The organism is Beijerinckiaceae bacterium (genome assembly GCA_004564215.1).
Lineage (GTDB): Bacteria > Pseudomonadota > Alphaproteobacteria > Rhizobiales > Beijerinckiaceae > Methylocapsa.
In genome coordinates, this window is the sequence record CP024846.1 from 1,433,018 (window position 1) to 1,490,688 (window position 57,671).

A 57,671-nucleotide genomic window follows, 5' to 3' on the forward strand; every position below is an offset into this window, starting at 1 on the left:
GCGAGGCCTACGAGCGCGTGGCGATCGAACCGCAGCTGCGGGCCCTGAAACCGAAGGACCCCGCAGACAATCAATTGCCGCGCAATGCCTCCGAAGCGGAGCGCGTTTTCGCCGGCGCCTGACGACGCGAAGTCAGCAAGACGATGCCTAACCGCGCCTGCCTGTCACTCTGGCATGATCTCCGGCTTGTTGTTGGGGAACTTTGCGATGACCGCTTCATCCACGTTAAAGTGTTGGGCGACCAATGCCGGCGGCGTATGAGTGATCCAGTCCGATAAGGACACATCCGCGAAATAGGAACTTCTGAACACTTCGAGGAATTGCAGGTCGGTATCGCCGACATTCTTTATATAATGTCCGTTGCTGCGCTTCACATAGCCGATGTCGCCGGGGTTGAAATCCATTGTGACCGCTCTGGGCCCGGAATCGAACACGGTCATGCGTCCTTTTCCCTTGATCCAATATTGCCATTCATCGGCATTGGGATGCCAATGCATCTCTCGAAGTCCCCCCGGATGGATCGTGACAAGCGCCGCCGCGATTGTCTTCGACACGGTGAAATTGCTGCTGTCGGCAATCCGGACTTCGCCGCCCTTCGTCTGCCGCGTGGGCGCGCTTGAGCCCAGGGAAAATGTGAATGGATGCGGCGGAAACCCCATCGGTCCCTTGACCGCCGCCTGGTCGGCCGAGAGAGCTCCTGGCAGCTTGCCTTGGAAGATATAGAGCTGGTGAAGGGGAATTTTCGCGAAGGTGTCGATCGGGACGCCGAAATTCTCGGCCAATATCTCCGGCGGCGTGTGCGCCATCCAATCGGTAACCAAGAGAGTATTGTATTCCGTGGCTTTGCCATCGTCGAAGCACAGGATGAACTCACACCCGTCCGGCCCGAGCCCTTGCAGCGAATGCGGCAGGCCCGCCGGAAAATACCAAAGATCGCCCTCTTTCACATCGGCGACGGAGGCCCGGCCCATTTCGTCGAGAATCGTGACCCGGCAGTTGCCGTAGGACATGAAGCCCCACTCGGCCGCAAGGTGCCAGTGCATTTCCCTGATGCCCCCGGCGGTGAGCCGCATGTCGACGCCGGAGATGGTGTCCGCGATGGCGAAGTCGGCTTGTGTCACCTGACGCGCCCACCCTCCATCCTGGACACGTTTCGGTGCATTGTTGAACGAGGCCCAGAACATCGGCATGTCGCTGACATCGGTCGGCGGCGGGAATTGCGCCGACGGAAACTGGCTGCCCAGCACCTTGTTCTGCGGACCTGGATCGGTGAGACTGGCTGGGTTACCCGTGGTGTTGATGGCTCCCTGCGGCGGCTCATCCGGATTTCCGTAGGTGGCGGAACGCGCCTTCGTCGCGGCCGTAACCATTGCGCCCGCGGCTGTCGCCGACAAAATTTTTCGCCTCGAAATCTTGGACATCGCATAGCCTCCGACGTTGCTCATACTTGGTATTGGATGACCCGCTGAGACGCAAGCCAGCAACGAGCGACAATTCTAGCCTGGCCTGCGTCGTAGCATTGGGGTTATGGTTGCGCTCGCAAACACCTTCGTGACAGCAACTCGATACCCGCGTGGAAAAGCCATGTCCGATCCGGAAATCGATTCCATCCGAGAGATTCTGGCCGCGCGGCCGCGGCCGGCCGGGCTTGCAGAACGTCGCCAGCGCCTTGATGCGCTCGGCAAAAATTACGCCACCTCGGTCGAGGTTCACCTACAGCGAATCCATGCGAACGGGGTCGAGGCGGAGTGGTCCATATCGTCGGGCGCGGACCCCGCGCGCGCCATCCTGTTTTTGCATGGCGGTGGTTACATCTCTGGATCGATCGAGAGTCACAGGCCATTGGCGACCGAGATCGGGCGGGCCGCTGGCGCCCCCACACTCTCGCTTGGGTATCGGCTCGCGCCGGAACATCGTTTTCCGGACGCGGTGGAAGATGTAATTTCCGGCTATCGATTTCTGCTCGATCGCGGCATTGCCTCCGATCGCATTGCGATTGCCGGCGACAGTGCCGGCGGCGGTCTGGTGATCGCCTTGATGATTGCCGCCCGCGACAGTGGACTGCCGCTGCCGGGTTGCGGCTGGTGTATTTCCCCTTGGGTCGATCTGGAATGCACGGGCTCGACAATGTCGACAAAGGCCGCTGTCGATCCGCTCATTCAAAAGCCCTATCTCATCGAACTGGCAAACGACTATCTCGGCGGAGCTTCGCCGCGCGAGGAACTGGCCTCGCCGCTGTTTGCCGACCTCAAAGGGCTGCCGCCCGTGTTGATCCAAGTCGGTTCGGCCGAAACGCTCCTCGATGATTCGGTCCGGCTTGCCGGCGCGTTGGGAGCTGCCGACGTTGCCGTCACATTGGAAATCTGGCCCGACATGATCCACGCCTTTCCGCTGTTCCATCAGGTGGTCGGGGCCGGACGCCGGGCGATCGAGCAGGCAGGCCAATTTATGAAACTGCAGGATTTGGCCGGCCGCCCGATCTGAAGGCGGGCAACTTGGACGCGGTTGGCCAGAACCTTGGAAATTTGGGCGCGCGCCGGGACATATGTGATATTTTAGGGCCCCTCGGCGCCGGACGACCCTGGCCGCCTTGAGCCGAGGATGGGGCGTCCGATTACACGCGAGCTTCGCTATGACCACCGATATTTCGGAAATGCCGAGCCGCACCGCCATTGAAAACCTTTTGCGAGACCTTGGCGTCCCGGATCAGGCCGTGCGGCAAGGCGACCTCGTCGTGCGCTCGCCCATAAACGGCGCCGAGATCGCGCAGCTGCCCTCGGCGTCGGAGGCCGAAGTCGAACGCAAAATCGACGCGGCTCATTCCGCGTTCCTGATGTGGCGGGCGGTTCCAGCCCCGAAACGGGGGGAGCTGCTGCGTCTGTTCGGCGTGGAACTTCGCACCCATAAGACTGCTCTCGGCCGGCTCGTGTCGATTGAATCCGGCAAGATCCTGCAAGAAGGCTTGGGCGAAGTGCAGGAGATGATCGACATCTGCGACTTTGCGGTCGGTTTATCGCGCCAGCTCTACGGGCTGACCATCGCGACCGAGCGTCCCGAACACAAGATGCTGGAGACCTGGCACCCGCTGGGCGTTGTCGGCATCATCAGCGCCTTTAACTTCCCTGTCGCGGTGTGGGCATGGAATGCCGCCCTGGCTCTCGTCTGTGGCGACACTCTGCTCTGGAAGCCATCGGAAAAAACCCTTCTCAGCGCGCTCGCGTGTCAATCCTTGCTCGAACGTGCAGCCGCCGGTCTCGCCTTCGTTCCACAAGGCCTCTCTGCGATCCTTGTCGGCGGACCGCAGCTCGGCGAGGCTCTCGTCGAGGATCGCCGCATACCGCTGGTGAGCGCCACGGGATCGACGCGCATGGGCCGCGCGGTGGCGCCGCGGATCGCGGCTCGCTTTGGCCGAGCCATACTCGAATTGGGTGGCAATAATGGCATGATTGTCGCGCCGTCAGCCGACCTCGATCTTGCCACAAGGGCCGTCCTCTTCGCCGCGGTTGGAACCGCGGGCCAGCGCTGTACGACACTTCGCCGACTGTTCGTGCATGAGAGCGTCTATGACCATCTTATCCCGCGTTTAAAACATGCTTACAGCGAGGTTGCGATCGGCAATCCGCTTGAAGCCGGAACGCTGGTTGGCCCTCTGATCGATCGGCGTGCCTTCGAGGCTATGCAGACAAGTTTGGCCGAAGCGCGGAACGAGGGCAGCGTGATCACCGGCGGTGAACGTCTGCTCGGCAACCTTTGGCCGGCGGCTTATTACGCCCGTCCGGCCCTCATCGAGATCGAGCGGCAGACGCCGCTTGTCTGCCGCGAGACTTTCGCGCCGATCCTTTACGTCATGCGCTACCGTGATCTGGATGAAGCGATCCAGCGACATAATGCCGTGCCCCAGGGGCTCGCGTCCTCCATCTTCACCAACGACCTAAGGGAGGCGGAACTCTTTACCTCAAGCATGGGCAGCGATTGCGGGATCGTGAATGTAAATGTCGGTCCTTCGGGAGCGGAGATCGGCGGCGCTTTTGGGGGCGAGAAAGAAACCGGCGGCGGCCGCGAGGCAGGCAGCGATGTCTGGAAAGCCTATATGCGGCGTGCCACCACCACCATCAATTATTCGCGCGAGTTGCCCTTAGCGCAGGGCATTCGTTTTGACGTGCCCCCGGCGTGACGCAAACGCAGCGAAGTCGGTTCGGCCATTCATCTAGCGACCCAACTCGACGATCAGGCCTTCATTCGCGCGAAGGCTTAGGACCGATCCGACGGGTTCGTCCTTGCGGTCGCAGCATGTCGAGATTGCGATCCGGATTTCCGGCAAGTGGGGCGGAACCGTCCAGCCACGCGGCGCCGCGCTAAAATTAAGGACAATGATGGTTCGATCCGCGCCGTCATCCCGCTCATAGGCGAGCACATCATTGCCGCAGTCGAGAAAACGCCAATGGCCTCTCGAAAGCGATGCGTGTTCCCGCCGATAATGCAAAAGATTGCGCACGAGGGAAAGGATTGTCGTTTGCGCCGCGCTCATCGTCGCGACATTGCGGGTCCGATGGTCGGGCGTCAGCGGCAGCCAGGGTCTGTGCGTCGAGAAACCCGCAAAATCCGCGGCGTCCCATTGCATCGGGGTGCGTACCGGATCGCGTCCTACGCTGAGGCCGGGCTCGCGCTTCGCCCAAGGGTCGCAAATTTGATCCGGCGGTATCTCGACGTGACCTATGCCAAGTTCGTCCCCGTAGTAGAGCGTTGGGGTCCCGCGCAGGGTCAAGAGCAGCATGGCTGCGATCCGCGCCTGCTCCTCCCCGACCCTCGCGGCGATGCGCGGGCGATCATGATTGCCGAGAACCCAGTTCGGCCAACCGCCCTCGGGGAGAGCCGCCTCATAATCCCGGATAAGTTCGGCGAGGCGGGGCGCGGTCCAGGCGGTTTGCAGAAGCTGGAAGTTGAAGGGAAGATGTGCGCCCTGGAGGGCTTCACCATAATAGGTCACGAGCCGTTCGATCGGCAGATAGATTTCGCCGATCAGCACCCGGTCGTCGAATTCCTCGAGAACCCGGCGCAATTCAGCGATCACCTCATGAACGTCGGGCTGGTCGGTCGAATGAATTTGCAGCAGCCGATCGATCTCGGGCTGTTCCGGTGTCCACGCCGGATTGGGCGGGTTATCCCGCAGGCCCGGGTCTTTCATGAGGTGCCAAATCACGTCAACCCGAAATCCGTCGACGCCGCGGCGAAGCCAGAACCGAAGCACCTCGTGCATCGCCGCGCGGACATTTGGGTTTCGCCAGTTGAGATCAGGCTGCTCGGCAAGAAAGGCGTGATAGTAATATTGCCCCGTTGGCTCGTCCCACGCCCAGGCGCTGCCGCCAAAATTGCTGATCCAATTGTTCGGCGGCCCACCGTCCGGCGCGGCATCGCGCCAAATATACCAATCCCGTTTCGCGGACGAGCGGGATTTCCGGCTCTCCAGAAACCAAGGGTGCAGCACCGATGTATGGTTCGGCACGAAGTCGAGGATGATTCTCAGCCCCCGCGCATGGGCATCCGCAACGAGGAGATCGAAGGTTTCGAGGGTTCCGAAGATCGGATCGATTTCGCAATAGTCGGCGATATCATAGCCGAAGTCGTACATTGGCGAAGGATAGATAGGCGAAATCCAGATCGCATCGACACCGAGCCAGACGAGATAATCGAGGCGTTGGCGGATGCCTTCCAGATCGCCGATACCATCGCCATTCGAATCCTGAAAGGAGCGCGGGTAGATTTGATAGATGGCGCCGGTCTGCCACCAGGCATGCAACATGAATCCACTCCGTTCATCTCAATCTCGATCGGCACCGTCGTAAACCGGACGACCTCACTTCCGGCGTCGCAGCAATGTCACACAACTCGCACCAAACCAGCGGATTTTTCCCGACAAACATGGCATGGTGACGGGGTAGGAGCGCGAATCTGCTGACATGGATCATTGTAAACAGGAGAGATCCTGGCAACCAGCAGCAACCCGCCGCTGGTTGACCCCAATCGAGAGCGCTCGACGGGTGGAAGATCGCGGCCAAGGAATTGACGAAAATCCTGCGGAAGAAAGCCCCTGATGAATCTCCCCGCTCCCGATGATCGGCCGACCTCAGAGATGTCCCTTCGCCACCCCGACGCGCGCGACACCGACATCGCTCTGTCGAAAGAGATTCTGACGGTCAGCCGCGCGGAGAAGGAGGCGGTCTTTGCGCTGCTGCGTACATCGCCAGAGGGCCTGGATCCCACCGAAGTTAAAGCGAGGCTGGCATTGGCCGGCCCAAACCTCATCGCCCGCGAAGGGCGCCCTAGCCTTGCAAACGAATTATGGGGGCGGGCAAAGAACCCCCTGAACGCATTGCTCCTCAGTCTTGCCGCGACGTCTTATTTCCTCGGCGACATCCGAGCGGCCGTGGTCATTTCGGTCATTGTACTTCTCGCCGTTGTTACGGCCTTCATCCAGGAGCATCGCTCCAATGACGCCGCCGCCAAGCTCCGCGCCATGGTGAAAACGACGGCCAGCGTCAAGCGACGCGGCGGCCCGGCCAACAGCGACTCCAATGGCTTCATCGAAATTCCGATCGAACAGCTCGTGCCCGGCGATGTCGTGCGCGTTTCGGCCGGCGATATGATTCCCTCCGATCTCCGCCTCGTCAGCGCCAAGGATCTCTTTATCAATCAGGCGGCACTTACCGGCGAGGCGATGCCTTCCGAGAAGTCGGTGCGCGCGTTCGATGGTGACGTCACCGATCCGTTTAGCCTTCCAAACCTTTGCTTCATGGGCGGCAGCGTGGTCAGCGGATTCGGCACCGGCGTCATCGTCCATACGGGCGCAAGAACCTATTTTGGGCAGCTTGCCGACTCGATCGCGGGACAGCGCGAACTTACAAGTTTTGACAAGGGTATCAATCGCTTCACCTGGCTGATGATCCGGTTCATGTTGGTGATGGTTCCGGCCGTCTTCCTGATCAATGGTCTCACCAAGGGCGATTGGCTCGAGGCGCTGTTGTTTGCAGTCGCCGTCGCGGTCGGGTTGACGCCCGAAATGCTGCCGATGATCGTCACCGTGAACCTCGCCAAGGGCGCGATCGCCATGTCGCGGAAGCGGGTGATTGTGAAGCGCCTCCATGCGATCCAAAATTTCGGGGCGATGGATATATTATGCACCGACAAGACCGGCACGCTCACGCAGGATCGCGTCATCCTCAAGCGACATCTCGACATTCGGGGCAATGACAGCGAAAGGGTGCTCGAGTATGCCTATTTGAACAGCCATTATCAGTCTGGTCTAAAGAACCTCCTTGATGTGGCCGTCCTTGAGCATGTGGAGCTCGGCAAAAATCTGCACTTGCGGCATCGCTACGAGAATATCGACGAAATTCCGTTTGATTTCGTCCGGCGGCGCCTTTCCGTCATCCTCTCGCGCGAGGACGGCACGCATGTCCTCATCTGCAAGGGCGCGGTAGAGGAAGTCTTCTCGGCATGCCGGCATTATGAACTCGGCGATGAACTAGGAACTTTGGACGCCAGTCATCTCACCGCGGCCCAGGCGGAGACTCGCGCCCTCAACGAGGATGGGTTCCGCGTCGTCGCCGTTGCCTATAAGGAAATTACCGACAATCTCAAACAGGGCTATTCGGTTGCGGACGAAAGCGACCTAACCCTGCTCGGCTACATCGCCTTTCTCGACCCGCCGAAGGAAAGTGCCGGAGCGGCAATCGCCGCGCTCAACAGATCCGGCGTCGCCGTCAAGATTCTCACGGGCGACAATGAGGTCATCACCCGCAAGATTTGCCACGAAGTTAAGCTCAAAGTGGACCGCATCGTTCTCGGTCCTGAAATCGAACGCATCGACGACGAAGCTTTGGCCGAACTTGTGGAATCTGCCTCCGTCTTCGCCAAGGTCTCCCCAGCGCAGAAAGCCCGTATTCTCGCTGCGCTTCATTCGAGAGGCCATGTCGTCGGTTTTTTGGGGGATGGGATCAACGACAGTCCGGCGTTGAAGGCCGCCGACGTCGGCGTGTCCGTCGACACGGCCGTCGACATCGCCAAGGAATCGGCAGATATCATCTTGCTCGAGAAAAGTCTGATGGTGCTTCAGGAAGGCGTCATCGAAGGCCGCAAGATCTTCGGCAATATTACGAAATACATCAAGATGGGCGCGAGCTCGAACTTCGGCAACATGTTCAGCGTGCTTGGCGCAAGCACATTTTTGCCGTTTCTGCCGATGTTGCCTATTCAGGTTCTGACCAATAATCTGCTCTATGATTTATCGCAAACAGCCATCCCGACCGACAATGTGGATGAGGAATATCTCTCCGTTCCCCGCCGATGGGACATCGGCAATATTTTTAAATTCATGATATGTATCGGCCCGATCAGCTCGATCTTCGATTACGCGACTTTTTTCACGATGCTTTACGTATTCGACGCCTGGAATAATTCTTCGTTGTTCCAGACGGGCTGGTTCGTCGAGTCCTTGCTTACGCAAACGCTCATCATTCACATCATCCGGACCGCCAAAATCCCCTTCCTGCAAAGCCGCGCGAGTACCACCCTTATCGCAACATCCGTGGTGATCAGCGCGATCGGAATCGCGCTGCCCTATACGTTGGCGGGAGACGCCCTGAAGTTTACGCCATTGCCCCCGCTCTATTGGATCATCCTTGCCGGATTTCTGCTGACCTACGCGACCCTCACACAATTGGTCAAAAGCTGGTTCGTCCGCCGCTGGGGCATGTAAAGATCGAATTGTCCCGCTGGCGCCCTCGAACCTTGAAAATCGAACACTATCTTATATTTCGCACTTCAGTGCCTATATGAGATAAGTAGCCACCATAGCGGGGAAATGCACTGATGACGCTTCGTTTTCCGAACATCAGCAGAAACTATGATTCGACTCGACACTGCATCTGCTTCTGGGGCCACGATTCCGCAAAAGAGGTCTCGTTCCAATTGGACGAGGGTGCCATACACCACATCAGCCGCTTTGCGGATCGGGATGAAGCCTCAATGCTGCATGTGTTCGATGTCAATCGAGCTCGTATCGAGGCAGCCGCCAGCGCCGCTTATCTCAAGCAGCGAAAGAGCTTTTATCGGCTGTCGGCAGCGGATCTGTAAATAAAAACCATAAGGGAGGGATGCCATGTCCAGAGGTGATACGCACGGCAATCGCGAGGCCAAAAAGCCTAAAAAGGTGAAACCCAAGGAAACGGCGGCTGTTTCGACCCTCGCCTCCATTCAGAAAAAGGCGGTAGAAGCCGCCCACCCAAAAAAGAAGTAAGTGGCTGCATCTGTAGATTTGCGTGTTGCCTGGATGATCGCGTCCAGGCGCAGCGTCTCCCGTCCCTTCCGGTGTGCGAAGCGTGCGCGAGCCCGCCGACACGCCAGCTGCGACTCTATTTCGCTCTGCTTCGGTGCGTGCGTGCCTCGACGGGAATCTTCCAGGCCGCTGCCCCGGCGTCAGGTTAACCTGTCAGCCGCCGATCTTCGAAAAATCGGCCACCTCATGCACGGCCCGGCGCAGTCCATTCAAAAGGCGAAGACGGTTTTTGCGTAATTCGGGATCGGCCGCATTTACGGTCACGCGGTCAAAAAAAGCATCGACCGGGGCCCGAAGCTCGGAGAGAGCCCGCATTGCGGTCTCGAAATCTTCGGACTCGACGCTCACTCTTGCCGTCTTGGCTGCCGTCTCCAAGCCCGCGGCCAGCGCTTTCTCCTCAGGCTCCATAAGCAGAGCCGGAGAATAATTTTCAGCGAAGGAAGCGCTTTCTTGCGCCGTCGATTTTTTCTCTTCGGCACGGAGGATATTCGCAGCACGCCGGTAGCCGGCGAGCAGGTTCTTCCCCTCCTCAGTGTCGAGGAAACGTCCCAGCGCTTCGACGCGCCGAACGATCAAAAGAAGATCGTCTTGGCCCGGAAGAGCAAATACCGCGTCGATCAGATCGTGCCGCGCCCCGTGCTCGCGCAAATAAACTTTGAGACGATCGCCAAAAAAACTCAGGAGTTGATCGAATAGCTCATCTGGGCCGAGCGATGCTTTCCGTTCGCTCAAAAAGCCCGCGTGTGTGTGTGCCGCCGCGAGGAGAGAACGCAGCGGCAAACGCAGCTCGTTTTCGAGCACCAGCGCGATGATACCAAGCGCCGAGCGGCGCAAAGCATAAGGATCCTTGCTGCCGGTGGGCTTTTCATCGATCGCAAAAAAACCGACCAGCAGATCGAGCTTGTCGGCCAAGGCAACGGTGATCGCAACCGGATTGGAAGGGACGCGATCGCTCGGGCCTTGCGGCTTGTAGTGATCCTCGATGGCCTCGGCGACACTGGCGTGTTCCCCCTGGGCGAGCGCGTAATAGCGTCCCATCACGCCCTGCAATTCAGGGAATTCGCCGACCATTTCAGACGTCAAATCGGCCTTGGCAAGAGCTGCTGCGCGCTCGACGAGGCCAACGTCGGCGCCGGTGTAGGCCGCAATATCGCGGGCCAGCAAAACCAATCTCTTGCTTCGGCCGCCTTCACTGCCAAGCTTCTCGTGGAAGATCATCTGATCGAGCTTGGCCAACCGGTCTTCGAGTTTGACCTTGAGGTCGGTTTCCCAAAAAAACTTGGCATCGGAGAGCCGAGCCTGCACAACCCGCCCGTTCCCGGCGGCAATCGCCGTTCCGCCATCGCTGCCTTCGATATTGGCGACGAGCACAAACTTATGACTGAGCTTCCCGCTGTGCGGGTCCCGCAACACAAAACATTTCTGGTTGGCGCGAATTGTGGTCCGGATGACCTCGGGCGGGATATCGAGAAAGGCCGCGTCAAATTCACCGATCAGCACCACCGGCCATTCGACCAGCCCGGCCACTTCCTGCAACAGCGATTCATCTTCAACAAGTTCGAGGCCATGCGCGAGGGCGAGGTCGCGGGCATCGTAAAGAATCATGTCTCGCCGCCGGGCCGGATCAAGCACGACCTTGGCTCTTTCGAGCGCTTGAACATAATCGTCGAAGCGGCGCACCTTGATTTTCCCGGGCGCCATAAATCTATGGCCGAAAGTTATATTGGCAGCGCTCACGCCATCGAGAGCGAAGGGAACCACTTCCGTATCTTCCGTCTCGGGACCGAAAGTGGCGAGAATGGCGTGTAGCGGGCGCACCCAGCGTAAAGCATCCGCGCGAGCCGAAGCCGCCCCCCATCGCATCGACTTGGGCCAGGGAAAACTTCTGAGGACGGCGGGCAAGATTTCGCTCAAAACCTCAATTGTGTTTCTGCCTTTTTGCTCGATCACGGCGACATAGAACTCGCCCTTTTTCGAATCGCTCGCGATTTTGGCTTCCGTCAGCGAAGCGAGGCCCGCGTTTTTCAGAAAGCCCTGGATCGCGGCTTCGGGGGCGCCGAGCCGCGGTCCTTTCCTTTCCTCCCGCGTGTCGGGCTGCTTGGTGGGCAAATCCGAGACGTGCAAGGCAAGACGCCGCGGTGTCACAAAACTCGCGGCGCCTTCATACGAAAGCCCGCGCTCTGCCAAGGCCTCGGTTACGAGGCGGCGGAGATCCTCGGCCGCCTGCGCCTGCATGCGCGCGGGTATCTCTTCGCAGAAAATTTCAAGAAGAAGGTCTGGCATTGGATCGCGTCGGGCGCCTTTAGGAGGGGAATGAAGGGTTCGGTTGTATAGGCACGAGTCCGCCAGCAAGGGAAACCCGCAAAAAAAGGGGTCTATGGTGATCAATTTTATTGCGGAACGGAACAACGATAACGGGAAAGTGTTAGGCGAACCTTAGTGGGCCCCTATTGGAGGAACGCCATGAATATCGCAAAAATTTCGATAGTCTCAGGTTCCTTAATGCTCGCGGCCACGTCGACGGTGTCGGCGGGACCGATGAGTGTTGCAGGTTCGAACATTGTTACGCCCCCGGCTCAGGTGGAACGAGTCCAGTACTGGTATCCAGGATATGGATACGGTTGGAACGCGGGTGCGGCAGTAGCTGGCACAGCCCTTGGGTTGCTTTCGCTGGGGACAGCGGGAGCGCTCGGTGGCGGTTACGGCTACGGCTATGGCTATCCGTACGGCTATTATGCTGGCTACGGCTATCCTGCTTATCGCTATGCATATTATCGGCCATATCGGTATGGGTGGTATCGCCCCTATCGTGCTTATGCCTATTACCGGCCGTATTATCGCCATCATGCCTATTGGCGTCCGCATCGCCATTATGCTTATTATCGCACGGTCTATACAGGTCGGAGCGTCTATTATCACCACCGGCATCATCGGTGGCATTGCCATTATTGAGGCCCGCTTCGTCACGCAGCCGGCAGCTTCGGTCAAACCCGAGGCCTGCCGGTTTAGCTGGCGCCCTTGACTGCCGACCCTTCTCAAAGGGCGTTGGCGGCTTTGTTTTGCAAAGGCGGTGGACCAAGAGCCTAGGCGCCACCGCCTTCTGTCTTGAGCCAGGCCACACCGCAGGCTTTAGCAAGGTCGCGCACCCGTAAAATATAGCTTTGCCGCTCGGTCACCGAGATGACTCCGCGCGCATCGAGCAGGTTGAAGAGATGCGAGGCCTTGATGCACTGATCGTAGGCCGGCAGAACCATCCCATGGCGGCCGCCTTCGTCCCCTCGATCGAGCAGCGCCCGGCAGGAAGCTTCGGCATCCCTGAAATGCCGGAACAACACATCGACATCAGCAGCCTCGAAATTATAGCGTGAGTATTCCTGCTCCGCCTGGGTGAAGACCTCGCCATAGCTGACTTTCTCGGCCCCCTCGCCGCCATTGAAATTCAGGTCATAGACGTTGTCGACGCCTTGCACATACATTGCGAGCCGTTCGAGTCCGTAGGTCAATTCACCAGACACCGGCGCGCACTCAATTCCAGCAACCTGCTGGAAATAGGTAAATTGGGACACTTCCATCCCATCACACCAGCATTCCCAGCCCAGGCCCCAGGCTCCGAGCGTGGGACTTTCCCAATCATCCTCGACGAAACGGACATCGTGGACCTTGAGGTCGATGCCAATGGCTGCGAGCGATGCCAGATAGAGCGCCTGAAGATCGGGCGGCGACGGTTTCAGGATCACTTGGAACTGATAAAAGTGTTGCAGGCGATTCGGGTTCTCGCCATAGCGCCCATCCTTGGGCCGACGCGAGGGCTGCACATAGGCCGCCTTCCACGGGCGAGGGCCGAGCGAGCGGAGCGCCGTGGCCGGGTGAAACGTCCCTGCTCCCATTTCCATGTCGTAGGGCTGCAGGATGAGGCAGCCTTCCACACTCCAGAAATTCTGCAAGGTGAGAATAAGATCCTGAAACGAGCGAGCGGGATCGAGCGATCGAGTCCCTTTGTCCTTGGCTGCAAGGTCCGCGTTATTCATGATCAGCCGACCGCATGACCGGAACCTCTTTCAACCAACCGGCGGTCCGCAGGGACCATGCCAAAAAAACCGGATCGCTTCATCGCGCGATATTTCCATTAAACGGGCTGGGCAAGAGCCGCAACGGCGTTATCTTTTTAGGGTCGCTAGCGGTGATATTTTACCTTTGATGGGGCCAGAGCGGCAATTCTGACCGGCTCCAAGGTTATTGATTCAAGGAGGAAAAAATGAAGCTCTTGCGGATCATGGTCGTCGCGGCCCTAACCGCCTTTGGCGTCATTGTTGGCGGCGGCGGCGTGCATGCGACCCCCGCGACCGGGGTTTTATCGGGAGCACCCGCCGTCAAAGGCTTGCAAACGCGCCTCGGAGCCGCGCCTGTCGAAAAGGCCTATTATTATTACAGGCGTCATTATTGGCATCCTTATTATCGCCGCTACTATTGGCATCGGCGCTATTATCGCCCCTATTGGCATCGGCGCTATTATCGTCCGTATTGGCATCGCCGCTATTGGCATAGGCGGTATTACTGGTAACAATCATCTCAATTTGAATCGGCCGGCCTTACTCTAATGATTACATACCATTAGATGCAGCCGGCCGGCTTGACCACGGCGCAAATCTAAAGCATGCTCGAAATGTCGTTTTGGCATCTGACGTAAAATATTTATGGAGTAATCCAAATGAAGATATCAAAGACATTAGGTTTGGTCGTGGCAACCGCTTTCGCCGCAGCGTTTAACTTTAATATGGCTCTGGCAGCGCCCGTCACGGGAGGCGCGGACCCGATCGCCCTCAATCAGCCTGCCGCGGCGAACGGGCTTATTCAAAAAGTCCGGCATATGGGCGGCCCGGACCGGCATGGACCCGGCCACCATCCCCACCATGGCCATCACGACCATCACCACCATGGCCATCACCACCATGGTCATCATGACCATCATCACCATGGCCATCACGGCCATCATCACGAGATGTAGTTTCCGCCGATTGCGTCAAGCAAAGCTCGTTATTCGGCCAAGGGCGACATCCGTAGCTCCCTTGGCCCCGGCCCCCCTTTTACCATTCGATTGTTCCGCATCCTCGATGGATCGCGTCGGCAGCGGGCGAAAACGCCTCTCCCTCGTGAAGAATGAGAGGGGCCGCAATCGCAAGCGGCGCGCGGCTCCCTTTTTTCCCCCGCACAAGTATACGAATCGCTGCGAGGTCCCGCCGGGGATAGACTGGCAGGATCGTGATGCGGCCGACACGCCCTGTCAGAGTGTCAATGATAATGGGCAAAGCATCCGGGTGATGCATCAGGATAAATAATCCACCTGGCTCAACGCGGGCCGCCAACACCAACGACCCGGCAGCTATCTGGTGAATGTCGGTTATTGAGCGATCGTCAGGAGAAATGCCATGGCAGAGCAGCTAGCGCCAACAATGAGATCGTTCACGACGATAGCGGAACTTCGTAGTAACTGGCGCCAGGAAGAATCAAACGTGGCCCGCGTACCGCTCGCCGCAAGAACACCACTGCCCAGCAATGCCAAAACATCGCTGATGGGATTCGACATGGGCGAGTTCCAGTTTGATCCGTGGTTCACGAAGTGGAGCCAAGGTGCTTGCGGGGCAGAAGGTAATCGCTCTGCCGCAAATGTCTATAATTTCAGCTTCTGGCAGTATGTGGACATCAGCTACTACTATGGACACCAGCTGCTCACTGTCCCACCCACGGTTTGGACTAATGCTGCGCATAAGAACGGAGTACTGAGCCTCGGTACGTTAGGTCTGAATTGGTATGAGCAAGAGAATGTGGGCAAGTTTGACCTCGATGACGTGAAGGCCATGCTCACGAAACGTCCTGCGCAACCAGATCCGAAGAGAATGTATCTGGAAGAATGCATTGACGTGATGAAAAAGATTGCTGGCTACTATGGATTCGATGGCTATTTAGTAAATTTTGAACCGGAGGCGGGCGTGAACCTATCCGCCTTCAAGCCCGGCATGATGCAATTGCTCTCTGCTCTGAAAACTGCTGGACTGACAATGCTCTGGTATGACTCGACGTTTAGCAGCGAGAATGGTTTCTATGATAACCGCCTCACAGGGGCTCAATACGAATTCTTTACCGCTGCAAATAACTTCCAAGCTAATTACTTTTGGGGAACTCGATTTAAAGATACTGAAAAGTATCCACAGCTCTCATGGGAAGTGCTCAAAGCCAAAAACTCTGCGACGGCTCTAGACGACCGTAAGCGCGTATTCATGGCCGTCGACTGTTCAAAAGATCGCCGTACTCCCCCTTACGAATCGCCGTTCTTTTTCCAAACTCTCGCTCTGATCAACTCGAGCATCCAAGACCCGCCTAATTTTTTTACGGGGCTGGGTCTCTATTATCCAGCCTGGGTCATGTACGATCTCAGATTCCCGCCTGGCGACAAGGTAACGGACAAATTGCCCGACCGCGAAACCTTTCACAACAATGATGAAGCGTTTTGGTGCGGCACGAAGGACCTGATTGATTTTCCAAAACCACATGAAGGCCGCACAGTGCTGCCAAATGAATGTATGAGTTTTTACTTGCACGAACGTTCGGTGATCCGTTCTGCGCCATTTGTGACCACGTTTAACGACGGCGAGGGACTTTTCTATAACGTTGCCGGCGAAACCTTGTCCAAGGGGCCATGGAACAACTTAAGCGATCAAAGTGTATTGCCCTCGTTTCGATACAAATTTGCAAACACTGACAGCAAGACGAACAAGACAAAGCTTCAATACACTGATCCTGCCACCATATACACGGGAGGCTCAAGTCTATCAATCGATCTCTCCAAGATTGGAGTAGGCGGCTCACTGAACATCGTCCTTTTCAGAACGGAGTTCAAAGTGACGCCAACGAGCACAATTGGGCTCGTGGCAAAATTCTCTAGCAGCAAGGCCAACTTGACTTTGAAAGTTTCACGGCGGGGTTTTGACACAATCTCTATACCGGTAGAACAATCTATACCTTTAGAAAACGGCTGGACCCGTTACGTTTTTGATCTCAACAAGGGTGCAGCCGAGCAAGTTGTAACCGTTATTGGGCTCAACATAGAGGTCATGGCCACACCCACAATTTTTACTATAGGCGAACTGGCTCTGCTGGACAGCGCGCAAAGAATCGATCCGTCGCCTATTATGGACTTTCCTGGCGACTCAAAGGAGCTGGACTGGAGCAAGAACTTTCGCTCATCATCGCATTATCGCGTCTATGGCGTCTTAGGCAAAACCAGCTATTTGCTCGGTATCGCCTACAACTGCTTTTACCGAACGAAGTACGAGACTTGGGCTGGCGTGGTTGATGCAGTCCACATATTCAACACTGAACAATCGGGATTCACGAGTTACAAGGTCCAAGAGATCACCGCAGATGGTAACTACACGCCGCTCTAACACCAAAAACGTTAGCAAGTAGCAACGACATCTGTGCTGCGCTTGATTGACCCCGGGGCGGCGGATGTCACCATTCGATCATCGCAGCGCCGCGATGGATCGCGTCGGCAGCGGGCGAAAACGCCTCTCCCTCGTGAAGAATGAGAGGGGCCGCAATCGCAAGCGGCGCGCGGCTCCCTTTTTTCCCCCGCACAAGAATACGAATCGCCCTGCCGCCTCGCCTCGCATAGACCGGCAGGACGGTCATGCCGCCGATCCGTCCGGCGAGGGCGGTGAAGATGTCAGGCAGGGCATCGGGACGATGGATCAGAAGAAATACTCCGCCAGGCTCGACCAATGCCAACGAGGCCGCAATCCAGGCTGCGAGTGCCGCCGGACCCTGCTCCGCCATCGCATGGGCGCGCCGCTTTTGAGGTTCGGGTGAAAGCCGCGCCCGCCCCGGATCGAGAAAAGGCGGGTTGGTCAGAACAAGGGCGGCACTTTCATCGCATAATCCGGCGCCGCGACGGCTCGGCGGCGACAAGACATCCGCCTCGATGACAAAGCCGCGCTCCGCCAAGCCATTTTTGGTGAGATTGCCGCGGGCCAGGCCCGCGATGAAGGAATCATTCTCCACAAGGCCAATGCGCGCGCCGGGCCGCAAGACCGCGAGGGCCAGCCCTGCCGCGCCCACTCCGGCGCCCACGTCGAGGGCAAGACCGGAAAAATCGGCGGGTGCGGCGGCGGCCAGAAGCACGGCGTCTGTCCCGCTGCGGTGGCCTTTGGCGGGCTGATCAAGGAGAAGTCGGCCGCCCAGAAACGCATCTGTGACAATCCCGGGCATCCCGAGCGTCTCAACCATCGCGCAGTTCCCCGGCGAGGCCGGCCTCCGTCAAGGCCCTTCGCGCGCGTCCGGCGGCCTCGTCGGCGACCAGGATGCGGCGCGGCAAAAACGATAAGGAGCCTTCGACAGCGCTCATATGTTGATCGGCTAGAACGACGGCAATATTGTTTTCCGCCAGGATTGCCTCAACCAGCGAAATCAGCACAAGATCGTTGGTGCGAAGCAGTTCGATCACCTTAGTTCCCCACCGATATCGACCGGCCCGCCCTTCAATTTGCCATGGTGTGACGGATTGCATCTTTAATCAATCCGATGCAGTTCTTGATTTGCCGTTCGTTCCGTGCTGGGCATAAAACCCATCGGAGGTTTGCGCGCCAGCTCTTCACGTGGGACAATAGGCCCCACAAGTTGGACCGGCTCACGCCCCAGTTGCGAAGCGCCTAGCGGCGTCCTAATAAGTGCCGCCGGCATTCGGAGATAGAATTTTGGGCGTTGTCATCCCCCTCGAAGAAAAAACTCAGGAACCCAGCATCGACAAGCTGCTGGACTTGGTGACGACGGACATGGACCGCGTCAATCAGACGATCTTGTCCCGTGCCGCCTCGGACGTCACGATGATCCCCGAGGTCGCCAACCATCTGATATCCTCGGGGGGCAAGCGGCTACGTCCCATGCTGACTTTGGCCACCGCCGGACTTTGCGGCTATGCCGGATCCGGCCATATCAAGCTCGCCGCCTCGGTCGAATTCATGCATACGGCCACTTTGCTCCACGACGATGTGGTGGACGAAAGCGATATGCGCCGGGGCAAACTTGCGGCGCGTATGCTCTGGGGCAATGAGGCAAGCGTTCTCGTCGGCGATTTCCTGCTCGGCCAGGCCTTCAAGATGATGGTGGAGGTTGGGTCCCTGCCCTGCCTCGATGTTCTCTCGACCGCCGCCGCGGTTATCGCCGAAGGCGAGGTCATGCAGCTTTCCGCCGCCAAGGACACCGAGACCAGCGAGGATGATTATCTGGCGGTGATTCGGGCCAAGACGGCGGCTCTCTTCGGGGCCGCGTCGGAAGTCGGCGCCTTGCTCGGCCAACGGCCAAGGCCCGAAATTGCCGCCTGCCGGGGCTACGGCCTAAATCTCGGAATCGCTTTTCAGCTGATCGACGATGCACTGGACTATGGCGGGACATCGGCCAAGCTTGGCAAGAATATCGGCGATGACTTCCGTGAGGGGAAAATCACCCTCCCAATAGTCCTGTCGTTCCGCCGCGGTTCGCAGAAGCAGCGGGAATTCTGGCGCCGGACCCTTGAACAGGGCGAGATCGTCGACGGAGATCTCGAGACCGCGATTGCGACCATGCATAAGCACCGGGCGCTGGAGGACACGATCGAGCGAGCCCGCCATTATGGGGCCATGGCCCGCGATGCCCTGGAGCTTTTTCCGCCGTCGCCGTGGAAGTTTGCTTTGAGCGACGTTGTGGATTTCTGCGTCGGCCGCGCCTATTGATCCTGTGGATTGCTAAGGTCTAGCTTTCGCCCGGGATGCGCCCAAGGCTGAAATTGACCCATCCTGGCACAGCGACCCGCGCGCGCTGGTAACCTATTCTCAAGCTTACGCAACAACAATGCGGTTCCAAAAGGCCGGCCGATCGCCGTCCTGAAAGCGGCATGCGCCATGCCGATGAGCTTGGGACCCCATGGCTGGTTCGCGGATTGGTTGGGCGGCGGGCGCCGTCGCGCCCTGGTGTCTCGGGATGGCACTGGCCGTCTCGATAAGCGCAGATGCCGGACAGGAAGCCTCGTCCGGCGCCTCTCTGGCACCCTTATCATTGCGCGCCCAAGCCGCTCCAGCGCTGCTAGTTCCCCCGTCGATTGTCTCCCTCGGCATTGATTTTAATATGTTTTCCGGCAAAGCCCGCAAGCTCTTGCGGGAGGCGAGCCTTTCAATTGGCGATGACGATGAATTCAAGCGGCTCCCGGATGAGATCGAACCCCGCGCTGATGTGAAGCACAATGCGCAAATTTTTCCGTCGGTGGATCGGAGCCACAAGGGCGATCCTTTCGTCGGTTTGAGGCCGACCTTCGATTCAAAACTCAGGGAATTGGGCGGTGTCGCCTATCTCCGTGCCCATGATTTGATCTTCCATCACGACGAAACGGGACCGACCGGTGGTTTTGCGTTTCTCGATGGAGACGTGGCGGGTCCGGACAGCGTGGCCTCCTTCGAATCATGGCCGGATGGCGAAAGTCCGACTACGGCACATTCGATCGCGGATGCATCGCCGCGCCCGGAGAGCACACCCATGACCATGCGGCCGGCCGCCGTGAACGAGCGGCAGATCCAGGGAGCGACGCCCGCGACCCGCCGCGCGGTCGGGCTCGGATCGACCACGCCCGCCCCGGCCGATTCAACCCCGATCGAGGTCGTTGCTCTCCCTTCGGGACGAGGATTGTCGGCCCCGGCCATGAGTGAGGCCCCGGCTTCCGAGGCTCGCCCCAATTACGCGGCGCTGGTCGATCAGGATACATCCGCGCGCGAAAAACGCTGCCTTGCCCAAGCTATTTATTTCGAAGCGCGCAGTGAATCCGAAGAAGGCCAGGCCGCCGTGGCGCAGGTTGTGTTGAACCGCGTTTCAAGTGGCCTTTATCCGGCCTCAATTTGCGGCGTGGTGTTCCAGAACCGCCGGCGCTATCACGCCTGCCAATTCTCTTTCGCGTGCGAAGGCAGATCGTTGCGGGTCGCCGACCAGGACGCGTGGCAACGGGCGGTTCGGATTGCCGATGAGGTCTCCAACGGCCAGACTTACGTTTCGGATATTGGCAACTCAACCCATTATCATGCGAATTATGTCCGGCCCCGCTGGGCAAGAAGACTTGAAAAAATGGACGTAATTGGGCATCATATCTTTTATAAGCTAAGGCCTGGGCAGACATAATCATCGCAAATTCGTGCCGGCCATTTGGATTCCATGCCAGTTTTGGTTTCACGATGCACCGGCGGCCGTTTAACGAGCTGTCTCGCAAAACTGCAGCGAGATGGCAGATGGCCGACGCAAACTGTTCCGAGACCCATGTCAGGTTTCGTGATAGACGCGACGCGGCCTTGCGCATGAGGCGGCTGGGTCGCTTTCGGCCTTGACCGGTTCTCAGAAACTCGCAAGGTTCGAACCCCGCCAGGCCAACGCAAAACGGCCATGTTCATCGTGGAAGTTCGCGCGATCGAGCCTCGACGGCCGGATTTAATCGTTCTTGCACGGAAAGACCGTCAAATGCCGATCGTTTTGAAATTCGTTGAGAAATTTCACGGCTGGCCCATTCGCCGCTTTGCTTCTTTTGCGTTCGTTTTTTTCTTTATGCCGGCATTGTTGCTCGTCGGCGCGCTTGCGACAGCTGAAGCCCGCGCACGGGAGAATTTAGCCGTCGCGGCCCCCTTCGAGGTTGGCGGAAGTCCCTCCGGAAATTATCTTGCGGCTCTTGTCGCCGGTGCTGAGCGCGACACCGTGGCGGCGGCGACTTTCTTTCGCGAGGCGCTGCGGTATGACCCCCGCAACACCAAATTGCTCGAGCGCGCTTTTGTCGCGGCGATCTCCAACGGCAATATGCAGGATGCATTTGGCTTTGCGAACCGCCTGCTGGCGCAAGATCCGAACAATAGTCTGGCAAATCTGGCGCTCGGCATCAAAGCTATCAAAGCGAAGCAGTTTGACGCCGCGCGCGGTTATTTCGCAAAAGGCAGCGGCACCGGACAGCAACGCGACATTACCGCGACTTTGCTGACCGCATGGAGCTATGCGGGCTCCAAGAATACACGACGCGCCCTAAGCCTCGTCGACAAGCTGCACGGCGACAATTTCGGTGTTTTCAAGAATTACCATGCGGGCCTGATCGCCGATGTCGCGAATGATCAGGCGGACGCCCTCAAGCGGATGAAGGCGGCCTACGCCACCGACAAGAACACTCTGCGTCTCGTCGATGCTTATGCCCGCTTCATGGCTCGCCGCGGCGACCGTGACGAAGCCATTCGCGCCTATGAGGCGTTCGACCAAATTCTGCCCAACCATCCGATCATCGCGTCGGCGCTCGCCGACGTCAAAGCCGGCAAGCCCGTCCCCCCGCTGGTCGCGGATGCGGAGCAAGGGGCGGCGGAAGTACTCTACGGACTTGGTGCCGCCGGTGGCCAGCAAGGCGATGAACTTGCCGCCATGATCTATCTGCGGCTGGCGCTCTACCTCACCCCGCACAACAGCCTCGCCATCATAACCTTGGGCGACATCTACGAGCGCATCAAGCAGAACGAACAAGCGATCGACGTGTATGAAATGGTGCGGGAAAACGATCCCCTGCGCACCACGGCCGACATTCAAACCGGCCAGATCCTCGAAGCGCTTGGCCGCCCGGAAGAAGCGGCAAAATATCTCGCACGCATCGTCGATGAAAATCCCAAGAATGAGGACGCCTTGTCCGCGCTTGGCAATCTCCAGCGCGCGCACAAACAATATGGCGAGGCGATCGCCACCTATTCACGCGCCTTGGCCGAGACGAGCAAGCCCGCCAAGGCGACATGGCCAATCTATTACTTCCGTGGGATTTCCTACGAGCGGGTGAAGAAATGGCCCGAGGCGGAAGCCGACCTCGTGCAAGCGCTCGCGCTCTATCCGGACCAGCCTCTCGTCTTGAACTATCTTGGCTACAGCTGGGTCGATCAAGGCATGAACCTCGACGAAGCTTTCAACATGCTGCGCCGCGCCGTCGAGTTGCGGCCGACCGACGGATATATCGTCGATAGCCTCGGCTGGGCCAATTATAAACTTGGCCGCCTCGATGAAGCGGTCAAGGAACTTGAGCGCGCCATCGACCTCAAACCCTCCGATCCCGTGATCAATGATCATCTGGGCGATGCCTATTGGCGGGTCGGACGCAAACTCGAGGCGCATTTCCAATGGAATCACGCGCGCGACCTCGATCCGGAGCCCGATGACAAGGTCAAGATCCTGCGTAAAATCGAGCATGGCCTCGACGAAGAAGGACTTCCAGCCGCCGCTGAAGCCGATCCGAAAAAAAACGGAGGCTGATGTCCGATGGCGGCCGTAAGCGTGCGAGCCTCCGCGGTGCGGAATGCCAGAGCTCTTGTCGCGAACGAAAAATTTGAGGCATTGGTGGCGATCCAGTCCGGGCGCGCCTGTTGATCCTGAGCAAGGTAAGCAGCGCCGTGCCTCGCCTTTCAACCGAACGCGCGCCCGCGAAGATCAATCTCACCTTGCATATCGTCGGCCGCGGCGCCGACGGTTGGCACGCGCTTGAAAGCCTGGTCGCTTTTTCGCGCGGGGGCGACACGCTCACCTTTGCCGAGGGCCAACCCCTAGCTCTTTCGATCGAGGGTCCGACCGCAGCGGCTTCGGGCACACTCAACGACAATCTCGTCTTGCGCGCCGCGCGCAACTTCGCCGACTTTTATCCGGGGGCCAGGCTCGGCGCCTTCCATCTCCGCAAGCGTTTACCCGTGGCGGCTGGATTGGGAGGGGGATCGTCGGACGCGGCAGCCGCCCTGCGGTTGCTTGCCCGCGCCAATGGCCTATCGATCGAGGATGCGCCCGTGATTGACGCCGCGCGCGCAACCGGGTCCGATGTTCCGGTTTGCCTGGCAAAGCGTGCGCGCGTGATGCAGGGCAAGGGCGAGCAACTCGGTCCTTTGCTCGCGCTGCCGCCGCTCATCGGCCTGATGGTCAATCCGGGTGTCCCTGTCGCGACCGCAAGCGTTTTTTCGCGCATGAATATTACGCGTGGCACGGCAACCGGCTTCGGTGGTCACCCGGACCTTTATCCGGGAATGGCCATGGATTCGTTGATCGCCGCCCTGCGCAAAGGCCGCAACGACATGGAAGGGGCGGCCTGCCGGCTTGCCCCCGTGATCGGCGACGTCCTTTCGATTCTCTCGGCCGCGCCCGGATGCCGCCTCGCCCGGATGTCCGGTTCAGGCGCCACCTGCTTTGCGCTGTTCAAGGATTGCCGCTCGGCCGCGCGCGCCAAGAAGGCAATTCTTCGCGCGCATCCGTCCTGGTGGGCAAAGGCTTGCGTCTTGAATTGAATCGCTTGTTTGCAAACTGCGATTAAGACCCAATGCGTGACACTTGGCGTTGTGGCAAATCGCTGCCCCGCTCCCTAGGCAGCCGCGGGCTCCATCAAGGTTTTGAGCGACACCGATTCATCCGCGAGGCGGCTGGCCGCGACCCGCGCCCTGTCGCCGACAAGCCGTTTCGCGGCCAGGAACTCGCCCAGCCGATTGACCGAATCGGCCGCGATGACCTGCCCATCCCGCAGATAGAAAGCGATAAAGGACGAGGTGTCCATCCGGCCCCGGATCGCCAGCTCCTCATATCCGTCGGACAGGCCAACCATCTGCAGTTTGAGCCCATATTGATCCGACCAGAACCACGGCGCTGTCGCCGCAGGAACTGGTTTTCCCGTGATCGATGCGGCAACCGCACGCGCTTGTTCGAGCGCATTCGGGACGGACTCGATTCGTATTCTCTGCTGAAGAAAGCCGTGATTGGCATGCATCGCGCAGTCGCCGATGGCATAAATATCGGGATCGTTGGTGCGGCTTTCCTGATCGACGACAATGCCCCCATCGACGACGAGGCTGGCCTTCTCGGCGAGTTCAGTATTGGGGACAAGACCGATGCCGACCAGCACAAAATCAGCCGCAAAGGATTGACCGTCGTCACATTCCACCGCGCCGACACCGGTGCCGTCCGGGCCCGCGGTAAAATCGACAACCGTCACATCCGTGCGGATGTCGACGCCCGCTTCGCGATGAATACGTTCGTAGAATTTCGAAAGATCGGGCGCCGTGACCCGCGCCAGCACCCGTGGCGCCCCTTCGAGCACGGTGACCGCGAGGCCCCGCTTGACTGCGACAGCCGCGACTTCAAGCCCAACATAGCCGCCGCCAACGACCACGAGTCGCCGGCCGGCCTCGATGAGCGGCTGCAGCACTTCGACGTCGGCAATCGTGCGAAGATAAAGAACATTGCGCAAATTCGCGCCTGGCACCGGCAGTTCGCGGGCGCGGCCCCCCGTCGCTATCACGAGCTTGTCGTAACTAAGGGGCGGACCGCCTTCGAGCAAAAGCTTTTTTCCGCTGCGGTCGATCTCGTTGACGCGAACCCCGAGCCGCATTTCCACTTGCGCTTTTTCATAGGCAACCGCCGCCTTGTAAATCAGCGCGTCGGCACCGATCTCGCGGGCAAGAAATGCCTTCGACAAAGGCGGCCGCATATAGGGAAGATGTTTCTCCTCGCCGATGAGGACGATGCGGCCTTTGAACCTGTTCTGGCGCAGCAGAGTCGCGACCTCGCCGCCCGCCTGACCGCCGCCGATAATGGCGACCGTCGATGCGGCGCCGAGCTGAGTTGAATCCATCACTTAATCAAATTCCCGTAAGACCCTGCGTGAAGCCTGGATCATAGGCAAAGCCAGTTGCATTGCAACAAACCGCCCGGTCTCAAGGTGCCATTCTCTAGATCGGCGCGGCAAAAAAGAAAAGATTTGATGGAAGACAAGGCGTCGGGCGCTGCCCTGTCATTCCTTGAAGGCACGCGACAAATTGCTTGCCCCGGCAAAGGCCTTCTCCTGAGCGGCGTCGATGCGCGCCGAGGACAGGTCAAGATCGTCGACATTCGTATGAGCGAGGATCGCGCCGCGAAAATCGGCACCCCCCGCCTCGGCGCCGGCAAGAGACGCCCCCGCAAAATTCACGCCGGACATATTCGAAAACTGCAGATCGGCGCGCCCGAGTTTCGCATTTTCAAAATCCGCACCGCGGAGATCCGCCGATTTCATGACCGTTCGCATAAGCCCCATAGATTGGTTCTTCATGTCGGCGGCGAGATTGGCGTCCTTGAACTTGGCGTTGCGCAAACTGGCACGCGACAGATCGGCGGCGATGCGGGCGGCCGAAAGATCTGCGCCGTCGAATTTGGCCTCCTGCATTTGGCTCGCAAAGAGATTGGCACCGCGAAGGCTTGCGCCCGAAAAATCGGCTGCAACAGCCCAGGCCTGATCGAACACCGCGCCGTCAAGCTTAGTCTTCGACAGATTGGCCTTGTTCAACCGCGCGGCGCGGAAATTGGCGTTGGAGAAATCAAGCCCGGACAGATCCAGCCCATTGAGACTCTTGCCGGAGAAGTCGGCGCCCGCCGGCGCGGCCCTCAGGCTTGCCTCGACCTCGACCCTGGTCATCTCGGCGGAGGAAAAACGGGGGCTGGAAAGATCGACATGACGCATCATGTCCTGTGCCTGCGTGGCCGCCGTCGCAAGCCAAGCCGAGGCCGCAACGCGGACGATCCATTGAAGGCCGTTTTCCACTTGTGATGCTCCCTGCCGAGTTCATTCACTGAATTTTATTTTCTTGGGACAAGGATCGATCCACCAATTGGGCGGCTCAATTCCCGCGCAGTGACTATATAAGACTATCCGCGCCGCAACTGCCATGGGTTACCTTGAGCGCCACCCCAATCAGCGGCACCGTCTCGATCGGTTCGGCCATGACCAGAGAAGCCCTCGAAATGCACCGTCGAACGTCAGGCCGGGAATTGCCGATGAAAGACAGTTCCCTTCCAGACATCCACGCCACCCTCCAGCTTGCCGCCCCCCGCGCATTGGAGCTCGCCGCCGTCGCGACGAGGCGCGAGCATGACCTCCTCGGCGAGGCGGATGTTCCAGCCGATGCCTATTGGGGCATCCACACCCTGCGTGCGGTGGAGAATTTCCCGATCACCGGCATTCCGATCGGACATTTCCCCGAACTTGTACGCGCTTTGGCGCTGGTCAAGCAGGCGGCGGCGCGTGCCAACCGGCGCCTTAAACAGCTTCCGGCCGAGAAGGCGGATGCGATCGACCGAGCCTGCGATCTCATCGCCAAAGACCGGATCTATCTCGATCAATTCGTGGTCGATGCGGTGCAAGGCGGCGCCGGGACTTCGACCAACATGAACGCCAATGAGGTCGTGGCCAATGTCGCGCTGGAGCTAATGGGACGCCGGCGCGGCGAGTATCACATTTTGCACCCGATCGACGACGTCAATATGGCGCAATCGACGAACGACGCCTATCCGACGGCGCTTCGGCTTTCCTTGATCTTCGCAACCGAGCCCCTCGTTCAGGCGATGAAAGAACTCGCCTACGCCTTCAAAGCCAAAGCGGTTGAATTCGCGGATGTGCTGAAGATCGGCCGCACCCAAATGCAGGATGCAGTGCCGATGACGCTCGGGCAGGAATTCGATGCGTTTCACACGACCGTGAAGGAAGACATCGACCGCCTGCGGGAAGCCGTGGCGCTGTTTCGCGAGGTGAATCTCGGCGCGACGGCGATCGGCACCGGCATCACATCCGATGCCCGCTACGCTTCGCTTGCGGTGGAAGAATTGGCGCGCGCCTCTGGCGAGCCGATGGTGCTTGCCGCCAATTTGATCGAGGCAACCTCGGACATGGGCGCCTTTGTCCTGTTCTCCGGCGTGCTCAAGCGCGTAGCCGTGAAGCTTTCGAAGATTTGCAACGATCTGCGCCTGCTTTCCTCCGGCCCTCGGGCGGGTTTTGGGGAGATCCGTCTGCCGCCCGTTCAAGCCGGTTCTTCGATCATGCCCGGCAAGGTGAATCCGGTGATTCCGGAGGTCGTGAGTCAGGTTGCTTATCTCGTCGTCGGCAATGATCTGACAGTCACGATGTGCGCCGAAGCGGGCCAACTTCAGCTCAATGCATTCGAGCCGACAATCGGCTATGCAATCCTCACCTCACTTCGTATGCTGACCGCCGCGATCGATACTTTGACCAAGCGCTGCATCAACGGCATTGAGGCCGATCGCGAACGCTGCCTCGACCTCGTCGAAAACAGCATCGGTCTCGTGACCGCGCTTGGGCCCGTGCTTGGCCACGAAACCTGCTCGCGCATCGCCCGTCGCGCCTTGGATGAAAAACGTAAGGTTTCGGAAATCGTGCTCGAAGAAGGCTTGTTGACAGAGGCAAGGCTCAACGAATTGCTTTTGCTCGAAGCGATGACACGGCCGTCACGAATCGCGATGACGGCCTCGGTGAAACCGAAGAGTTAGAAGCCGGCCCTTTTACTTCGCATCCAGGGGCTTTTGAAATTTCAGCACAAAGCGGTCGCTTTCGCCGATCGCAGAATATTTTTCTCTGTCCTGGTCTTTCAGCTGGTAGGTGGGCGGCAGGGTCCAAACGCCTTCCGGATAATCCTTTGTGTCTTTCGGATTGGCATTGACTTCGGATTCGCCGACCAATTTGAAACCGGCTTTCTCCGCCAGTGCGATCGCATAATCCTGCCGGACATAGCCGCTTTTGGCCTGCGGGTCCTGCGCCTGATCGGGGCGGCCCCGATGTTCCTCAACACCCAAAATCCCACCTGGCTTCAGCGCCTTGTAAAACGACCGGAAAGCTGCGTCCGCGGTTCCGGCGCGCATCCAATTATGGATATTGCGGAACGTCAAAACGAAATCGGCGCTGCCGGGAGGCGCTATATCCTCGCCGCCTCCGGTAAAGGCGGTGGTGACGGTTTTGCCATAGAGTTCGGGATGGGCGGCGATGTTCGCTTGGATCGGCGCAATGTCCCGGCCGGCATCGCCGGCGGCGGTGTAGCGGCCGTGGTCCTTGAGGTAGGGCGCCAAAATCTCGGTCCAATAGCCGGCCTTCCCTGGCGTGACTTCGACCACATCGGCATCTGCTTTCACCCCGAAAAAGGTGAGAACCTCCAACGGATGCCGATAGGGATCGCGAGCCTTGTTGGCATCGCTTCTCTGCGGGCCGTTGACGAGCGCGACAAGGGCCGGGTCAGCGCCCTGTTCCGCGCTCGCATACGGGATCTGGGCGAGGCCGACAGCAAAGCAGATCGCGGCAAGCGGCCCCGACATTTTGCTCCATGAAACTCCCATCCTTTTGGCAAACATGCACGCCTCCTTATTGGTTCGTCTCGGCCTGTCACGACGCGATTATTTAGGAGGCCGGCGTTCCCCATCGAGCCACGCCGAAACCTCCTCCACATTGGCCGCGCCCTCGATCTTGCGCATCGCGCCATTGCTCCCGATCAGAAAGGTAAAAGGAATCTCGCCTTGCCATTTAGGGTCGATTTCGTAGCGCAATCGCTCGACAAAACCATCGTCGAAAATCCAGTTCTCGGCATTTGAAAGGCCGGATTTCGCAAGGAATGCCTGCGTCGCGTCTGGGGAGTCGGGCACCAGATCCGCGCTCACGGTGACAAGCGGCAAATCCGGTCGCTCAGCCAGCAGCTTTCCCCACGCGAGCATTTCCGAACGGCAGGGTCCGCAGGTCATTCCCCAGAAATGCACGATCACCGGCCGTCCGGAATGGGCTTGAATCAAGGCCCGCCAGCTGCCGCGAACAAACGGATTGAGCTCTGCCGCATTGCCAAGGCTGACCGACAGGCACAGAGCGGCGAGAAGAGTTGCAAAAGACTGCGGTCTCACGAGGCTTCCTCGAGTATGAGAAGACGGTAGCCTTCCTTCTGGGTTTGCCAAGAGAGGAAAGCATGGCGGCCATCGCTGACGAGCACGGGATGGTCCGACTCCTCGGTCGTCACGGCGACCGCCCTCAGGCTGCTCCAATGTTTACCGTTATCCTGCGAGACCATGGTCATGACATTGGTGTGATCGCCGTCGAATTGCTTCCAAGCCAGCCAAACCTTGCCATTGAAGCCAAGAAGATCCGGTCTTCCCGGCGCTTGATCCGGCAGGCCAACCGGCATGGGTTCGGAAAAGCTGCGCCCGCCATCCGTCGATCTTGCATAAAATAGGCCCTTGCGCACACGACCATTGGTAAACCACGCAACATGATAAGCACCGTCGCTGGCGACCGCGAGGCTCGGACCATGGTGTGGGCAGGCATCGATGGCCCAATCATCGTCGCTGACGCGATAGACCGGACCTGGCTTGCTCGGACCATCAAATGTCAAAATCGCGTGATCCCGCACGCTTGTGTTGAAAAGATTGCGAAAGAGGACGACGGGACGCCGTGGGCCGGCAAAGCCGATGGCGATGCGACAGCATTCGCAGGTATTGTCATGGGCGATCGCTGCGTCCGAGAAGGTCGTTGCGTGATCGCCGGACCAGGCAAAGGCAAGCCCCGCCCCTTCATAGGGTTCGCCCTTCTCCTTGGCCGCGGCGCGGTTGCGCTTGTCGACCCAGGCCGAAAAAATCGACCCGTCGGAATCCAAACCCATCGCGATGAAACGCTGACTCGCCTGGTCCGCCGTGATCGGCTGCGCCGCCGCGAATGTCTTGCCGCCGTCGACCGAGCGCGTGAAGAACAATTGGCCGTTGTATTTATCGTCGCGGAAAGTCGCGTAAGCGACAATCACGCGGCCTTTGCGATCGACGATGATTTTGGGTCTCGACTCCGGACCCCCGTCGAGTGCGACGGGGTCCGGAGTGATGACGACGGGCGCGGTGAAGGAGCGGCCATGATCGGACGATTTCGCCACGAAGATTCGATTTCCGACCCGTGCGGCAACCCATAAGGCGCCATCCGGGGCAAAGGTCGGCGTTACGACGGCCGCACAGGCAAGCGACAGGTCGGAACAGGTTTCTCGTCCCTTGTGCTCGTGCGACATTTCCGCGACGACCGAACCGGAAGCGGCAAGAACCACCAAAGCAATAATAAGTGCAGGCCAGCGATTCAACATTGAACTCTCCTCCACCCGATCTCTCGGGCCACGCACCGGGGAAGCTCTCGTCAGAACTTCACTCTAATACCCCCGACGAAGACACGCGGAAAGCCCGCATAGATCGTGCCGCTATTGGCACCGCCATTTGCCGCCAGCACCGTGGCCGGGTTCTGAAATCCGGTGACCGCGCTGATCGAGTTGGTGACATTGTTCGCGGACGCAATGTAGGTGTTGTTGAAGACGTTGCGAACCTCGAAATAGGCGCCGATCTTCTGAATGAAGGAGTTTTGAATGTCGGCGTCATAATGAAGGTTCAAATTGACGATCCGGTAGCCCGGGATCTTCAACAGATTGCCGTTGTCCGCATAGAAAGAGTCGGTCAAATAATATTCGGCATAGGCTCCAAGGCCTTTCGCCGGGCCGGTCGGCACATCATAGCCGAGCCGAGCGGTGAACTCGTTCGGAGCGACCCCCGGAAGCCAATGACCGGCCCGGTCGAAAACCGAGGTCTTTTTCCCCGCGCTGAGCTGCTCCGAATATTGGGTGTAAATCTGGTTATCGTAGGTGTAGGCGAGCCTCGCCTTCCATCCTGGGTAAAACCGCCATTCGCCCGCGACTTCGACGCCGCGATGCTCCGAGCGCGGGGCATTGAACGTATATGTCAGCAGCGGCGACGGGCCAGGCGATTGCGAGATCAATTCGTTGCGGAAGAATTCGTAGAACCCTGTTACGCTCAGTCTTACGGTATCCAGCGGTGTCCAGACGGCAGAAAGATCATAGCCGAGGTTGGTTTGGGATTTCAGCTGCGTGTTATTCCCCGCCACGCCCGTTGGGGTGACGAAGAGGTTGCTGGCTTGCGGTGTTCCATAGCCGGTCGCGACTCTCGCCTTGATCAGCCAATCGCTGTCGGGGCGAAAGACCAGCGCGCCTTCGGGAGCGATGTTGTAATAGTCATTGTTTGCCGAAGTTAAGCTGCTAGTCGGAATACCCTTCGGGTAGCTAAATGCGTTCAGGGTTCCGTTCACATTCGTATATTCGGCCCCTAAACCAGCGACCCCGGTCAAAAATTCATTGAACCGGATTTCTTCGCGCCCATGCAGCCCCATGTTGGTTTGCTGGGAGGGGACGATCTGAGTCACCCCTGCGAGCGGCGCATTGGACCCCGGACGGAGATTGTATGTATAGCCGGTCGTTCTCTCGGTGTTGAAATAGACCCCACCAAAATGCACGGCTTCCAAGCCAAAGACGGTCCCTCGGCTGGTGATGTCGGACATGAAGTTGATGGCTGGCTCATCGCCAAGGGAGCTGGTGGCGCCCGTCGGCTGATTGTAGTTCTTGTCGTCGAGGACAACTTGGGTTCGCCAGATGGAGTTATTGTCGAGATTATGCTCCCAGCGTAGGCCCAGGATCGACCGTGTGTCGTTGCGGTGGAACCCAGCCTGATAGGCGGTCTCAGGAACCGTGGCGCCAAAGAAGCCGTTTTTCAGGATGTTATTGGTTCCGCAGCCGGCCGCCTTTGCCGCCGTTGTGCTGGCGAAGACATAGCAGTTTCGTTGATAGGGATTTTGGTAGAACTGGTTGAGGTTGAGACGAACCGACAGATCGCCGTAGAGCCGGTTGCTGATCAGTTTAAGCGTGATCTTGTCATCCGGGGTCGGGGAATAAGAGCCAAGAAAATTGATCGTCTGGGTGTTGAACAAATTGTGATTGGTCGGTCCATTGCCGATCACATTGCTGGTAAACAGCGACACGTCGAAATTGCCGCTCTTGAGACCGTAAGCGAGGTAATTGTTGAGATAGCCGAAGCTGCCCGCGTCGGTTCCGACCTCGATGCCGTTCACCTCCGCACCCGTTCGCATCCGAAAATTGAGGGCGCCGCCGGTCGCGTAATTTCCGTACAGCGCCGAGGACGGCCCGCGGATGACGTCGATCGCGCCATAGGCATGGGGATCGGTCAGGTCCGTCCGCGAGAGCCCGTCCGGTTGCGTCACCGGAAATCCATCCTCGAAAATTACGACGTTGCGAATGCCGAAGCCGACTTGCGCATTCGAGCCCCTTATCGAGATCCCGACGTCGCGCGGCCCATTGCCTTGCTTCAAAGAAACACCGGGGCTGTCCCGCAAGACGTCAAAGACGGAGAAGGCCTGCGTATTGATCATCCGGTCCGCGGGGATCGTGGTCTCGACCTGTCCCAGAGGCGTTTGATAGAGAGACTCCGGGGTCGTGTTCAGATCTCCTTCCGGGCCGATTGCCAAGCCGGTCGCGGTGACCTCGACGGCCGGGAGCTGCGCCGATTCGGCAGCTTGCTGGGCCTGAACCCCGAGCGGCCAGAGGGATGTGGTAACCATGAGAAAGGCAAGCGGGTGCGCACGCCGGCGCGTCGAGAAATTGGAGCGCATTTGAGTGATCTCAGCTGAACGAGGGAAAACTGCATGCGTCGGGGGTGCCGACCATGCGGAGTTGAGAGTGGGCTTCAGCTGAAGAGGGGTGGCCCGCGCGGTGGCCGATGCTGGTCGGCGCCGAACACAACATGTTGAACGCTAGGTGCCCGCCAGCGGATGAATTGCGGTTCGGCATTAAGCGTGGCGGCGGTAAACGCCCGGCCGTCCGGCGGAAGCCAACCGCCCACGACGATTTGGCAGAGCTGGCAATGGTCATGGTGAGGGAGACTGGGGCCGGGGTCCGAGGGGTCGGTAACGGTCCCAACGTCGGTGGAGCAGATCGGAAGATGGTCGAATGGATCGACGGCATGCGTCACCATTCTCGAAGCTGCGACCGGCACCAAGGCCTGAGTCAGCAGCGCGAGACCAACTAAAAATGCTCCGAGAAATCTACGCCCCATCATTGTTGCTTTATGTTGTCTGGGTCAGCTTTAACGTTAGCTGAGCCAATGCAACCGAGGCAACCCTGGGTTTAGGAATCGATTGTAATCTCGTCGTATCGTGACATCAATGTCACGATTTAGAACAAGACTAGTTAAAGATAATGAGGAGTTACTGGCAAATGAATTGACTGATGACTGTGAATACTTGATTCAATTCTTCATCCCGAACGCCACTTCCGCGGCAAAGGAACGTGGGGCGCCGGGTGGTGGCGGCGGAAAAGGCGCGGCGCGGCTGACCAGAGCCACGCTTTCCGCATCGAGATCCGGATCGCCGCTCGACCTCAGGAGCGAAACCGAAATGACATGTCCGGCCTCGTCGAGGACAAAGCCAATGGCGGTCACTCCTTTTGCGCCGCGCTGGATTGCCGCCTCGGGATAATGCTTGGCCCGAGCCAAAATGCCGAAAACAATCACCTTGTAACTCATGGCCTCGGTGCCGGCCTCGGTCGGCAAAGGGACTGCGACGGCGCGGAAAATGTCCGGTCCGGAATCGAAGGGAAGTGTATAGCCGGATCGCTCCGTCGGAAAATTTGAGGTGGGTTTGTCTTGAAGCGGCGGCGATATGCTGGGCTGCGCGTTTGGCTGGCGTTCCTGTTTGGGGCTCTCTGGACTGATGGTCTTTATGGGCGTTCCTGAGTCCTGCTGTGCCACGGCTCCGGGCGCCCCGGCTCCTTTGGGCTGAGGCGGCCTGGCGGCGGTCACGGGCGGTTTCGCAGCCGAGTCAGGCTGCGATTGTTCCGGGGTTTCGCGCGGTCCAGCAGGCTTTGAGGCCGAATCCGGCTGAGGCGCGGAAGGCGCATCCTGTTTGGCGGCCGCTGGCGCAGGCTTTTTTTCAACCGTCGCGGATTCGCTCACCAATTCGACCGGGATTTCGCGCGCACGTTCCGCGGAAGGGGGTGGCAGCTCGAGAAGAACGAGCCCCAACAAGAGAAGCCCATGGGCAACCAGCGACGCGGCCGCAATTGGGATCAAAAAACGCTGGCGACGCCCAGCTGCGCTCGCTCCATGGGCCGAGTCGTAAAACTGAGCGCTACGATCGACGACGATGTTTTGATGCTCGGTTGGATCGGCGACGGAGGTCGTGAGAGATAGGTTGTCGTCCGCCGCTTCTCGCAAGAATGGCGTTTTTGGACCTGGGACACGCCCCGCGGATTTAATGGACGGAAACATGCAGCGGTGAAGCGCAGCGGTCGAAACAAAAAGCCTATGGGACGAAAGCATTTTCATTGAAGCGGAATTGAAGAATTTGCACAATGCTTCTGACAAAACGATAAAATGCTTTCCTATGGGATTATAGAGCACTGTTGACGCAGTTAGACCCGGATTGCAGCGAATCAGGGGCTTTTCGCCCGGTCTCGTTGCGAGATTTTGTCTCGCCTCCAGGTGCCGCGGGATGCCCGGCGGTGCGGATTGCCGGTCGCCGCTTGTGTTATTTCAAGTTAGGCTTAATCAAGCCGTTGCGAGTTTTTCGCTTCTTAAGGTGAGCTGGCAGCCATGCAGACCCTTGCCCGTGTTCCATTCTTTAAAGACGTCGCCGACCTCGATTTCGAACGGTTCGACCGGCGCTGCAATTGGCGGCGATACAATGAAGGGGAAACCGTCGTCGATTACGAAGACGAATCCTCGGATGTTTATTTTATCATTTCCGGCGAAGTCAGGATTCTGATTCGGACCCTCGCCGGCAAGGAGATCATTCTAGGCGAGACCAAAGCTGGCCAATTTTTTGGGGAGATGGCGGCGATCGACGGTGCGAAACGCTCGGCCAATGTGACCGCCCTGACCAATTCCGAACTCTGCATTATGCCGACCACCGTCTTTCGTGAAGTGATTTTCGCTTCGCCCACGACATGCGAACGCATTCTGCGGCTGCTGACCGGACGTGTGCGCGAGCTCAATGCGCGGCTGGCGGAACATTCGATCTTCGATCTCAAGCACCGGCTCTATTCGGAGCTTTTGCGGATGGCTCATCCGCGTCCTGGCCGCCCGGACGAACGGGCGGTGACTCCTCCACCCTTCCACCATGTGCTGGCCGCGCGAATCGGCTGCCGGCGTGAACAGGTGACGCGCGAACTTTCCGCAATGAGCGAAGAAGGCCTGGTGGAAAAAACCCGCGGCGCGCTCATTTTGTTGCGACCACAGGTCCTGGAGGCTCGCCTCAACGAGGCCATGCGAGAGGGCGGCTGATCCTTTTTAGGGGACGGCACTCCTGCGCATAGGCGCCTGGACGGCGAGATGTTCGCGGGCCCTGGCGAATACAGCCCGAAACATTTCCGGCGTCAGCACCCCGGTATTGGTGTTGTACCGCGAGCAGTGATAACTGCTGAAAAGGCTGATTGCCTTGGCTTGATGCGATGACTGTTTGGGGGAATGGTCCCGAGACGTTTCTTCCGCGGAAAGAACATGTTCGGAACCATGCGCGAAGGGAAAGGCGCTCAGCTTCAATCCGAACGCCCGAACGACGGATTCATGGGCCACGCGGCCCAGCGCGACGATGGCGCAAAGCTCCGGCATTGCCGAAATCGTCGCCGCCAGAAAAGCTCGGCAATTGTTAATTTCAACCGGCGTGGGCTTGTTTTGCGGTGGCACGCAACGCACCGCATTGGTGATTGCGCAGGACACGAGCTGCAGACCATCATCTGCGCGGGCGTCGTACCGGCCGCTGGCGAACTTAAAATCTTGGAGCGTTGTATAAAGAAGATCTCCGGCGAAATCGCCGGTAAAGGGCCGACCGGTCCGATTGGCGCCGCGCAGGCCGGGAGCTAGACCGACCACCAGCAATCGCGCCTCCAGCGCTCCAAAAGTCGGAACCGGTGCATTATACCAATCGGGCTGGGCCAATCGGGCAGCAGCGCGAAAATCTGCCAAACGCGGACAAACTGCACAATTGAAGTCGGGATCACGGCCAGTAGAACTTGGTAGACAACCAGCCGCGATGATCTTTTTACTCACGCCAATGTGTTTCAGTCTTAAATCTTCGATTGGGGCAAGCGAAGGTGGGCCGGCGTCAACCTAGCCGGTCGTCGGCCAGAGCTGGATCGAAACTGCCCACGGGGGCGGTGCGTCGTTCCTGCGCCTTTTGCGGACGTTCAGACCTTTCGGAGATGTCACGGCCAATTTTCGGAGCAAGGTGAAGTATATCGATGAATTCATCGGCTTGACGACGCAATTCATCGGCTACCATGGCCGGCTGAGTCGCATTGGTAGACACAACCGATACCCGAACTCCCTTGCGCTGGACGGCTTCGACCAGCGAGCGGAAATCGCCATCACCCGAAAAAAGAACCAAATGATCAATATGATCAGCCATTTCCATGGCGTCAACGGCAAGCTCTATGTCCATGTTGCCCTTGACCTTGCGGCGTCCGAGCGAATCCACGAATTCCTTGGTTGGCTTCGTTACGACAGCGTAGCCATTGTAATCCAGCCAATCGACCAGAGGGCGAATTGAAGAATATTCCTGATCTTCAACCAACGCTGTATAATAGAAAGCTCGGATGAGCTTCCCTCTGGTTTGGAACTCTTTGAGCAACCGCTTGTAATCAATATCAAAACCAAGCGACTTCGCGGTCGCATATAAATTCGCGCCGTCGATAAATAGCGCAATTCGCTCTTGATCAGCCATACCTGTCTCGTATAGTTCTCTAGTGATGTTCTTCGACATTTTTATTTCATCTAGCCAGAAGTGAGAACAACAACTTCTAGGCCAACGCGCACTTAAACTTGTCGCGCTAGATCGCGCCTTACAAAAAAATACAGAGGAAGGTATGTGGCCCTACTCTTCCCCTACGTCAAGAGCCCACTATACGCTAAGTTTCAGCATCAAAGTGATAATATTAAGGCGAATGAAGACGTCGGGAGTTTTTATGTTTGGTTCAGTTTCTCAGAACGTCCGGCCGTGGATGATTGAGGGTTGCCAGAACCGACACTTAAAGTGTAGACCAAACTACTCCTAAAATGTCTCTGTCACAAGGAGCGTGCTCGGTATGGCCCGCGTCACCGTTGAAGATTGTATTGACAAGGTCGAGAATCGTTTCGAACTCGTTTTGATCGCAAGTCATCGGGCGCGGATGATCGCTTCCGGCGCGCAGATCATGGTCGAGCGCGACAATGATAAAAACCCCGTGATTGCCTTGCGTGAGATCGCGGAAGCGACCCTGGCGCCAGAAGACCTCAAAGAGGATTTTATCCAATCCTTGCAAAAACACGTTGAGGTGGATGAACCCGAGGCTGAAGCTGTCCCGGCGCTTTCCTCCGCTCCGGAGGGGACCCAGTCCGATTCCCTCGGCGATATGCAGTTTGACAGAATGACCGAGGAAGATCTTTTGCGTGGCCTTGAGGGCCTGGTTCCACCGGCCGAAACCGAAGACGACGGTGACTAGCCCGCAGGGCAAACCGCGCCATCGTCGGATTGGACAAGCTTGCATTAAGAAGCCGTCGCGGGAGGAAGACGGCATGATAGCATAGCGGTATTGGCATAAGGGAGTGGCGCAGCGGCGGAGCGGCCGTTGGTGCCCCGCTTTTAAACCGCATCCGATCGTTCTGAAATCGGGTATGATCCAATGTGCAGAGTCGCGGATCCAACCAATTATGATGCGGCAATACGAACTCGTCGATCGGGTACGGCGCTATAATCCGCAAGCCGACGAGGTCTCGCTCAATCGCGCCTATGTCTATGCCATGAAGGCCCATGGGGCGCAAAAGCGCGCTTCCGGCGATCCCTATTTTTCGCATCCTCTCGAAGTCGCGGCCATCCTCACCGACATGAAGCTCGACGATGCGACCATCGTCGCCGCGGTCTTGCATGACACGATCGAAGATACCGATTCGACGCGGGAGGAGATCGACCGGCTTTTCGGCAGCGATATCGGCCGTCTCGTCGACGGGCTAACAAAGCTCAAGAAGCTCGACCTTGTCTCCAAGCGGGCTGAGCAGGCGGAAAATTTCCGCAAGCTGCTTCTCGCCGTGGCCGAGGATGTGCGGGTTCTCCTCGTCAAGCTCGCCGACCGGCTGCACAATATGCGCACACTGCATTTCGTGGCGCCCGATAAACGCGCCAGGATCGCCGAAGAAACCCTCGATATCTATGCGCCGCTGGCCGGCCGCATGGGCATGCAGACGATGCGCGACGAGCTTGAGGATTTGGCGTTTCGCCATCTCATGCCCGACGCCTATGCGATGATCCAGGCACGGCTCGAGGATCTGCGCCGCAAAAACGGGAAGATCATCGTAAAGATCGAGAAGGAACTCACCGCCGAACTTGCCGCGCGCGGCATCGAAGCCAAGGTCGAAGGCCGCCAGAAACAGCCCTATTCGGTGTGGCGCAAGATGGAGCGCAAATCGATTGCCTTCGAACAGCTGTCCGACATCTTCGGCTTCCGCGTCGTCGTCTCCGGCGTCGAGGATTGCTACCGCGTCATCGGCGTCGTCCATACGAAATGGGCGGTCGTGCCAAACCGTTTCAAGGACTATATTTCAACGCCCAAGCAGAACGATTATCAGTCCGTCCACACAACGGTCGTGGGACCCGGCCGGCAGCGGGTCGAACTGCAAGTGCGCACCGCCGAGATGCACGATATCGCCCGCAACGGCATCGCGGCGCATGCGCTCTATAAAGATGGCCGCATTTCCGACCGGGAAAGCTTGACGAGCGAAAGCCGCTCCTATCAATGGCTGCGCCGCACCATCGCCCTGCTCGCCGAAGGGGCGACGCCCGAGGAATTTCTCGAACACACCAAGCTCGAACTTTTTCATGATCAGGTTTTCTGTTTCACGCCGAATGGCCGGCTCATCGCTTTGCCACGCGGCGCAACCCCGATCGACTTTGCCTACGCCGTCCACACCGATGTCGGCAATTCCGCCGTGGGCGCCAAGATCAACGGGCGCCACGCGCCGCTTTTGTCCGAACTTCAAAACGGCGACGAAGTCGAGATTACCCGCGCCGAAGGCCAGACGCCGCCCGCGGCCTGGGAAGGTCTCGTCATCACCGGCAAGGCGCGCTCGGCAATCCGGCGGGCGACCCGCGATGCGGTGCGGGCCCAGTTCGCCAGTCTTGGACGCCAGATTGTCAGCCGCGCGTTCGAACGGGCCGGCAAGGCCTACTCCGACGAAAAACTGAAAACCTCATTGCCGAGGCTCGGCCGGACCAACATTGAAGATGTCCTCGTCGGTGTTGGGCGCGGCGAGATGTTTTCCGGCGATGTGGTCAAGGCGGTCTATCCCGAATTTATGGAAGAGCGCAAAGCCGTCGTCGCAAGTCCGCGCGGAGAAGCCGGCTGGTTCGGCCTGAAGAAGGCCTCAAGTCTGGTCTTCAAAATTCCAGGCGGCAGTGAGTTGGATCCAACCTCGATCCCGATCCGCGGTCCGCACGGCGACCTGCCGGTGCGCTTCGCGCCGAGCGGGGGAGCCGTGCCTGGCGATCGCATCGTCGGCATTCTGACTCCGGGGGAAGGAATCACGATCTACCCGATCCAATCTCCCGATCTGACCGCCTTCGATGAAGAGCCCGAGCGTTGGCTCGATGTGCGTTGGGACATCGAGGAGAGCCGTCACGAGCTGTTCCCGGCCCGCCTCTTGATCACGGCGATCAACGAGCCGGGGACCTTGGGGACGATCGCCACCGTGATCGGCGATCATTCCGCCAATATCGACACGATTACGATCAAGCCGCTATCCGCCGACTTCCGCGAAATGATCATCGACGTGGAAGTCAATGATCTAAAACATTTGAACACGATCATCTCGCATTTGCGGGCGCGCCCGGTGGTTCACAAGGTCGAACGGGTGAACGGATAATGGCTGCGTCGAACTCCGTGCGGCTCGGCGTCAATATCGACCACGTCGCGACACTGCGCAACGCGCGCGGCGGCGCTTTTCCCGATCCCGTACGCGCCGCCCATCTTGCGGTGAAGGCCGGCGCCGATGGGATTACCGCGCATCTCCGCGAAGACCGCCGGCACATTCGCGACGAGGACATGGCGCGGCTGAAACGGGAAATTGCAAAGCCGCTGAATTTCGAAATGGCGGCGACCGACGACATGGTCGCGGTGGCCCTCGACACGCGGCCGCATGCCTGTTGCCTGGTTCCCGAAAAGCGGAGCGAGCGTACCACCGAGGGCGGCCTGGACGTCATCGGCGGCCATGACCATTTGAAAATCGTGACCGCTGAATTGCTGAAAGCCGGGATTCGGGTCTCGTTGTTTATCGAACCATCCTTGGAGGCCGTAAAGGCATCGCGCTCGATCGGCGCGCCCGTCATCGAATTTCATACCGGCGCCTGGTGCGATGCGCTCACCCATGCCGAAAACCAGCGCGCCCAAAATGAGTTGGCGCGCATCAAGACGGCGGCGGCGCTTGCGAACGGGTTGGGACTTGAATGTCACGCCGGCCACGGTCTCGATTTTGCCACCGCCAAGATCGTCGCCGGATTACCGGAAATCGTCGAATTGAATATTGGTCATTTTCTGATCGGCGAGGCCGTGTTCATTGGACTCGACGCCGCCATCAAGAAGATGCGCATGGCGATGGATGAGGGTCGCCGGACGGCGAGCTAGAGCATGTTCTGCAAAAGCACACCGATGCTTGGCGGCAACCCGGGCATGGTCAGATGATCATAGGTTTCGGCAACGACCTTTGCGATATTCGTCGCATCGAGCAGTCCTTGGAACGCTTCGGCGACCGCTTCGTCCTGCGATGTTTCACCGAGACCGAGCAGCTCAAATCCAATGGGAGAGCCGGCCGCGCCGCTTCCTACGCCAAGCGATTCGCCGCCAAGGAAGCCTGTGCCAAGGCCCTCGGCACCGGGCTCCGCGCCGGCGTGAGGTGGCGCGATATGGGCGTTGTCAATTTGCCTTCAGGCAAGCCGACCATGGCTCTCACCGGCGGCGCGGCCTTGCGATTGGCTGACCTGACCCCGGTGGGGCATTGGACCCTGATCCACCTCACGCTGACCGACGAATATCCGCTGGCTCAGGCGCAGGTGATCATCGAGGCGATCGTGCAGGACCCGGCCATCGCGTTATGGCAGGATTAAGTTTTGGCAAGGTGGCGGGCTCCAGCGCCTCGGTCTTGACGTTAAAAATCAAGGGTTTCTCCCCTATTTTATTGATCCGCGCGGGCCTTGAATTCGGTCCAGAATGCGACGTCCAAGGGTCGGCCCCCACTCTATACCGGCGTGGACCGGCATGGTAAGGAGCCCACCTTGGAGTAGGCCAGCCCCGAGAAATATGGGTTTGGGCGCGTTGGATCGCGGCTGCTCCAAGCTTTTGTTCGGCATGTCCAGGCGTCCGGGAACGGCTACGCCTGAATTGCTCTTGAGAGAAGATAAAATGACAGAGCCAGCACGATTGGACGGAAAAGGCCGCGACACGAAACAACGCGCCAAGGAAGGCGGCAAGGGCGATACTTTGAAGGTCATCGTTCAGGCGCTGCTGATAGCGCTCGTCGTACGTACTTTCCTGTTTCAGCCGTTCAATATCCCATCCGGCTCCATGATTCCGACGCTTCTGATCGGCGATTATCTTTTCGTCTCCAAATATGCCTATGGCTATTCCGATCATTCATTGCCGTTTAGCCCGCATCTGTTCTCGGGGCGGGTTCTCGCCTCCGCGCCAAAACGCGGCGATGTCGTCGTCTTCAAGCTTCCGCGCGACGGGCAGACGGATTACATCAAGCGCGTGATCGGACTGCCCGGCGACAAGATCCAGATGAAAGACGGCCGGCTTTTCATCAACGGCGAGATCGTGCCGCGCGACCCGATCGCCAAGGCGCATACCGAAGATTTCTACGGCCGCGAAACGGATGTCCCCACCTATCGTGAGACCCTTCCTGGGGGCGTCAGCCACACAATCATCGAGATCCAGGGCGACTCCGGCTTCAACGACAATACAAGGGTCTTCGAAGTGCCGGATGGAGAGTATTTCATGATGGGGGACAATCGGGACAATTCGACCGACAGCCGCGTTGCACCCGACCAGGGCGGTGTTGGATTTGTCCCGTTCCAAAATCTTGTCGGCCGCGCCGAGCTGATCTTCTTTTCGGTTGGCAAGGGGGAACCCGCCTGGGCCTTTTGGGAATGGCCTTGGACGGTACGTTGGGACCGGATGCTCAAAACCGTGAAATAAAATGTCGCGGCAAGTTCAGGATATCAAAGCAGTCGAGGATCGCATCGGACATCATTTTGCCGATCCAGATCTCATTGCCGCCGCGCTCACTCACATGAGCGCGGTCACGGGCCGCAGGCGAGAGACCTATCAAAGGCTCGAATTTCTTGGCGACCGGGTTCTCGGTCTCGCGATTTCCGAAATGCTGTATGTGGCCTTTCCCGAGGCTGAGGAAGGGGAGCTTTCCCGCCGCCTCGCCGGCCTCGTTCGCAAGGAAAGCTGCGCCGAGGTCGCGCGCGAATGGGGAATTGAAACCCACGTGCGTTTGGGCGAAAGCGAAAAGCAGACGGGCACAACCAAGGCGGCCATTTTGGGCGATGTCTGCGAATCGATCATCGGCGCGATCTTTCTCGATGCAGGCTATGCCGCGGCCAAAGCCGTCGTAGCCGCCGCATTCGCGTCGCGAATGCTGTCGCCGGATCGGCCCCTGCGCGACCCTAAGACCGCGCTGCAGGAATGGGCGCAGGCGCGTGGCCTCCCGACCCCCCTTTATCGCGAAGTCGCGCGATCCGGGCCCGACCATGCACCGGAATTCACGATCAGCGTTGAAGTGCGCGGCTATCCGCTTGCCGAAGCCAAAGGCCTCACCAAGCGCCTCGCCGAGCAGGCTTCCGCGGCCAATTTCATCGCGCGCGAGGGCATCGACCAAGCCTCTCAAAAGGGCGCCGCGTGAACGGCCCCCGCGGTGCCGGAACGAGCTGTGGTTTTGTCGCCCTCATCGGTACGCCGAATGCCGGAAAATCGACGTTGATCAATCAACTCGTCGGCACCAAGGTTTCGATCGTCTCACGCAAGGTGCAAACGACACGCAGCCCGGTACGCGGCATTGCCATCGAGGATCATGCGCAGATCATTTTTGTGGATACGCCTGGAATCTTCGCACCCAAGCGGCGGCTCGATCGGGCCATGGTGACGTCGGCTTGGAGCGGCGCCGGCGACGCCGATGTCGTCGCCTTGCTCGTGGACGCGCGCAAAGGCATGGATGAAGAAGTCGAGGCCATCCTTGCTGGCCTGCCGCGCGTGGGCGGCGTCAAGATTCTGGTGTTGAACAAGATTGACACGGTTGAACCGCCGAAGCTTCTCGAGCTCGCCGATCGGCTCAACAGCGCTTTTACGTTTGCGGACACGTTCATGATTTCGGCCCTGCGCGGCCACGGCGTTCCCAAATTCAAGCAGCACCTCGCCACGCTGATGGCTCCGGGCCCCTGGCTCTATCCGGAAGACCAGATCACCGATGCGCCGTTGCGCTCGCTCGCCGCCGAAATCACGCGCGAAAAAATCTTTGAGCGCCTGCACGATGAATTGCCTTACCAATCGACGGTGGAAACCGAACTCTGGAAGGACATGCCGGACGGTTCAGTGCGGATCGAACAGACGATCTATGTGATGCGCGAGGGGCACAAGAAAATCGTGATCGGCGAAGGCGGCCGCACGATCAAGGCCATCGGCACGGCGGCGCGCAAGGACATCATGGAGGCGACAGACCAAAAGGTTCATCTCTTTCTGTTCGTCAAGGTGCGGGAGAATTGGGCCGACGATCCCGAACGCTACCGGGAAATGGGATTGGACTTTCCCAAGGGATCGTCTTGAGCGAGATGGCCGGCGGTTCTATGGTGCGGGCCAGCTCGATGTCTCAGGTTTCAAGTTTTCAATGAAAATTGCCAGCATGACGGGCTTCGCCCGGGACGCCGGAAGCGCCGGATTGTGGCGCTTTTCGTGGGAGCTCAAGTCGGTCAACGCCAAGGGTCTCGATGTCAGGCTGCGCTTGCCGCCTCCCTTCGACGCGATCGAGACGGAGGCACGCGCCCGCATCGCCCGAGATTTGGCCCGCGGAACGGTCCATGCCACGCTGACCGCTCACCGCGAGATCATGGTCCCCGAGATTCGCGTCAACGAGGTTTTGCTGCGGAAGCTCGTCGAAGCAGTCGCCGCGATCCCGCTCCCTGCGGCCGTGGCGCCGGCAACGCTTGATGGGCTTCTCGCCATGCGGGGCGTTGTTGAAGTCATCGAGGCGGCCGATAGCGAAGCCGAGATTTTGCACGCGCGTCGCATCGTTCTCGATGGGCTCGGCGCCGCGTTGGGCGCCCTCGCGACCATGCGGCAAAGCGAGGGACAGGCGCTTGCCCCTGTGCTTTTCGCCAGACTTGAGCGCATTACCGCTTTGATACAGGCGGCCGAGGTCTGCCCCGGGCGCCAGCCGGAAGCGATTGCCACCCGGCTCGCGCAAACTCTCGCCATTCTTGCCGGAAACGTGAATTTCGACCAGAGTCGCCTGCATCAGGAGGCGCTCATGCTCGCAGCCAAGGCCGACATCAGGGAGGAATTGGATCGCCTTGTCGCTCACACGGCAGCAGCGCGCGATCTTTTGACCAAGGGCGGCACGGTCGGCCGCAAGCTCGACTTTCTGGCCCAGGAATTTGCCCGCGAGGCTAATACCCTTTGCGCGAAATCGAATGACGCGAATTTGACCGGGCTTGGCCTCGAATTGCGGGTCGAGATCGAGCAGTTTCGCGAACAGATCCAGAATATCGAGTAGCCAATGAGTCTGAACAATCCGCCCACGACCGAACCGGCCTCCGGCGCTCAAGATCGAGGGCCTAGCCGCCGCGGTCTGATGTTGATTCTTTCCTCGCCGTCGGGGGCTGGCAAGACGACCTTGACTCGGATGCTGCTTCAGACGCGCGACCTCGACCTGACTCTGTCGATCTCGGTCACCACACGGCCCCGCCGTTCGAGTGAGGTCGACGGCATCCATTATACATTCATCACCAAGAAGCATTTCGAAGCGTTGCGCGATGGCGGCGATTTGCTCGAATGGGCGGAAGTGCACGGCAATTTCTACGGAACGCCGCGCGAGCCCGTCGAAGAGGTTCTGCGTCAGGGGCGTGATGTCCTTTTTGACATCGACTATCAGGGAACGCAGCAGGTCAAGCAGAAATCGGCCGACAATGTCGTCACCATCTTTATCCTGCCGCCGTCGATGAAGGAACTACGGTCGCGACTTGAACGCCGCGCCGAGGATTCGCCCGAGATCATCGCCAAAAGGTTGAACGACGCGCGCAATGAGATTCGCAGGTGGGCCCAATACGACTACGTCCTCGTGAACGACGATCTGCAAAACACCTTCGGCGATTTGCTCGCTATCCTTGCCGCCGAACGCCACCGCACTCTGCGCGTGAAGGAAGGCATCGGCGGTTTTGTCGAAAAACTATTGAACGAGTCGTGATTTGACGGCTGATATGCTGATAAACTGGGGCGACCGGCATTGTCATCATTGAGGCTGGCCGGTCATCCTCTCGATACTTCAGAAGCTGATAGGCGGCCCCCTGGTATGGATCTTGCTCAATTTTTCGTCATGATCTTGCCAAAGCTGGAGACCATCAACACCCCGCGAATTGGCGCAAATTCGGTTGCCTTTGCGCGGCGAAATCCTCGTCTTTCCGCAACTTAGGGGCTCCATGACCCTCTCGAGTTCATTTCGCCGCGTCGGCTTCACCCTAGGCGGACACGTCTATAATCAGCTCGTCCTGATCGGCGTTCAGATTCTGCTCGTTCCGGTCCTTCTGCATGCTTGGGGGATCGAGCGATATGGCGTGTGGCTGCTGCTCTCGTCGATACCGACCTATCTGACGTTCAGCGATTTCGGTTTTACGTTTATCGCCAAGAATGAAATGACGATGAAGGCGGCGGGCGGCGACCGGTCGGGTGTCCTCGTCACCTATCAAAGCGTCTTCGTGCTCCTCAACATCATTACCGCTGTCGTTGCAATTTTAGCTGGCGCCGTAATTTTTGCAGTCCCCATGCGGTCCATCTTCGCCTTGGGCGAGGTTTCGGATATCGAAGCGAAACTCGTCCTTGCCCTTCTCGGGGCAAGCTTGATTTTTTATCAATATTTCCTGCTCTTTTCAGGCGCGGCGCGCGCGGCAGGTCGACCCGCCAGCGAAGTCGCGTGGAACGGGACCAGTAGATTGGTCGAAGGATTATCCACGGCCGCCGTTGCCTTGCTCGGCGGCGACCTCGTTCTCGCGGCCATTATCATCCTGGTCAATCGGATCGTTTTCACGAGCGCCATCTTTGTCTGGATCCGATCGATCGCGCCCTGGCTGCCCATCGGTTGGAGCCATTGCTCGCGCAGCGAGATCAAACGTCTGTTCAATCCTTCGATCAGCTATATGTTCGTGTCCGTCGCCTATGCCTTAATGATCCAGGGCCCGATCACTGTTCTCGGCCTCGTCACCGGACCGGATCGCATCGCCATCTTTTCGACGTCGCGCACGCTTGCAAGGCTCGGAACATCGGCAACGAATCTTCTCAACAACTCCGTGACACCCGAATATTCCCATCTTTTCGGCCTGAAAAAGACGTCGGGGTTTTTGCGTATCCTCCGTTTCCACCTTGCGCTCTCGGGCGCCGGCGTCCTCGCCTATTTACTGTTGATGAGTTTCTTGGGCGATTCCATCCTGAAACTTTGGACCGGCGGAAAAGTGATGGCGGAAGAACCGTTCTTCACACTGCTCATTTTGTCGGTCGGCGCTGAAATGATTTGGACAGCGCTTTTTGTTCCCCTGGCGTCGACCAACCGACACATAAGGGTCTCTTACGCCTTTGCAATTCTAAGCTTGATCGGCATTTGCGCTTGCTACTTCGGCGCTGCATCCTATGGCCTGACAGGCGCAATTCTGGCTGTGCTTGGCGTTAATGTCGTCATGATCGGTGTCACGATCGAACAATTGATCAGCCGCGCCGGTCCGAGCGCGTTGGATAGCGCAGGCAGGGGCGCCGTCAAACCGAGCCAGCTTTAGCGCTCACGTCTTTTCGTCCGATCGCGAGGCAATATGGCTGCAAGTCCCACAAACGCAGAGACCCGTATCGTCGTGTGCGCGCTCGAGACCTATTCCAAAATAGGTGGCCTTCAAAACTTCAATCGGCGGATCATCGCCAATCTGGCACAACGAACCCTCGACCGAAAAGAGCGACCCCCGCAGGTCTTCTTGTTGCGCGATCAGAACGCCATCCCGGAGATTGCGGGAATCGAGATCGCCGGAATGGGTCATCGCCTGCGCTTTATGTTTCAGGCGTTGAGGGCCGGTGTAACCCAGGCCAATCTCTTCGTCATAGGCCATCGAAATCTTCTTCCGCTCGCGGCTTTGGTCCGATGCCTTCGCCCCAATTTGCCAATTCTCCTGTTTGTGCATGGTGAAGATGTTTGGAACGATCCTCGTCAGGAGGCCGGACGGCGGCGTTGGTATGAACCTTGGTTGCTGCGGGCCGTCTCACAGATCGCTTCGGTCAGCGCTTTCACCGCCGAGACGATGGCGCGGGAATTCAATGTCCCTCTGTCGAAGTTTATTCTTCTTCCGAACGCAGTCGATCCGCTCAAATCCACGTTGGAGCTGGCGAAGCGCGAGCCGGCTACGATCCTGACCGTGACAAGGCTTAGCCTGAACGACCGCGAAAAACACGTGGACAAGGTCATCCGCGCGGTCGCCAAGCTCAAGCACAGCCTGCCCCATATCAAATGCGAGATCGTCGGGGATGGCGCTTTACGCCCCGAACTTGAGGCCTTGGCCACGGAACTCGGCGTCGCCGACGCGGTAAAATTTCTTGGCCGCATCAGCGATGCGGAGCTCGACGCGGCCTATGCAAGAGCGACGGTCTTCGCGATGCCCTCGTCCAAGGAGGGGTTCGGGATCGTCTATCTCGAAGCCTGGCTGCGGGGTCTTCCCGTGATCTGCAGCAAGCATGGCGCCTCCAAGGAAATCGTTTCCGATGGGGTGGATGGATTTGTCGTCGAACCCTCCGATATTTCGATGCTCGCAGATCGCCTCCATCTGTGGCTCTCACAGCCGGAAATTGCCCGGGACATGGGCGAGCGCGGGCGCCGGAAGGTCGAGGCGAATTTTCTCGGCCCCGCCTTCCGGGCCAATCTCGACCGGATCATCGACGGGCTCCGCGCGGGGAAGCGTCCCAGGGATAATTGACCTTCGGCCGCACCGGTATTATTTCATAAACATGCCAGTTCGGACCATAATCACCCTCCCAGACCCGCGTTTGCGGCTTCGCGTGCCGCCCTTGGCGTCCGTCGACGACTGCATCCGTGCGCTGATGGACGATATGCTTGAGACCATGTATGCCGCGCCCGGCATCGGCCTCGCCGCCGTGCAGATCGCCGTCCAGAAGCGGGTGATTGTGCTCGACGTCGCCAAGCGCGAAAGCGAAGCCGCGACCGCTGATCCCCTTTGTCTCGCCAATCCGGAAGTCCTCTGGGCCTCGGAGGAGCTGTCAACCTATGAAGAGGGCTGCCTGTCGATCCCGGAATTCTATGAGGAGGTGGAACGGCCGGCGCGCGTAAGGGTCGGCTATCTGGACCGGGAAGGCCGGGCACGGGAGGTCGAGGCGGACGGCATTCTGGCGACCTGCCTTCAGCATGAAATCGATCATTTGAACGGCGTCCTGTTCATCGATCATATTTCCAGGCTGAAGCGCGAGCGCATCACCAAGAAATTCAGCAAGAGCGCCAGACACGGGGCCGCTGATCGGAAGCGCAGCGTGGAGCACGAACAGGCCTCCGTCCGAACCGACGCCTGATTGACGCCCATCACTTGGGCATCACTTGGGCCGCCCCCAACCCTAGGCCAAGACTATTGCGTATCGTCTTCATGGGGACCCCGGAATTCTCGGTGCCTGTGCTCACCGAGATCATCGGCCAGGGCAACCTCGTGGCAGCGGTCTATACGCGGCCACCGAAACCCGCAGGGCGTCGCGGCCTAGAGGCAACCCCCTCCCCTGTGCATGAGGCGGCGCTGCGTTTCGGCATTGACGTGGTCACGCCCCAAACCCTTCGCTCGGACGAGGCGGCCGCCCGGCTGCGGAGCTTTGAACCCGACGCGATCGTCGTCGTGGCCTATGGCTTGATCTTGCCGAAAGTCATTCTCGAACTGCCGCCGAAATTCTGTCTCAACCTGCATGCCTCCCTGTTGCCACGTTGGCGGGGCGCCGCGCCGATCCAGCGCGCGATCATGGCCGGCGACAAGGAAACAGGGGTCATGGTGATGCGCATGGAAGAAGGTCTCGACACCGGCCCCATCGCCCTCACCGAGCGGGTCGCCATTGGACCGGATTCGAATGCCGCTGAACTGCATGACAAACTAGCCTTCGCGGGAGCCGGGCTGATGGCGCGGGCCCTGGCATTGCTTGAGCGGGGCGAACTTGTCTTCACCGCGCAGGCTGAAACCGGGGTCACCTATGCGCGTAAAATCGACAAGGCGGAAGCGCGGATCGATTGGTCAAAACCGGCATCGGAAATACATGATCTGATCCGCGCTCTTGGGCCCTTTCCTGGGGCCTATTTCGAAGCCGATCTCGGCAAGGGCGTGGAACGCATCAAGGTCTTGCGCGCCCAAAGGGTCGACGCCACCGGCACGCCAGGATGCGTCCTCGATGATCGCTTGACCATTGCCTGCGGCAAAGGGGCGGTGCGGCTTCTGGAGTTGCAACGTCCCGGCAAACTGCACGTGTCGGCCGAGGATTTTTTGCACGGCGCCAAACTGCCCGCCGGAACCATGCTCGCCCCAAAATCTGATGCCGCGCTTTAAGCTCACCGTCGAATACGACGGAACGCCCTTCGTCGGCTGGCAGCGGCAGACCAATGGACCCTCGGTCCAGTCCGTCATCGAATCTGCCCTTGAGGCCCTGTGTGGCACCCACGTCGGAGTCCGTGGAGCCGGGCGAACGGATACCGGTGTTCACGCCACCGGCCAAGTTGTGCATGCAGATCTGGTCAAGGACTGGCGCAGCGATGTCTTGCGCGATGCCCTGAACGCGCATATGCGGCCCCAGCCCGTCGCGATTTTGGCGGCCGAACGCGTTCCTGAATCCTTTGACGCCAGATTTTCAGCAATCCGGCGGCATTATCTCTATCGAATCATCAATCGCCGGGCCCCTCTGACCGTTGAGCAAGGGCACGCCTGGCTCGTCAAACGAAGGCTCGACGCCGACGCCATGCGGGCAGCCGCCGCCCATCTTGTCGGTCATCATGATTTTTCAACCTTCCGCGCGTCTCAGTGCCAGGCGGAGAGCCCGGTGCGCACGCTGGAACGGCTCGATGTCACGCGGATTGGCGATGAGATTCAGATCAGCGCCAGCGCGCGCTCGTTCCTGCACTCGCAAGTGCGGTCCATGGTGGGGTCGCTCGAACAGGTCGGCTCAGGAAAATGGAGCGCGTTTAACCTCCGTGCCGCTCTCGAAGCGTGCGACCGTCGCCGCTGCGGCATGGTCGCTCCCCCGGAAGGACTCTATCTGATCGGCGTGGATTATGATCCGAGCGCTTCTGCGTGGCCTTGATTCTGTTATGACTCAGCGCCAGTCCGAATAGTGTCGCTCCAATTCGGCTTCAAGCTCTGGGCCGGCCGCTGGAACGAAACTGAAAACAGCCATCCTCCCAACCATCCTCTCAAGTTGGGCAAATCTTTCAATAATCCGGTAATGGGGGCGATCGGCATAGTCGTCCACCAGTAAGAGCGCGTTAGATGGCTCTTTGGACATGTATTTGATGCTTGTCAGGGCACAGGCGACCCGGAAACGTCCATCCACCAAGATCAAATCCGGAAGCCGCGTGTCGCCAATTAATCTCCAGGGCGCCTGGGGATAGGACATCCATTTACGGACACGATTTGGCTTGGGCGTTTTGAAAAGCGGAATGCCCCAGAGGCCCGTGATGCCAATATTGACATGAACCAGATGCTGATCGTGTTTTAGATTTCCTATTTTCGCTCTCACGGAATTCATAAATACTTTGTCGGAGTCCACGGCGACGAAGGGCTTGCCCCATTTCGCAGCCTGTACGGTACTGCCGCCTGTGCCATACTCGACGTAAAAGGCGCTGTTATTTATTTTTTCCATAAAATATTGCGTAGACCGGTCGTCAAAATGGGGCTCGTCAGGCACATTACACTTCGTAAATCGCTTGCTTACGATAAACATAGCATTCGTGCCGGCCTCGATCAGCGGTTCGGGCATCATGTCCCGAACTCTCTTTCTGGCGGTCCGAGAAGCACGCTGAAAACTGACTGACATATATTATTTAACCTCTAACCAACAGTGGGACTTTAATCTCCTCGTTGCGATTTGCAACCCGCGCGACGATCAGAGAGCAGCAGCCGTCTTCCGCGCTTTATCGATCAACTGCTCCGCGCCGTAAATCGCGTCGCCATCAGGATCATGCACAAGAGCGCCGGAACCCGCAGCGAGGGCCGCGCAGACAATCGCGGCGCTGGCTTCTTCGCGCACATCTCCGCTCCAGCGAAAGGCAATCGCGGCATTTCGCTCGCCAATCCGCGACTGCAACGCGGACGATAGCCCCGACGCATCGACGGCCTGAAAGCGGATGTCGAACCCCGCGTCTTCTCCGTCCAGCGTGCAGGGCAGATAGCCCGACGTTTGAAACGGAACGTAGGAATCATCCAGAGTGAGTTTGAATTTGAGGCCGTCGATCACCTTTTGCAGGGTTTCGCGCGCGGGCACGTCGTTGCGCAGGAGATAGGCGGTTTGGGAGCGGGCCATGGAATTCCCTTTGCGATGCGTCTGGCGCTGCTCTCAAGCAAAAATCTGGCCGCGCGGAACTACTCCCTCTCGAACACAATCTCCCCGGCGACGAGGGTGAGTTTCACCCTGCCCTCCATGCGGGCTTCGTCGAACGGCGTATTCTTGCAGCGCGAATGCAATTTGGCCGGGTCGACGACATAGGGTTCGTTCGGATCGAAGCGGATCAAATCGGCGGGCGCGCCGACCTTGAACCTTCCCTGGGGGAGACCAAGAATTTCCGCCGGGCGGGTCGTCATGGCGTTGAGCAGACGTCCCAGCGAAACTTCGCCGGAGGAAACCAGCCGCAGGCCTGCGGACAGCATGGTTTCCAGCCCGATCGCGCCATCCTCGGCCTCGGCGAAGGGCAGCCGCTTGGTTTCGACATCCTGGGGATTATGGTCGGAGACGACAACGTCGATGAGCCCCGACGCCAGTCCGGCAACCAGCGCACGCCGCTCGTCTTCGCGCCGCAGCGGCGGCGCAAGTTTTAAAAACGTTCGATAGTCGCCGATGTCGTTTTCATTGAGCGTCAGATGGTTGATCGAGGTCGCGCAGGTCACCGGCAGCCCATCGGCCTTGGCCTTGGCGATGATCTCCAGGGACAAAGTCGTGGTGACGAGGGCGGCGTGATAGCGGGCGCCCGTGAGATTCACCAGTTTGATGTCGCGATCCAGCATGATCGCTTCCGCCTCGCGGGGGATTCCGGCAAGGCCGAGCCGCGAGGCGAATTCGCCTTCATTCATCACGCCTTCGCCGGCAAGATCGCGATCTTCCGCGTAATGAATGATTAGGGCGTCGAAATCACGGGCGTATTCCATCACCCGGCGCATGACCCGGGCGTTGCGGACAGAACGAGCCCCGTCGCTGAACGCAACCGCGCCGGCCTGCTGCAGCAAGCCTATCTCAGCGATCTCGGTGCCCTCAAGGCCCGCCGTCAGGGCGGCGCAAGGAAGCACCCGGACGCGGCCCGTGTCGCGCGCCCGGCGCAACAGAAAATCGACGACCGCCGCCTCATCGACCGGCGGATTGGTGTCGGAGCGGGCCAGGATGGTCGTGACCCCGCCGGCTGCGGCCGCGGCGGTCGCGGTCGCAATGGTTTCCCGGTGTTCGGCGCCCGGTTCGCCGATAAACGCCCTCATGTCGATGAGGCCCGGCGCCACGAGGTCGCCGCGGCAATCCAAAATGCGCGCATGCGAAGGCAGCTGCCCCTTCGTGACCCCCGGACCGAAATCGCGGATCACGCCATCGACGACCAGAATCCCGCCGAAACTCTCCCTGAGCTCCGCCGGATCGACCAATTTTGCATTGACGAGCGCCAAAGGCTGGTGGGCGATCGAGGCGCTGGAGGGAAGCTTCACGTGAAACAGCTCGCTCTTATCCATTTGGCAAATGCTGCGCCAATGCTTCCAGCACGGCGATCCGAACCGCGACGCCCATTTCGACCTGCTCGCGGATGCGGCTTCTCGCTCCGTCGGCGACGCTCGAATCGATCTCCACGCCCCGGTTGATCGGGCCGGGATGCAAGACCAGCGCATCGGGTTTCGCCCGCCTAAGCTTGGCTTCGTCGAGGCCAAAAAATCGGAAATATTCCTTGGCGGACGGGATATACGCCCCGAGCATCCGTTCCCGCTGCAACCGCAGCATCATCACAATGTCCGCACCCTCGAGGCCCGATTCCATGTCGCGGAAAACCTCGACGCCCATCCGCTCGATGCCGGTCGGCAGCAATGTCGAGGGGCCGACCGCGCGCACCCGCGCCCCAAGGGCGGAGAGAAGCAAAATATTCGAGCGCGCGACGCGCGAATGGAGGATATCGCCGCAGATCGCGACCGTGAGGCCCGCGATTCTGCCTTTGTTGCGCCGGATGGTGAGAGCGTCGAGAAGCGCTTGGGTCGGATGTTCATGGGCGCCGTCGCCCGCGTTGACGACTGAACAATCGACCTTTTTCGCCAGCAGATGCACCGCGCCGGCGTGGGCATGGCGGACGACGATGATATCGGGACGCATGGCGTTGAGCGTCATCGCCGTATCGATCAGGGTTTCGCCCTTTTTGACGCTGGACGTCGCGACCGACATATTCATGACGTCGGCGCCAAGCCGCTTGCCCGCGAGTTCGAACGACGACTGGGTCCTGGTCGAGGCCTCGAAGAAAAGGTTGATGAGGGTTCGTCCCCGCAGGGTTGAACGCTTCTTTTCGACCTGACGCGACACTTCGATCGCCGACTCGGCCAAATTAAGCAAAGCCTCGATGTCCAGGGGCGATAGCCCCTCTATCCCGAGCAGATGCCGGTGCGGGAAGGTGAGCTCTCCAGGCGCATTGACCATTGACCCTGGCTTATAGGCCCCGATGGGGCCCGCTCACAATAGTTTGCTCGGCTCGCTTCGAACTGCCCACAAAAATCGGCACATCTTGACCGGGCTCACCGGCGCTCATTCATGAAACCGTCAAAAACGTGAAGCACCTAATGGCCTTGCCGAGTTGCATTTTTTCCCGAAACCCGGTTCAAGCGTCGCAGGAAGAGGCGCTGTTCAAGGTCGGATCCCCATGAAATCTATTTGGCAATGTTTAGGGTCGGCGGCGGCAATCATGGCGGTTGCGGCTCCGGCATGGGCGGAAAATCAACCGCTGACCTGCTGGTATAATGACCACGCCGATTTTACCTCAGCCGACAGCGCGCCGGCCAGCGCCGTCATCGGAAGCGTGGCGAAGGCAAGCAGCGGGGACAAGACCTTTTCCTATACGATTTCGGCAAGAGACGGCATGGCGTGCCCGGTGCAGCTCCCGCTCTCGACGACGTCCGCCGTGACGGTGGCCCTCGTTCGCCAGGACGAGGGGGATTGTTCGAACGAGAAGGTCAGCGACGCCGGAGGCGCAGCCATTGGCGGTTCCGTGACCGTCTATAGCGAGTCCAGAGCCGCATCCACGGCGGCGATCCGGCTTGCCGGTCTGGCTCCCAACACCAGCTATAAGATTTTCCTGAAATGCCTGCGGCAGCTCGGAACGCTCCGAACCGATGCGAATGGAAACGCCGGGCGAACCGTCAGCTTTCCCACTGACGGGCCGGGTCCAGTCTTTGCCTTCGAAATTGCTCCCGAGGGCGACGCCGCGGGCACCAAGCTCCAAAGCCTGTCCTTCAAGAAGTAAAGCGGGCTTTCGCTGCGCAACCCATCGGCGCCAAGCCGAAAATTGCGCAGCCACAGCTCACGCAACCTCTTGGAGATGGGCTTCCAGGAACCAAAGCGACTTGTCGAGGGCGCGCGAAAACGCCGTCAAAATATCCGCTGTGTCCGCATCGCCTGCCTCGTCGGTCGCCGCGATCCCGGCGCGAACCGAATTCGCGACCGTGCCAAAGTGCTCGATCAGCGCCGCGATGTGATCCTTGATCTTGTAAATATCTGTCGGATAGGGCTTGAGCGAGGTCTTGTTCGCCACCACTTGCGAAGTGCCAAGCGCGGTTCCGCCCAGTTGCACAACGCGCTCGGCCATGGTGTCCACATGGTCGTCGATCTCGGTGCGGAACGAATCGAGCATTTCATGCACCGCGATGAATTGAATGCCCTTAAGGTTCCAATGCGCCTGTTTGGTAAGCAAAGCCAAATCGATGGCGTCGGCTAAGCGGGCATTCAACAGATCGATGGAAACCGCTTTTGCATTCGACTTCACATCGTTCAGCGTTTTATGCAACTTCATAAGCAAATACTCCGCTTTTCTGGTGGATTCTTCAGTTTAGCAAGCTTGCCTGCGGTATTTTGGCGCACTGAGACTTGGCAATTGCTAAACTTAGCTTTAGTAAATGCGCGCCGAAACGAAAAGGTTCATCAGGTCCAGCATTTTTGACGGGATTTGACTATGATCCCGCGCTCCCCCATCCTCCGGCGCATCGATTTCGGCCAAGCTCCGGCTCGGATCCCCTAGCGCGAGCGGTACCAGATCAATTTGAAATTAATAAAATACCGGCTGTTGCGCCGCTGGGAACAGATAGGACCTATGCATGAATGTCGTCATCGTCGAGTCGCCGGCGAAGGCCAAAACGATCGGCAAGTATCTGGGAAAGGGCTATGAGGTCTATGCCTCCTATGGCCATGTTCGGGATTTGCCGGCCAAGGATGGTTCGGTGGATCCGGACGCGGATTTCGCCATGCTCTGGGATGTCGATTCCCAGTCGGCAAAACGGCTGGCGGAGATCGCCAAGGCCGTCAAGAGCGCCGACCGAATTATCCTCGCGACCGACCCGGACCGTGAAGGGGAAGCGATTTCCTGGCACGTCCTCGAGATTTTAAAGGCCAAAAAAGTCCTCGGCACCAAGCCGGTCGAACGGGTGGTCTTCAACGCGATCACCAAATCGGCGATTCTCGATGCCATTCGCAATCCCCGCCAGATCGACGAGGCGTTGGTCGATGCCTATCTGGCGCGGCGCGCCCTTGATTATCTTGTCGGTTTCAATCTCTCGCCGGTGCTGTGGCGGAAATTGCCCGGCGCCCGCTCCGCCGGCCGGGTTCAATCCGTGGCCTTGCGCCTTGTCTGCGACCGCGAACTCGAGATCGAAAAATTCGTTTCGCGGGAATATTGGTCGATCCTCGCCCATCTGAAAACCGGCGCCGGGGCCCCCTTCGTCGCCCGCCTCATCGGCGCCGACGGGCAGAAGATTGCGCGCCTCGATATCGGCTCGGGGGGCGAGGCGGAGGCCTTCAAAGCCGAGCTGGAGGCTGCCAAATTCTCGGTGGCCCGCATCGAGGCGAAGCCCGCCAAGCGGCACCCGGCGCCGCCCTTCACCACCTCAACCCTGCAGCAGGAGGCCTCGCGCAAATTGGGATTTGCTCCCGCCCGAACCATGCAACTCGCCCAGCGGCTTTACGAGGGCGCCGACATCGGCGGCGAAACGGTTGGCCTCATTACCTATATGCGGACCGACGGCGTCGACCTCGCCCCGGAAGCGATCACCAGCGCGCGCAGTGTCATCGGCAAGGAGTTCGGCGCGAACTACGTCCCCAAGGCGCCGCGCAAATATACGGTGAAAGCCAAGAATGCGCAGGAAGCGCATGAAGCCGTTCGCCCGACAGACCCGGCAAGGTTGCCGAAGCATGTCGCGCGAAGCCTCGAACCGGATCAACTGCGGCTTTACGAACTGATCTGGACACGCACCATTGCGAGCCAGATGGAATCCGCCGAGCTGGAACGCACCACGGTCGATATTCTCGCGGAAGCTGGAGCCCGCAAAATCGACCTGCGGGCGACCGGCCAGGTCATTCGCTTCGACGGCTTCCTGAAACTCTATCAGGAGGGGCGCGACGACGATGACGACGATGAAAGCGGCCGGCTGCCCGAGATGCACGAGGGCGAGGCCCTCGCCAAGGAAAGAATAGAGGCGAGCCAGCATTTTACCGAGCCGCCGCCGCGCTTCACCGAGGCGACCCTCATCAAACAGATGGAGGAGCTCGGCATAGGCCGACCTTCGACCTATGCTTCGACCCTCGCGGTTCTGCGTGAACGCGATTATGTGCGGCTCGAAAAGAAGCGGCTGTTTCCCGAAGACAAGGGCCGCCTCGTCACGGCCTTTCTGGAGAGCTTTTTCACCCGCTATGTCGGCTATGATTTTACCGCCGACCTCGAAGAGAAGCTCGACCTTGTGTCCAACCATGAGTTGGACTGGAAACAGGTCTTGCGCGATTTCTGGACCGATTTTTCGGGCGCGCTCGCGGGCACCAAGGATCTGCGAACAACTCAGGTCCTGGATAGTCTCAACGAACTCCTCGGCCCGCATATT

At 59.0% G+C, this 57,671-nt stretch carries 53 protein-coding genes (2 of these 53 running past the window's edge); 32 read left to right on the forward strand and 21 right to left on the reverse strand.

Annotated elements, in window-relative coordinates; all coding sequences use genetic code 11:
• Window positions 1-122, forward strand: the 3' end of a protein-coding gene (locus CU048_06730) for a hypothetical protein (protein QBR71025.1). It extends 145 nt beyond the left edge of the window; only the last 122 of its 267 coding nucleotides appear in the window; its start codon lies off the left edge, out of view; the stop codon is at window positions 120-122.
• A gap of 42 nt (window positions 123-164) precedes the next feature.
• Here the strand turns inward: CU048_06730 and CU048_06735 are convergent, their stop codons facing one another.
• Complete coding sequence (locus CU048_06735) at window positions 165-1,421, reverse strand: cupin (protein QBR72722.1); 1,257 nt, start codon at window positions 1,419-1,421, stop codon at window positions 165-167.
• Window positions 1,422-1,584: 163 nt separating this feature from the next.
• Between CU048_06735 and CU048_06740 the strand changes: the two genes are divergently transcribed.
• Window positions 1,585-2,484, forward strand: coding sequence for an alpha/beta hydrolase (locus CU048_06740; protein ID QBR72723.1), 900 nt, complete (start codon window positions 1,585-1,587; stop codon window positions 2,482-2,484).
• A 148-nt stretch (window positions 2,485-2,632) separates the two neighbouring features.
• Window positions 2,633-4,174 carry an aldehyde dehydrogenase family protein gene (locus tag CU048_06745; GenBank protein ID QBR71026.1) on the forward strand — a complete coding sequence of 514 codons (1,542 nt, stop codon included), beginning with the start codon at window positions 2,633-2,635 and terminating at the stop codon, window positions 4,172-4,174.
• A gap of 33 nt (window positions 4,175-4,207) precedes the next feature.
• On the opposite strand, the gene CU048_06750 is transcribed toward CU048_06745, so the two are convergent.
• Entirely contained in the window at window positions 4,208-5,800 is a 1,593-nt protein-coding gene (locus CU048_06750; protein QBR71027.1) for an alpha-amylase, read from the reverse strand.
• A gap of 291 nt (window positions 5,801-6,091) precedes the next feature.
• On the opposite strand from CU048_06750, the gene mgtA reads away from it, so the two are divergent.
• Both mgtA and CU048_06760 read left to right on the forward strand, forming a co-directional pair.
• Window positions 6,092-8,755, forward strand: a complete 2,664-nt coding sequence (gene mgtA, locus CU048_06755) for a magnesium-translocating P-type ATPase (GenBank protein ID QBR71028.1) — start codon at window positions 6,092-6,094, stop codon at window positions 8,753-8,755.
• A gap of 113 nt (window positions 8,756-8,868) precedes the next feature.
• Window positions 8,869-9,132, forward strand: a complete 264-nt coding sequence (locus tag CU048_06760; protein QBR71029.1) for a DUF1488 domain-containing protein — start codon at window positions 8,869-8,871, stop codon at window positions 9,130-9,132.
• Window positions 9,133-9,487: 355 nt separating this feature from the next.
• On the opposite strand, the gene CU048_06765 is transcribed toward CU048_06760, so the two are convergent.
• Entirely contained in the window at window positions 9,488-11,617 is a 2,130-nt protein-coding gene (locus tag CU048_06765) for a glycine--tRNA ligase subunit beta (protein QBR71030.1), read from the reverse strand.
• Window positions 11,618-11,995: 378 nt separating this feature from the next.
• On the opposite strand from CU048_06765, the gene CU048_06770 reads away from it, so the two are divergent.
• Complete coding sequence (locus CU048_06770; GenBank protein ID QBR71031.1) at window positions 11,996-12,286, forward strand: hypothetical protein; 291 nt, start codon at window positions 11,996-11,998, stop codon at window positions 12,284-12,286.
• Between the two features lie 131 nt (window positions 12,287-12,417).
• On the opposite strand, the gene CU048_06775 is transcribed toward CU048_06770, so the two are convergent.
• The gene (locus CU048_06775; GenBank protein QBR71032.1) at window positions 12,418-13,362 is read right to left on the reverse strand and encodes a glycine--tRNA ligase subunit alpha; all 945 of its coding nucleotides are present in this window, start codon (window positions 13,360-13,362) and stop codon (window positions 12,418-12,420) included.
• A 227-nt stretch (window positions 13,363-13,589) separates the two neighbouring features.
• On the opposite strand from CU048_06775, the gene CU048_06780 reads away from it, so the two are divergent.
• Window positions 13,590-13,895: a hypothetical protein gene (locus CU048_06780; protein QBR71033.1), complete on the forward strand. Its 306-nt coding sequence runs from the start codon at window positions 13,590-13,592 to the stop codon at window positions 13,893-13,895.
• 147 nt (window positions 13,896-14,042) lie between these two features.
• Window positions 14,043-14,339: a hypothetical protein gene (locus CU048_06785; protein ID QBR71034.1), complete on the forward strand. Its 297-nt coding sequence runs from the start codon at window positions 14,043-14,045 to the stop codon at window positions 14,337-14,339.
• A 79-nt stretch (window positions 14,340-14,418) separates the two neighbouring features.
• Here CU048_06785 and CU048_06790 read toward each other — a convergent pair whose 3' ends face one another.
• Complete coding sequence (locus tag CU048_06790; GenBank protein QBR71035.1) at window positions 14,419-14,658, reverse strand: hypothetical protein; 240 nt, start codon at window positions 14,656-14,658, stop codon at window positions 14,419-14,421.
• 102 nt (window positions 14,659-14,760) lie between these two features.
• Here CU048_06790 and CU048_06795 point away from each other — a divergent pair, with 102 nt between their 5' ends.
• Entirely contained in the window at window positions 14,761-16,776 is a 2,016-nt protein-coding gene (locus tag CU048_06795) for a hypothetical protein (protein ID QBR71036.1), read from the forward strand.
• A gap of 67 nt (window positions 16,777-16,843) precedes the next feature.
• Here CU048_06795 and CU048_06800 read toward each other — a convergent pair whose 3' ends face one another.
• Both CU048_06800 and CU048_06805 read right to left on the reverse strand, forming a co-directional pair.
• Entirely contained in the window at window positions 16,844-17,599 is a 756-nt protein-coding gene (locus CU048_06800) for a methyltransferase (GenBank protein QBR72724.1), read from the reverse strand.
• A 10-nt stretch (window positions 17,600-17,609) separates the two neighbouring features.
• Window positions 17,610-17,834: a DUF2007 domain-containing protein gene (locus CU048_06805; GenBank protein QBR71037.1), complete on the reverse strand. Its 225-nt coding sequence runs from the start codon at window positions 17,832-17,834 to the stop codon at window positions 17,610-17,612.
• A 250-nt stretch (window positions 17,835-18,084) separates the two neighbouring features.
• Between CU048_06805 and CU048_06810 the strand changes: the two genes are divergently transcribed.
• The 4 genes from CU048_06810 to CU048_06825 all read left to right on the forward strand — a co-directional run bounded on the left by CU048_06810 (window position 18,085) and on the right by CU048_06825 (window position 23,676).
• Window positions 18,085-19,098, forward strand: coding sequence for a polyprenyl synthetase (locus CU048_06810; GenBank protein QBR71038.1), 1,014 nt, complete (start codon window positions 18,085-18,087; stop codon window positions 19,096-19,098).
• Window positions 19,099-19,288: 190 nt separating this feature from the next.
• On the forward strand, window positions 19,289-20,527 hold the full coding sequence (locus CU048_06815) for a cell wall hydrolase (GenBank protein ID QBR71039.1): 1,239 nt from the start codon (window positions 19,289-19,291) through the stop codon (window positions 20,525-20,527).
• Window positions 20,528-20,944: 417 nt separating this feature from the next.
• Complete coding sequence (locus CU048_06820; protein ID QBR72725.1) at window positions 20,945-22,663, forward strand: hypothetical protein; 1,719 nt, start codon at window positions 20,945-20,947, stop codon at window positions 22,661-22,663.
• 137 nt (window positions 22,664-22,800) lie between these two features.
• Window positions 22,801-23,676 (forward strand): 4-(cytidine 5'-diphospho)-2-C-methyl-D-erythritol kinase, encoded by an 876-nt coding sequence (locus tag CU048_06825; GenBank protein ID QBR72726.1) that lies wholly within the window; start codon window positions 22,801-22,803, stop codon window positions 23,674-23,676.
• 74 nt (window positions 23,677-23,750) lie between these two features.
• On the opposite strand, the gene CU048_06830 is transcribed toward CU048_06825, so the two are convergent.
• Together CU048_06830 and CU048_06835 are read right to left on the reverse strand one after the other, a co-directional pair.
• Window positions 23,751-25,013, reverse strand: a complete 1,263-nt coding sequence (locus CU048_06830) for a pyridine nucleotide-disulfide oxidoreductase (GenBank protein QBR71040.1) — start codon at window positions 25,011-25,013, stop codon at window positions 23,751-23,753.
• A 159-nt stretch (window positions 25,014-25,172) separates the two neighbouring features.
• Complete coding sequence (locus CU048_06835) at window positions 25,173-25,880, reverse strand: pentapeptide repeat-containing protein (protein ID QBR72727.1); 708 nt, start codon at window positions 25,878-25,880, stop codon at window positions 25,173-25,175.
• A gap of 311 nt (window positions 25,881-26,191) precedes the next feature.
• On the opposite strand from CU048_06835, the gene CU048_06840 reads away from it, so the two are divergent.
• Window positions 26,192-27,697 (forward strand): aspartate ammonia-lyase, encoded by a 1,506-nt coding sequence (locus CU048_06840; GenBank protein ID QBR71041.1) that lies wholly within the window; start codon window positions 26,192-26,194, stop codon window positions 27,695-27,697.
• Window positions 27,698-27,709: 12 nt separating this feature from the next.
• On the opposite strand, the gene CU048_06845 is transcribed toward CU048_06840, so the two are convergent.
• The 4 genes from CU048_06845 to CU048_06860 are packed head-to-tail and all read right to left on the reverse strand — an operon-like array spanning window position 27,710 to window position 32,681.
• Window positions 27,710-28,549 carry a methyltransferase gene (locus tag CU048_06845; protein QBR71042.1) on the reverse strand — a complete coding sequence of 280 codons (840 nt, stop codon included), beginning with the start codon at window positions 28,547-28,549 and terminating at the stop codon, window positions 27,710-27,712.
• A 42-nt stretch (window positions 28,550-28,591) separates the two neighbouring features.
• Complete coding sequence (locus CU048_06850; GenBank protein ID QBR71043.1) at window positions 28,592-29,086, reverse strand: TlpA family protein disulfide reductase; 495 nt, start codon at window positions 29,084-29,086, stop codon at window positions 28,592-28,594.
• Entirely contained in the window at window positions 29,083-30,300 is a 1,218-nt protein-coding gene (locus CU048_06855) for a glycosyl hydrolase (protein QBR71044.1), read from the reverse strand. The genes CU048_06850 and CU048_06855 overlap by 4 nt, the downstream gene beginning before the upstream one ends.
• 50 nt (window positions 30,301-30,350) lie before the next feature.
• Window positions 30,351-32,681, reverse strand: a complete 2,331-nt coding sequence (locus CU048_06860) for a TonB-dependent receptor (GenBank protein ID QBR71045.1) — start codon at window positions 32,679-32,681, stop codon at window positions 30,351-30,353.
• A 107-nt stretch (window positions 32,682-32,788) separates the two neighbouring features.
• On the opposite strand from CU048_06860, the gene CU048_06865 reads away from it, so the two are divergent.
• Window positions 32,789-33,097 carry a hypothetical protein gene (locus CU048_06865; protein QBR71046.1) on the forward strand — a complete coding sequence of 103 codons (309 nt, stop codon included), beginning with the start codon at window positions 32,789-32,791 and terminating at the stop codon, window positions 33,095-33,097.
• A 219-nt stretch (window positions 33,098-33,316) separates the two neighbouring features.
• Here CU048_06865 and CU048_06870 read toward each other — a convergent pair whose 3' ends face one another.
• Window positions 33,317-34,468 (reverse strand): hypothetical protein, encoded by a 1,152-nt coding sequence (locus tag CU048_06870; GenBank protein QBR71047.1) that lies wholly within the window; start codon window positions 34,466-34,468, stop codon window positions 33,317-33,319.
• Between the two features lie 192 nt (window positions 34,469-34,660).
• On the opposite strand from CU048_06870, the gene CU048_06875 reads away from it, so the two are divergent.
• A complete protein-coding gene (locus tag CU048_06875; GenBank protein ID QBR71048.1) occupies window positions 34,661-35,350 on the forward strand; it encodes a cyclic nucleotide-binding protein in 690 nt (229 codons plus the stop codon).
• A gap of 6 nt (window positions 35,351-35,356) precedes the next feature.
• Here CU048_06875 and CU048_06880 read toward each other — a convergent pair whose 3' ends face one another.
• Both CU048_06880 and CU048_06885 read right to left on the reverse strand, forming a co-directional pair.
• Window positions 35,357-36,115 (reverse strand): uracil-DNA glycosylase, encoded by a 759-nt coding sequence (locus CU048_06880; protein ID QBR71049.1) that lies wholly within the window; start codon window positions 36,113-36,115, stop codon window positions 35,357-35,359.
• A gap of 55 nt (window positions 36,116-36,170) precedes the next feature.
• Window positions 36,171-36,788, reverse strand: coding sequence for an NYN domain-containing protein (locus CU048_06885; protein QBR71050.1), 618 nt, complete (start codon window positions 36,786-36,788; stop codon window positions 36,171-36,173).
• Between the two features lie 361 nt (window positions 36,789-37,149).
• On the opposite strand from CU048_06885, the gene CU048_06890 reads away from it, so the two are divergent.
• The 14 genes from CU048_06890 (at window position 37,150) to CU048_06955 (ending at window position 50,667) form a co-directional block, all read left to right on the forward strand.
• Complete coding sequence (locus CU048_06890; GenBank protein ID QBR71051.1) at window positions 37,150-37,545, forward strand: DNA-directed RNA polymerase subunit omega; 396 nt, start codon at window positions 37,150-37,152, stop codon at window positions 37,543-37,545.
• Window positions 37,546-37,753: 208 nt separating this feature from the next.
• A complete protein-coding gene (locus tag CU048_06895; protein ID QBR72728.1) occupies window positions 37,754-39,958 on the forward strand; it encodes a bifunctional (p)ppGpp synthetase/guanosine-3',5'-bis(diphosphate) 3'-pyrophosphohydrolase in 2,205 nt (734 codons plus the stop codon).
• Window positions 39,958-40,716: a pyridoxine 5'-phosphate synthase gene (locus CU048_06900; GenBank protein QBR71052.1), complete on the forward strand. Its 759-nt coding sequence runs from the start codon at window positions 39,958-39,960 to the stop codon at window positions 40,714-40,716. Before CU048_06895 ends, CU048_06900 begins: the two co-directional genes overlap by 1 nt.
• A 53-nt stretch (window positions 40,717-40,769) precedes the next feature.
• Window positions 40,770-41,195, forward strand: coding sequence for a holo-ACP synthase (locus CU048_06905; protein ID QBR71053.1), 426 nt, complete (start codon window positions 40,770-40,772; stop codon window positions 41,193-41,195).
• A gap of 295 nt (window positions 41,196-41,490) precedes the next feature.
• Window positions 41,491-42,285, forward strand: coding sequence for a signal peptidase I (lepB, locus tag CU048_06910; GenBank protein ID QBR72729.1), 795 nt, complete (start codon window positions 41,491-41,493; stop codon window positions 42,283-42,285).
• Window position 42,286: 1 nt separating this feature from the next.
• Window positions 42,287-42,997: a ribonuclease III gene (gene rnc / locus CU048_06915; GenBank protein ID QBR71054.1), complete on the forward strand. Its 711-nt coding sequence runs from the start codon at window positions 42,287-42,289 to the stop codon at window positions 42,995-42,997.
• On the forward strand, window positions 42,994-43,914 hold the full coding sequence (locus tag CU048_06920) for a GTPase Era (GenBank protein ID QBR71055.1): 921 nt from the start codon (window positions 42,994-42,996) through the stop codon (window positions 43,912-43,914). The genes rnc and CU048_06920 overlap by 4 nt, the downstream gene beginning before the upstream one ends.
• 61 nt (window positions 43,915-43,975) lie before the next feature.
• Complete coding sequence (locus CU048_06925; GenBank protein QBR71056.1) at window positions 43,976-44,860, forward strand: YicC family protein; 885 nt, start codon at window positions 43,976-43,978, stop codon at window positions 44,858-44,860.
• Window positions 44,861-44,863: 3 nt separating this feature from the next.
• A complete protein-coding gene (locus tag CU048_06930) occupies window positions 44,864-45,550 on the forward strand; it encodes a guanylate kinase (protein QBR71057.1) in 687 nt (228 codons plus the stop codon).
• Between the two features lie 232 nt (window positions 45,551-45,782).
• On the forward strand, window positions 45,783-47,126 hold the full coding sequence (locus CU048_06935; GenBank protein ID QBR71058.1) for a teichoic acid transporter: 1,344 nt from the start codon (window positions 45,783-45,785) through the stop codon (window positions 47,124-47,126).
• A 33-nt stretch (window positions 47,127-47,159) separates the two neighbouring features.
• A complete protein-coding gene (locus CU048_06940; GenBank protein QBR71059.1) occupies window positions 47,160-48,305 on the forward strand; it encodes a hypothetical protein in 1,146 nt (381 codons plus the stop codon).
• Window positions 48,306-48,336: 31 nt separating this feature from the next.
• A complete protein-coding gene (locus CU048_06945) occupies window positions 48,337-48,912 on the forward strand; it encodes a peptide deformylase (GenBank protein QBR71060.1) in 576 nt (191 codons plus the stop codon).
• A gap of 56 nt (window positions 48,913-48,968) precedes the next feature.
• A complete protein-coding gene (locus tag CU048_06950) occupies window positions 48,969-49,919 on the forward strand; it encodes a methionyl-tRNA formyltransferase (protein ID QBR71061.1) in 951 nt (316 codons plus the stop codon).
• Entirely contained in the window at window positions 49,906-50,667 is a 762-nt protein-coding gene (locus tag CU048_06955) for a tRNA pseudouridine(38-40) synthase TruA (GenBank protein ID QBR71062.1), read from the forward strand. The genes CU048_06950 and CU048_06955 overlap by 14 nt, the downstream gene beginning before the upstream one ends.
• Window positions 50,668-50,679: 12 nt before the next feature.
• Here the strand turns inward: CU048_06955 and CU048_06960 are convergent, their stop codons facing one another.
• The 4 genes from CU048_06960 to pyrB form a co-directional block, all read right to left on the reverse strand.
• Window positions 50,680-51,345, reverse strand: a complete 666-nt coding sequence (locus tag CU048_06960) for a hypothetical protein (GenBank protein ID QBR71063.1) — start codon at window positions 51,343-51,345, stop codon at window positions 50,680-50,682.
• A gap of 123 nt (window positions 51,346-51,468) precedes the next feature.
• Window positions 51,469-51,885: a hypothetical protein gene (locus CU048_06965; protein ID QBR71064.1), complete on the reverse strand. Its 417-nt coding sequence runs from the start codon at window positions 51,883-51,885 to the stop codon at window positions 51,469-51,471.
• Between the two features lie 59 nt (window positions 51,886-51,944).
• Window positions 51,945-53,288 carry a dihydroorotase gene (locus CU048_06970; protein QBR71065.1) on the reverse strand — a complete coding sequence of 448 codons (1,344 nt, stop codon included), beginning with the start codon at window positions 53,286-53,288 and terminating at the stop codon, window positions 51,945-51,947.
• Complete coding sequence (gene pyrB, locus CU048_06975) at window positions 53,281-54,231, reverse strand: aspartate carbamoyltransferase catalytic subunit (GenBank protein ID QBR71066.1); 951 nt, start codon at window positions 54,229-54,231, stop codon at window positions 53,281-53,283. The genes CU048_06970 and pyrB overlap by 8 nt, the downstream gene beginning before the upstream one ends.
• Window positions 54,232-54,493: 262 nt before the next feature.
• On the opposite strand from pyrB, the gene CU048_06980 reads away from it, so the two are divergent.
• Window positions 54,494-55,051, forward strand: a complete 558-nt coding sequence (locus CU048_06980; protein QBR71067.1) for a hypothetical protein — start codon at window positions 54,494-54,496, stop codon at window positions 55,049-55,051.
• A gap of 57 nt (window positions 55,052-55,108) precedes the next feature.
• Here CU048_06980 and CU048_06985 read toward each other — a convergent pair whose 3' ends face one another.
• Entirely contained in the window at window positions 55,109-55,597 is a 489-nt protein-coding gene (locus CU048_06985) for a DNA starvation/stationary phase protection protein Dps (protein QBR71068.1), read from the reverse strand.
• A gap of 301 nt (window positions 55,598-55,898) precedes the next feature.
• On the opposite strand from CU048_06985, the gene topA reads away from it, so the two are divergent.
• A protein-coding gene (gene topA, locus CU048_06990) for a type I DNA topoisomerase (GenBank protein ID QBR71069.1) crosses the window boundary here: on the forward strand, window positions 55,899-57,671 show its 5' portion. It continues 1,083 nt past the right edge of the window; only the first 1,773 of its 2,856 coding nucleotides appear in the window; its start codon is at window positions 55,899-55,901; its stop codon lies beyond the right edge, outside the window.

Coding starts and splice junctions, on each gene's coding strand:
- CU048_06735 (QBR72722.1), bottom strand. CDS start 1,421: ATGTCCAAGATTTCGAGGCGAAAAATTTTGTCGGCGACAGCCGCGGGC.
- CU048_06740 (QBR72723.1), top strand. CDS start 1,585: ATGTCCGATCCGGAAATCGATTCCATCCGAGAGATTCTGGCCGCGCGG.
- CU048_06745 (QBR71026.1), top strand. CDS start 2,633: ATGACCACCGATATTTCGGAAATGCCGAGCCGCACCGCCATTGAAAAC.
- CU048_06750 (QBR71027.1), bottom strand. CDS start 5,800: ATGTTGCATGCCTGGTGGCAGACCGGCGCCATCTATCAAATCTACCCG.
- mgtA (QBR71028.1), top strand. CDS start 6,092: ATGAATCTCCCCGCTCCCGATGATCGGCCGACCTCAGAGATGTCCCTT.
- CU048_06760 (QBR71029.1), top strand. CDS start 8,869: ATGACGCTTCGTTTTCCGAACATCAGCAGAAACTATGATTCGACTCGA.
- CU048_06765 (QBR71030.1), bottom strand. CDS start 11,617: ATGCCAGACCTTCTTCTTGAAATTTTCTGCGAAGAGATACCCGCGCGC.
- CU048_06775 (QBR71032.1), bottom strand. CDS start 13,362: ATGAATAACGCGGACCTTGCAGCCAAGGACAAAGGGACTCGATCGCTC.
- CU048_06780 (QBR71033.1), top strand. CDS start 13,590: ATGAAGCTCTTGCGGATCATGGTCGTCGCGGCCCTAACCGCCTTTGGC.
- CU048_06785 (QBR71034.1), top strand. CDS start 14,043: ATGAAGATATCAAAGACATTAGGTTTGGTCGTGGCAACCGCTTTCGCC.
- CU048_06790 (QBR71035.1), bottom strand. CDS start 14,658: ATGCATCACCCGGATGCTTTGCCCATTATCATTGACACTCTGACAGGG.
- CU048_06795 (QBR71036.1), top strand. CDS start 14,761: ATGGCAGAGCAGCTAGCGCCAACAATGAGATCGTTCACGACGATAGCG.
- CU048_06800 (QBR72724.1), bottom strand. CDS start 17,599: ATGCCCGGGATTGTCACAGATGCGTTTCTGGGCGGCCGACTTCTCCTT.
- CU048_06815 (QBR71039.1), top strand. CDS start 19,289: ATGGCTGGTTCGCGGATTGGTTGGGCGGCGGGCGCCGTCGCGCCCTGG.
- CU048_06820 (QBR72725.1), top strand. CDS start 20,945: ATGCCGGCATTGTTGCTCGTCGGCGCGCTTGCGACAGCTGAAGCCCGC.
- CU048_06830 (QBR71040.1), bottom strand. CDS start 25,013: ATGGATTCAACTCAGCTCGGCGCCGCATCGACGGTCGCCATTATCGGC.
- CU048_06835 (QBR72727.1), bottom strand. CDS start 25,880: ATGATGCGTCATGTCGATCTTTCCAGCCCCCGTTTTTCCTCCGCCGAG.
- CU048_06840 (QBR71041.1), top strand. CDS start 26,192: ATGAAAGACAGTTCCCTTCCAGACATCCACGCCACCCTCCAGCTTGCC.
- CU048_06845 (QBR71042.1), bottom strand. CDS start 28,549: ATGTTTGCCAAAAGGATGGGAGTTTCATGGAGCAAAATGTCGGGGCCG.
- CU048_06855 (QBR71044.1), bottom strand. CDS start 30,300: ATGTTGAATCGCTGGCCTGCACTTATTATTGCTTTGGTGGTTCTTGCC.
- CU048_06860 (QBR71045.1), bottom strand. CDS start 32,681: ATGCGCTCCAATTTCTCGACGCGCCGGCGTGCGCACCCGCTTGCCTTT.
- CU048_06865 (QBR71046.1), top strand. CDS start 32,789: ATGCTGGTCGGCGCCGAACACAACATGTTGAACGCTAGGTGCCCGCCA.
- CU048_06875 (QBR71048.1), top strand. CDS start 34,661: ATGCAGACCCTTGCCCGTGTTCCATTCTTTAAAGACGTCGCCGACCTC.
- CU048_06885 (QBR71050.1), bottom strand. CDS start 36,788: ATGGCTGATCAAGAGCGAATTGCGCTATTTATCGACGGCGCGAATTTA.
- CU048_06890 (QBR71051.1), top strand. CDS start 37,150: ATGGCCCGCGTCACCGTTGAAGATTGTATTGACAAGGTCGAGAATCGT.
- CU048_06895 (QBR72728.1), top strand. CDS start 37,754: ATGATGCGGCAATACGAACTCGTCGATCGGGTACGGCGCTATAATCCG.
- CU048_06900 (QBR71052.1), top strand. CDS start 39,958: ATGGCTGCGTCGAACTCCGTGCGGCTCGGCGTCAATATCGACCACGTC.
- CU048_06905 (QBR71053.1), top strand. CDS start 40,770: ATGATCATAGGTTTCGGCAACGACCTTTGCGATATTCGTCGCATCGAG.
- lepB (QBR72729.1), top strand. CDS start 41,491: ATGACAGAGCCAGCACGATTGGACGGAAAAGGCCGCGACACGAAACAA.
- rnc (QBR71054.1), top strand. CDS start 42,287: ATGTCGCGGCAAGTTCAGGATATCAAAGCAGTCGAGGATCGCATCGGA.
- CU048_06925 (QBR71056.1), top strand. CDS start 43,976: ATGAAAATTGCCAGCATGACGGGCTTCGCCCGGGACGCCGGAAGCGCC.
- CU048_06930 (QBR71057.1), top strand. CDS start 44,864: ATGAGTCTGAACAATCCGCCCACGACCGAACCGGCCTCCGGCGCTCAA.
- CU048_06935 (QBR71058.1), top strand. CDS start 45,783: ATGACCCTCTCGAGTTCATTTCGCCGCGTCGGCTTCACCCTAGGCGGA.
- CU048_06940 (QBR71059.1), top strand. CDS start 47,160: ATGGCTGCAAGTCCCACAAACGCAGAGACCCGTATCGTCGTGTGCGCG.
- CU048_06945 (QBR71060.1), top strand. CDS start 48,337: ATGCCAGTTCGGACCATAATCACCCTCCCAGACCCGCGTTTGCGGCTT.
- CU048_06955 (QBR71062.1), top strand. CDS start 49,906: ATGCCGCGCTTTAAGCTCACCGTCGAATACGACGGAACGCCCTTCGTC.
- CU048_06960 (QBR71063.1), bottom strand. CDS start 51,345: ATGATGCCCGAACCGCTGATCGAGGCCGGCACGAATGCTATGTTTATC.
- CU048_06965 (QBR71064.1), bottom strand. CDS start 51,885: ATGGCCCGCTCCCAAACCGCCTATCTCCTGCGCAACGACGTGCCCGCG.
- CU048_06970 (QBR71065.1), bottom strand. CDS start 53,288: ATGGATAAGAGCGAGCTGTTTCACGTGAAGCTTCCCTCCAGCGCCTCG.
- pyrB (QBR71066.1), bottom strand. CDS start 54,231: ATGGTCAATGCGCCTGGAGAGCTCACCTTCCCGCACCGGCATCTGCTC.
- CU048_06980 (QBR71067.1), top strand. CDS start 54,494: ATGGCGGTTGCGGCTCCGGCATGGGCGGAAAATCAACCGCTGACCTGC.
- CU048_06985 (QBR71068.1), bottom strand. CDS start 55,597: ATGAAGTTGCATAAAACGCTGAACGATGTGAAGTCGAATGCAAAAGCG.